Origin of the sequence: Enterococcus florum (genome assembly GCF_004309355.1) — a bacterium.
Taxonomy (GTDB): Bacteria; Bacillota; Bacilli; order Lactobacillales; family Enterococcaceae; genus Enterococcus_A; species Enterococcus_A florum.
The window spans coordinates 1-57,671 of record NZ_BJCC01000038.1; the positions used below are offsets into that span (position 1 = coordinate 1).

55 protein-coding genes, 2 pseudogenes and 1 riboswitch (1 of these 58 running past the window's edge) are annotated in these 57,671 nt (G+C 45.9%); of the genes and pseudogenes, 52 read left to right on the forward strand and 5 right to left on the reverse strand.

All coding sequences use genetic code 11. The annotated features are described in order from the left end of the window. Nucleotides 1–415 precede the first annotated feature (415 nt). From NRIC_RS18140 to NRIC_RS19920, 4 genes and pseudogenes are all read left to right on the forward strand, one after another. Nucleotides 416–1,099, forward strand: coding sequence for a response regulator transcription factor (locus tag NRIC_RS18140; RefSeq protein ID WP_146624133.1), 684 nt, complete (start codon nt 416–418; stop codon nt 1,097–1,099). Further along, nucleotides 1,096–2,547, forward strand: coding sequence for a sensor histidine kinase (locus tag NRIC_RS18145; protein WP_146624134.1), 1,452 nt, complete (start codon nt 1,096–1,098; stop codon nt 2,545–2,547). The genes NRIC_RS18140 and NRIC_RS18145 overlap by 4 nt, the downstream gene beginning before the upstream one ends. Nucleotides 2,548–2,600: 53 nt before the next feature. Next, on the forward strand, nt 2,601–3,209 hold the full coding sequence (locus NRIC_RS18150; protein WP_146624135.1) for a hypothetical protein: 609 nt from the start codon (nt 2,601–2,603) through the stop codon (nt 3,207–3,209). A 145-nt stretch (nt 3,210–3,354) separates the two neighbouring features. Then, nucleotides 3,355–3,486, forward strand: a pseudogene (locus tag NRIC_RS19920) (ArsR family transcriptional regulator); the annotation flags it as partial. Between the two features lie 177 nt (nt 3,487–3,663). On the opposite strand, the gene rpsD reads toward NRIC_RS19920, so the two are convergent. Continuing rightward, nucleotides 3,664–4,275 carry a 30S ribosomal protein S4 gene (rpsD, locus tag NRIC_RS18160; protein ID WP_146624136.1) on the reverse strand — a complete coding sequence of 204 codons (612 nt, stop codon included), beginning with the start codon at nt 4,273–4,275 and terminating at the stop codon, nt 3,664–3,666. A gap of 373 nt (nt 4,276–4,648) precedes the next feature. On the opposite strand from rpsD, the gene NRIC_RS18165 reads away from it, so the two are divergent. The 16 genes from NRIC_RS18165 to NRIC_RS18240 all read left to right on the forward strand — a co-directional run bounded on the left by NRIC_RS18165 (nt 4,649) and on the right by NRIC_RS18240 (nt 21,850). Then, nucleotides 4,649–5,428 carry an HAD family hydrolase gene (locus tag NRIC_RS18165; RefSeq protein ID WP_146624137.1) on the forward strand — a complete coding sequence of 260 codons (780 nt, stop codon included), beginning with the start codon at nt 4,649–4,651 and terminating at the stop codon, nt 5,426–5,428. A 28-nt stretch (nt 5,429–5,456) separates the two neighbouring features. Then, the gene (locus NRIC_RS18170; RefSeq protein WP_146624138.1) at nt 5,457–5,951 is read left to right on the forward strand and encodes a hypothetical protein; all 495 of its coding nucleotides are present in this window, start codon (nt 5,457–5,459) and stop codon (nt 5,949–5,951) included. A 569-nt stretch (nt 5,952–6,520) separates the two neighbouring features. Beyond that, nucleotides 6,521–6,940, forward strand: a complete 420-nt coding sequence (locus NRIC_RS18175) for a hypothetical protein (RefSeq protein WP_146624139.1) — start codon at nt 6,521–6,523, stop codon at nt 6,938–6,940. Nucleotides 6,941–6,951: 11 nt separating this feature from the next. Then, a complete protein-coding gene (locus tag NRIC_RS18180) occupies nt 6,952–8,394 on the forward strand; it encodes a flotillin family protein (protein WP_146624140.1) in 1,443 nt (480 codons plus the stop codon). 332 nt (nt 8,395–8,726) lie between these two features. After that, complete coding sequence (locus NRIC_RS18185; RefSeq protein WP_146624141.1) at nt 8,727–9,866, forward strand: DUF4352 domain-containing protein; 1,140 nt, start codon at nt 8,727–8,729, stop codon at nt 9,864–9,866. Further along, entirely contained in the window at nt 9,859–10,941 is a 1,083-nt protein-coding gene (locus tag NRIC_RS18190) for a YvbJ-related protein (RefSeq protein WP_146624142.1), read from the forward strand. Before NRIC_RS18185 ends, NRIC_RS18190 begins: the two co-directional genes overlap by 8 nt. Nucleotides 10,942–11,064: 123 nt before the next feature. Next, nucleotides 11,065–12,417: a TPM domain-containing protein gene (locus NRIC_RS18195; RefSeq protein WP_146624143.1), complete on the forward strand. Its 1,353-nt coding sequence runs from the start codon at nt 11,065–11,067 to the stop codon at nt 12,415–12,417. A 185-nt stretch (nt 12,418–12,602) separates the two neighbouring features. Next, nucleotides 12,603–13,397 (forward strand): TIGR00282 family metallophosphoesterase, encoded by a 795-nt coding sequence (locus tag NRIC_RS18200; RefSeq protein WP_146624144.1) that lies wholly within the window; start codon nt 12,603–12,605, stop codon nt 13,395–13,397. 9 nt (nt 13,398–13,406) lie between these two features. Next, nucleotides 13,407–13,781, forward strand: coding sequence for a YlbF family regulator (locus tag NRIC_RS18205; protein WP_146624145.1), 375 nt, complete (start codon nt 13,407–13,409; stop codon nt 13,779–13,781). Between the two features lie 21 nt (nt 13,782–13,802). Beyond that, a complete protein-coding gene (mutS, locus tag NRIC_RS18210; protein WP_146624146.1) occupies nt 13,803–16,361 on the forward strand; it encodes a DNA mismatch repair protein MutS in 2,559 nt (852 codons plus the stop codon). A gap of 25 nt (nt 16,362–16,386) precedes the next feature. Next, nucleotides 16,387–18,402: a DNA mismatch repair endonuclease MutL gene (mutL, locus tag NRIC_RS18215; protein ID WP_146624147.1), complete on the forward strand. Its 2,016-nt coding sequence runs from the start codon at nt 16,387–16,389 to the stop codon at nt 18,400–18,402. Between the two features lie 12 nt (nt 18,403–18,414). Beyond that, nucleotides 18,415–18,972, forward strand: a complete 558-nt coding sequence (locus tag NRIC_RS18220; protein WP_146624148.1) for a Maf family protein — start codon at nt 18,415–18,417, stop codon at nt 18,970–18,972. 61 nt (nt 18,973–19,033) lie between these two features. Further along, on the forward strand, nt 19,034–19,471 hold the full coding sequence (gene msrB / locus NRIC_RS18225; RefSeq protein WP_146624149.1) for a peptide-methionine (R)-S-oxide reductase MsrB: 438 nt from the start codon (nt 19,034–19,036) through the stop codon (nt 19,469–19,471). Nucleotides 19,472–19,653: 182 nt separating this feature from the next. Continuing rightward, nucleotides 19,654–20,247 carry a Holliday junction branch migration protein RuvA gene (gene ruvA, locus NRIC_RS18230; RefSeq protein WP_146624191.1) on the forward strand — a complete coding sequence of 198 codons (594 nt, stop codon included), beginning with the start codon at nt 19,654–19,656 and terminating at the stop codon, nt 20,245–20,247. 24 nt (nt 20,248–20,271) lie between these two features. Then, nucleotides 20,272–21,270 (forward strand): Holliday junction branch migration DNA helicase RuvB, encoded by a 999-nt coding sequence (gene ruvB, locus NRIC_RS18235; protein WP_146624150.1) that lies wholly within the window; start codon nt 20,272–20,274, stop codon nt 21,268–21,270. A gap of 10 nt (nt 21,271–21,280) precedes the next feature. Further along, nucleotides 21,281–21,850 carry a TetR/AcrR family transcriptional regulator gene (locus tag NRIC_RS18240; RefSeq protein WP_146624151.1) on the forward strand — a complete coding sequence of 190 codons (570 nt, stop codon included), beginning with the start codon at nt 21,281–21,283 and terminating at the stop codon, nt 21,848–21,850. On the opposite strand, the gene NRIC_RS18245 is transcribed toward NRIC_RS18240, so the two are convergent. Beyond that, on the reverse strand, nt 21,847–22,815 hold the full coding sequence (locus NRIC_RS18245; RefSeq protein ID WP_146624152.1) for a 2-hydroxyacid dehydrogenase family protein: 969 nt from the start codon (nt 22,813–22,815) through the stop codon (nt 21,847–21,849). The genes NRIC_RS18240 and NRIC_RS18245 overlap by 4 nt on opposite strands. Nucleotides 22,816–22,929: 114 nt before the next feature. Between NRIC_RS18245 and NRIC_RS18250 the strand changes: the two genes are divergently transcribed. The 3 genes from NRIC_RS18250 to thiT all read left to right on the forward strand — a co-directional run bounded on the left by NRIC_RS18250 (nt 22,930) and on the right by thiT (nt 24,617). Beyond that, nucleotides 22,930–23,385 carry a low molecular weight protein-tyrosine-phosphatase gene (locus NRIC_RS18250; RefSeq protein WP_146624153.1) on the forward strand — a complete coding sequence of 152 codons (456 nt, stop codon included), beginning with the start codon at nt 22,930–22,932 and terminating at the stop codon, nt 23,383–23,385. Between the two features lie 68 nt (nt 23,386–23,453). Then, nucleotides 23,454–23,819, forward strand: a complete 366-nt coding sequence (locus NRIC_RS18255; RefSeq protein WP_146624154.1) for a hypothetical protein — start codon at nt 23,454–23,456, stop codon at nt 23,817–23,819. A gap of 65 nt (nt 23,820–23,884) precedes the next feature. Then, nucleotides 23,885–23,983: riboswitch (TPP riboswitch) on the forward strand. A gap of 49 nt (nt 23,984–24,032) precedes the next feature. Continuing rightward, the gene (thiT, locus tag NRIC_RS18260) at nt 24,033–24,617 is read left to right on the forward strand and encodes an energy-coupled thiamine transporter ThiT (RefSeq protein ID WP_146624155.1); all 585 of its coding nucleotides are present in this window, start codon (nt 24,033–24,035) and stop codon (nt 24,615–24,617) included. Between the two features lie 69 nt (nt 24,618–24,686). Here thiT and NRIC_RS18265 read toward each other — a convergent pair whose 3' ends face one another. Then, a complete protein-coding gene (locus NRIC_RS18265) occupies nt 24,687–25,457 on the reverse strand; it encodes a hypothetical protein (protein ID WP_146624156.1) in 771 nt (256 codons plus the stop codon). A 272-nt stretch (nt 25,458–25,729) separates the two neighbouring features. Between NRIC_RS18265 and NRIC_RS18270 the strand changes: the two genes are divergently transcribed. From NRIC_RS18270 to NRIC_RS18375, 22 genes and pseudogenes are all read left to right on the forward strand, one after another. Then, nucleotides 25,730–26,443: a class A sortase gene (locus NRIC_RS18270; protein ID WP_146624157.1), complete on the forward strand. Its 714-nt coding sequence runs from the start codon at nt 25,730–25,732 to the stop codon at nt 26,441–26,443. A 93-nt stretch (nt 26,444–26,536) separates the two neighbouring features. Further along, entirely contained in the window at nt 26,537–28,159 is a 1,623-nt protein-coding gene (locus NRIC_RS18275) for a patatin-like phospholipase family protein (protein ID WP_146624158.1), read from the forward strand. A 66-nt stretch (nt 28,160–28,225) separates the two neighbouring features. After that, nucleotides 28,226–28,441 carry a YdbC family protein gene (locus tag NRIC_RS18280; protein ID WP_146624159.1) on the forward strand — a complete coding sequence of 72 codons (216 nt, stop codon included), beginning with the start codon at nt 28,226–28,228 and terminating at the stop codon, nt 28,439–28,441. Nucleotides 28,442–28,450: 9 nt separating this feature from the next. Further along, a complete protein-coding gene (locus NRIC_RS18285; protein WP_146624160.1) occupies nt 28,451–29,335 on the forward strand; it encodes a YicC/YloC family endoribonuclease in 885 nt (294 codons plus the stop codon). 125 nt (nt 29,336–29,460) lie between these two features. Beyond that, nucleotides 29,461–30,075: a guanylate kinase gene (gene gmk, locus NRIC_RS18290; RefSeq protein WP_146624161.1), complete on the forward strand. Its 615-nt coding sequence runs from the start codon at nt 29,461–29,463 to the stop codon at nt 30,073–30,075. A 4-nt stretch (nt 30,076–30,079) separates the two neighbouring features. Further along, complete coding sequence (rpoZ, locus tag NRIC_RS18295) at nt 30,080–30,385, forward strand: DNA-directed RNA polymerase subunit omega (protein WP_146624162.1); 306 nt, start codon at nt 30,080–30,082, stop codon at nt 30,383–30,385. Nucleotides 30,386–30,648: 263 nt separating this feature from the next. Next, nucleotides 30,649–33,045: a primosomal protein N' gene (gene priA, locus NRIC_RS18300; RefSeq protein WP_146624163.1), complete on the forward strand. Its 2,397-nt coding sequence runs from the start codon at nt 30,649–30,651 to the stop codon at nt 33,043–33,045. Between the two features lie 48 nt (nt 33,046–33,093). Continuing rightward, nucleotides 33,094–33,585 carry a peptide deformylase gene (gene def / locus NRIC_RS18305; RefSeq protein ID WP_146624164.1) on the forward strand — a complete coding sequence of 164 codons (492 nt, stop codon included), beginning with the start codon at nt 33,094–33,096 and terminating at the stop codon, nt 33,583–33,585. Further along, the gene (gene fmt / locus NRIC_RS18310; protein ID WP_146624165.1) at nt 33,578–34,525 is read left to right on the forward strand and encodes a methionyl-tRNA formyltransferase; all 948 of its coding nucleotides are present in this window, start codon (nt 33,578–33,580) and stop codon (nt 34,523–34,525) included. Before def ends, fmt begins: the two co-directional genes overlap by 8 nt. Then, nucleotides 34,518–35,879, forward strand: coding sequence for a 16S rRNA (cytosine(967)-C(5))-methyltransferase RsmB (rsmB, locus tag NRIC_RS18315; protein WP_146624166.1), 1,362 nt, complete (start codon nt 34,518–34,520; stop codon nt 35,877–35,879). The genes fmt and rsmB overlap by 8 nt, the downstream gene beginning before the upstream one ends. 11 nt (nt 35,880–35,890) lie before the next feature. After that, nucleotides 35,891–36,634: a Stp1/IreP family PP2C-type Ser/Thr phosphatase gene (locus tag NRIC_RS18320; RefSeq protein WP_146624167.1), complete on the forward strand. Its 744-nt coding sequence runs from the start codon at nt 35,891–35,893 to the stop codon at nt 36,632–36,634. Continuing rightward, a complete protein-coding gene (gene pknB, locus NRIC_RS18325) occupies nt 36,631–38,787 on the forward strand; it encodes a Stk1 family PASTA domain-containing Ser/Thr kinase (protein WP_146624168.1) in 2,157 nt (718 codons plus the stop codon). The genes NRIC_RS18320 and pknB overlap by 4 nt, the downstream gene beginning before the upstream one ends. 122 nt (nt 38,788–38,909) lie before the next feature. Continuing rightward, nucleotides 38,910–39,785 (forward strand): ribosome small subunit-dependent GTPase A, encoded by an 876-nt coding sequence (rsgA, locus tag NRIC_RS18330; protein ID WP_146624169.1) that lies wholly within the window; start codon nt 38,910–38,912, stop codon nt 39,783–39,785. A gap of 5 nt (nt 39,786–39,790) precedes the next feature. Beyond that, nucleotides 39,791–40,441, forward strand: coding sequence for a ribulose-phosphate 3-epimerase (gene rpe / locus NRIC_RS18335; RefSeq protein ID WP_146624170.1), 651 nt, complete (start codon nt 39,791–39,793; stop codon nt 40,439–40,441). Beyond that, on the forward strand, nt 40,441–41,079 hold the full coding sequence (locus tag NRIC_RS18340) for a thiamine diphosphokinase (protein ID WP_146624171.1): 639 nt from the start codon (nt 40,441–40,443) through the stop codon (nt 41,077–41,079). Before rpe ends, NRIC_RS18340 begins: the two co-directional genes overlap by 1 nt. A gap of 145 nt (nt 41,080–41,224) precedes the next feature. Continuing rightward, entirely contained in the window at nt 41,225–42,085 is an 861-nt protein-coding gene (mreC, locus tag NRIC_RS18345) for a rod shape-determining protein MreC (RefSeq protein WP_146624172.1), read from the forward strand. Beyond that, a complete protein-coding gene (gene mreD, locus NRIC_RS18350; protein WP_146624173.1) occupies nt 42,082–42,636 on the forward strand; it encodes a rod shape-determining protein MreD in 555 nt (184 codons plus the stop codon). Before mreC ends, mreD begins: the two co-directional genes overlap by 4 nt. Nucleotides 42,637–42,836: 200 nt before the next feature. Then, a complete protein-coding gene (locus tag NRIC_RS18355; RefSeq protein ID WP_146624174.1) occupies nt 42,837–44,183 on the forward strand; it encodes a C40 family peptidase in 1,347 nt (448 codons plus the stop codon). A gap of 63 nt (nt 44,184–44,246) precedes the next feature. Beyond that, complete coding sequence (locus tag NRIC_RS18360) at nt 44,247–44,750, forward strand: VanZ family protein (RefSeq protein ID WP_146624175.1); 504 nt, start codon at nt 44,247–44,249, stop codon at nt 44,748–44,750. 63 nt (nt 44,751–44,813) lie between these two features. Next, nucleotides 44,814–45,540 (forward strand): annotated as a pseudogene (locus tag NRIC_RS18365) (YebC/PmpR family DNA-binding transcriptional regulator). A gap of 188 nt (nt 45,541–45,728) precedes the next feature. Then, nucleotides 45,729–46,817, forward strand: a complete 1,089-nt coding sequence (locus NRIC_RS18370) for a winged helix-turn-helix domain-containing protein (protein ID WP_175580160.1) — start codon at nt 45,729–45,731, stop codon at nt 46,815–46,817. A gap of 126 nt (nt 46,818–46,943) precedes the next feature. Next, nucleotides 46,944–47,633, forward strand: coding sequence for a CpsD/CapB family tyrosine-protein kinase (locus tag NRIC_RS18375; RefSeq protein ID WP_146624177.1), 690 nt, complete (start codon nt 46,944–46,946; stop codon nt 47,631–47,633). 53 nt (nt 47,634–47,686) lie between these two features. Here the strand turns inward: NRIC_RS18375 and NRIC_RS18380 are convergent, their stop codons facing one another. Together NRIC_RS18380 and NRIC_RS18385 are read right to left on the reverse strand one after the other, a co-directional pair. Next, nucleotides 47,687–49,090, reverse strand: a complete 1,404-nt coding sequence (locus NRIC_RS18380; protein ID WP_146624178.1) for a L,D-transpeptidase family protein — start codon at nt 49,088–49,090, stop codon at nt 47,687–47,689. A 150-nt stretch (nt 49,091–49,240) separates the two neighbouring features. Continuing rightward, nucleotides 49,241–50,218: an L-lactate dehydrogenase gene (locus NRIC_RS18385; RefSeq protein WP_146624179.1), complete on the reverse strand. Its 978-nt coding sequence runs from the start codon at nt 50,216–50,218 to the stop codon at nt 49,241–49,243. Between the two features lie 299 nt (nt 50,219–50,517). Here NRIC_RS18385 and pth point away from each other — a divergent pair, with 299 nt between their 5' ends. The 7 genes from pth to tilS all read left to right on the forward strand — a co-directional run. After that, nucleotides 50,518–51,075, forward strand: a complete 558-nt coding sequence (gene pth, locus NRIC_RS18390) for an aminoacyl-tRNA hydrolase (protein ID WP_146624180.1) — start codon at nt 50,518–50,520, stop codon at nt 51,073–51,075. A gap of 14 nt (nt 51,076–51,089) precedes the next feature. Further along, nucleotides 51,090–54,602 carry a transcription-repair coupling factor gene (gene mfd / locus NRIC_RS18395; RefSeq protein WP_146624181.1) on the forward strand — a complete coding sequence of 1,171 codons (3,513 nt, stop codon included), beginning with the start codon at nt 51,090–51,092 and terminating at the stop codon, nt 54,600–54,602. A 39-nt stretch (nt 54,603–54,641) separates the two neighbouring features. Beyond that, nucleotides 54,642–56,195 (forward strand): putative polysaccharide biosynthesis protein, encoded by a 1,554-nt coding sequence (locus NRIC_RS18400; protein ID WP_146624192.1) that lies wholly within the window; start codon nt 54,642–54,644, stop codon nt 56,193–56,195. A 4-nt stretch (nt 56,196–56,199) separates the two neighbouring features. After that, on the forward strand, nt 56,200–56,469 hold the full coding sequence (locus tag NRIC_RS18405; RefSeq protein ID WP_146624182.1) for an RNA-binding S4 domain-containing protein: 270 nt from the start codon (nt 56,200–56,202) through the stop codon (nt 56,467–56,469). A gap of 73 nt (nt 56,470–56,542) precedes the next feature. After that, nucleotides 56,543–56,968, forward strand: a complete 426-nt coding sequence (locus NRIC_RS18410; RefSeq protein WP_146624183.1) for an FtsB family cell division protein — start codon at nt 56,543–56,545, stop codon at nt 56,966–56,968. 49 nt (nt 56,969–57,017) lie between these two features. After that, on the forward strand, nt 57,018–57,500 hold the full coding sequence (locus NRIC_RS18415) for a S1 domain-containing RNA-binding protein (RefSeq protein ID WP_146624184.1): 483 nt from the start codon (nt 57,018–57,020) through the stop codon (nt 57,498–57,500). 138 nt (nt 57,501–57,638) lie between these two features. Next, nucleotides 57,639–57,671, forward strand: partial view of a tRNA lysidine(34) synthetase TilS gene (gene tilS, locus NRIC_RS18420; protein WP_146624185.1) — the 5' portion only. The gene runs 1,302 nt beyond the window's last position; the window shows 33 of its 1,335 coding nt (coding positions 1–33); it begins with the start codon at nt 57,639–57,641; the stop codon falls past the right edge of the window.

Consider the following 57,671-nt stretch of genomic DNA (forward strand, 5'->3'; position numbering starts at 1 on the left):
CTTTGAAAACATTGATATAACAAGGGCTGATAATTATGAAATTAGCTCACTTAAATAAAAAAACACCCAAATCCTTGCAACACAAGGACTTGAGCGTCTGTAAGAAGTCTTACATTAATTTGTTGTAGAATTTTCTCGCGCGTTTTATGTAGTGTCAAAACATGGGGAAAAGCTGATATAACAACCTTTATAGTCATTTGATAAATTAATGGACATCAACAAATATCAAACGAAACTAAGTCAAAAACTAAGTCAAAAACTAAGTCAAAAACTAAGTCAAACTTAAAAATGTGGGGCACATAGGAAAGGATAATTATGAAGAAATAATTCAATAGACTTTAATTAGAAATAATCAGCTTCTTTTTCCCTTTTCCTTGATATACTTAAAGTAAATAACTAACGAGTAGGTGGAAAAATGAAAGTTTTGATTGTGGAAGATAATAAACAAATAATTGATGTACTAAATCGCTTTTTAAAAGAAGCGAATCATGAAACAGCCGTTGTTTATGACGGAGGAAAAGCACTCGCTTCTTTTGATTCGTTCAAGCCGGATTTTATTTTGCTAGACATCATGCTGCCAAATGTCGATGGTTTTGAAATTTGTCGTAGGATTCGTGAAAAATCTACTGTGCCGATCATTATGATTACTGCAAAGTCAGAAGATGCTGATCGAATATTGGGATTAGAGGTTGGTGCGGATGATTACATCGTTAAGCCATTTTCTCCAGAGGAAGTATTGTCGCGGATCAACGCTATTTTACGCCGTATCCATTTTGAAAATGATCATCCACAAAAAGTCATCAAACTTGGCGAAATCAAATTACATTTGGGGAATCGCAAAGCATTTTATGAATCAAAGGAGATTGTATTAACTAAAAAAGAGTTCGAAATCTTGGCTTTGTTCGCCAAGTATCCGAATAAAGTGTTCAATCGCAACAATCTTTTGGATGCAGTATGGGGCTACGATTATTATGGAGATAGCCGAACTGTGGATAGTCATATCAAACGCCTGCGGGCAAAGATTAAAAAAGCCGGTATCGACAATGATAGTATTGAAACGGTCTGGGGCGAGGGCTATCGCTGGGGTAGAGAAGAATGAGAAAAATTTTTAATCGGCTCATCACACAATCAGTTATTCTATTACTTTTTTTCTCTGTGATCATAGCTTTAGTGTTTGGGGTATTATTTGCCAAGCAAACAGAGGATATGCATCAAGAAGAGATGATCAATCGCGCCGAACTCATCAGTAAGACGATGGAAGATTTTTTCAAATTGGAAACAAAGGATTCACAAGATCGCGGTGGCAAAAGCGGAGGTATGGGTGGCTATGGAGCCTTCATTCGTTTTCTAAATCAAATCGCAGGTGAAGAGGTTTGGGTCCTGAATAAACAAATGGAGCCAATTATCGAGGATCATCACAAAGACATCACGCGAAAAGAGCCGCCGGCAGGAACGCAAAAATTGATCACAGAAACCTATCAAACAAAGCAGACGCAGATCAAGAAAAAAAGGACATTCGTTCAACTGCAAGATCTGACGGTAACCACCCCGATCAAATCTGATGGAGTGGTCAAAGCAGTCGTCGTTATGCACTCGAAAGTGACGGCGATCCACAAAAATCAATTATCGGGCTATTTGATGCTGGTCATCAGCTTGCTGGCAGCGGTAGTTGTCGCTAGTCTACTGGCGTGGCGCCTGGCCAAACGCTTTATTCAGCCAATTTATACAATGAAGAAATATGTGGATGATCTTGCAAACAAAAAGTTTGATACAGAATTGAAACTAGATACGCACGATGAACTTGAAGAGTTGGGAAATCAGCTTTCTATATTAAGTCAACGGTTATTAACAGCACGATTAGAACAAGAAAAGAAAAAGCAAGCAGAGAAAGACTTTCTTTCCCAAATATCACATGAACTACGAACACCGGTAATGGTTATTAAAAGCTCTTTAGAAACAATCAAAGCGGGGTATGTAGACAGTGATGATGAGAAAAAATATTTAGATCAATTAATAGTCGAGGCGAATGGGTTGGAGAGGCTGGTTACAGACTTATTAGAACTAAGTAGATTAGAGTCAACGGAGTTTCAATTGCAAAAAGAACCGATTGATATACTAGATTGCATTGATGATGCGATGCGAAGTTACCGCGTAGCAATCAAAGAAAAGCAACAAACCCTTGAAATTAACAATAATTTGGCTGAGAGACGCTTGATTGAAGGCGACTATTTCAGAATGACACAATTATTCAAAATTCTTTTGGATAACGCGAACAAATATGCGCCAGCAAGTTCTTTAATCACAGTGTCAGTGAAAGATAAAGAAAAAAATTTAGAAATTTCTGTTACAAATTTACAAATGGTCACTAATGAAGATACAGCAAATTTTTTCGATTCCTTTAAACGAGGAATGCATTCTTCAGAAGATGGAACAGGCTTAGGACTAGCAATTGCCAAGCAGGTAGTTGCTCGACACGATGGACAAATTTCAGCAGAATCAATCAGTCAAACATTCAGGATAAAAATTCGTTTGCCTTATTTATCATGACACACTTTCGCCATATTCTCTTTCTAACATGTAAGAAAGAGGAGGAATGCAACATGAAAAAAATAATCGCAACAGCACTAGTTGGGGCGGCTTGCCTAATGAGCTTATCAGGGCTCACTGCAGAGGCTGCTCAAGTAAACACAAGAGGAGCGGGGGTGAACAAGCTTGGCTATTGTTTGATTACTGGCGAAGAACGTGTCTCTCAAGCAGATTGTCCGATTGGTCAAAATAGGTTTTTACCGACTCAAAACAAAACATTGACGTCTAATCAAAGCTTCTTGTTAGCCGCAGCTCGCCAACGTCCGCAAGATGGAACAGGTTATAAAAATGGACGTAATGGAGGAACCGGACAAAATGCCGGTAACGGCAAACAAGATGGAACAGGACCAGGCTGTGCGGATGGGCCACGTGCCGCCGATTGTCCATATTGGGAAGAAAAACAAACGAATAATGGTACGAATTCGACAGCTGGTGAAACGTTACAAAGCTTTTCGCAATCAAATACAACACAATCAAGCGCACACTCAGCCAATAAAGGTCATGGAAACGGAGTTCGTGATGGCAGCGGTGGCGGAACTGGAAAAAATGCAGGGAATGGTTTACGCCATGGTAGGGGCGCAGACGGACAAAGAGGACACAATGCAGGAACTTGCATTAATTAGAAGATGAACAAGAGCGGAATATGCCGCTCTTGTTTTTTTAGGGTAGTTTCACAAATGAATTTCTGAGTTTCAATCGTTCTTGGAATAATGGATAAAAGAAATGATCGACTATATATAGGGGGAATAGAATAGGAATTATGACGAACTGTCCCGAACATTGAAAGTGTTCGCTAATCCAAAACCGCTGGAAATCATTGACCTTTTATCTTGTGTCAGCTTGTGTGTTTGCAATATCCTGGATCACTTCGATTTTACGCAAACGAAACTCTCACATCATACCTATACTCATGTTGGTGAAGACATGAGTCAAAAAAACAATGGATACTTTCGTAAACTACTTAGAAAAATTAGCAACTAAGTCAAAAACAAAGTCAAATCAATCTTAGACAATTTTCACCAAACAAAAAAACACCCAAACCCCTGAAACAAGGATTTGAGTGTCGCATAAACGATCTTAAAGTAATTTGTTGTAGTATTCAACGACTAATGCTTCGTCGATATCTGGGTTCAATTCGTCACGTTCTGGTAAACGAGTCAATGAACCTTCTAATTTTTCATCGTCAAAGCTTACGAAAGCTGGACGTCCTAGAGCAGATTCAACAGCTGCTTTCACAGTTACCATGTTGCGGGATTTTTCGCGGATAGAGACAACTTGGCCAACTTCTACTTCGTATGAAGGGATGTCGACACGTTTGCCATCTACTAACACGTGACCGTGGTTTACCAATTGACGTGCTTGGCGACGAGTTGAAGCCAAACCTAAACGGTAAACAACATTATCCAAACGACGTTCTAGTAAGATCATGAAGTTAACACCGTGTTTGCCTTCTTTGATTTTGCTAGCGCGTACGAACATATTACGGAATTGACGTTCATTTAAGCCATAAGTGAAACGTAGTTTTTGCTTTTCAGCCATTTGCATGCCGTATTCAGATTTCTTGCCACGGCTGTTTGGTCCATGCTGACCTGGTGCATATGGGCGACGTGCTAATTCTTTGCCTGTACCTGATAAAGAAATACCAAGACGACGAGACTGTTTCCATGATGGTCCTGTATAACGAGACATTTAAAAATTCCTCCAATAAATTGTATTTGGAGTAAAATAATCCGTTGAAAAATTCACATCCGTGTAGTTCGTTCTTCAACCTTCACCTTTGCAGCCGCGGTTACGCAATTGAACCTGATGTTACTCAAGGCAACGAACTGGTGACGGGCTATTATTTTTCTGCTGCATTATTTTACACAAAGTACAGTATAACCGATTTTAACAGCCTAAGTCAAGATAAATCAGCTGTCTGACGCTAATTCTAAGCAAATGACAGAGATTCTCTTTTTTTGGTCAAGTTTTTTTGCAAATCGCTTGAAAATTCACTAAAATAGACGATGCACGATAGGTTTATCCTGCGCAAAGACGCAAATACATAATATGGAGTAGTGGCATGGAACGAAAATTAATTGCTTTGGATATTGATGGGACGTTGTTGAACAGTCATAGAGAACCACTGGATAGTACGATCGAGGCCTTGAAGACGCTGCGGACTGCTGGGCATTTGGTGATCATCGCTACTGGGCGCTCACGGTTGTTGGCGGGTGAAGTGATCCACAAGCTGGGCTGCACGAATTATATCGTGTGCAACGGATCGGCGGCATTTTTAGACCACGAACAAATCTACAAGCGGACACTGGACCGAGAAGCCTTGGATCGTTTGCTCACGTTTGCTAGCGAACACAAAAAAGATATTACCTTATTTAGTTTAGACACGATTGCTCGGGTGACGGATTTCAATGCACCTCTAGTTGCAGAGGCGATGAATTCCTTCGGCGGGATTGTGCCGAAATTCCAACCTGACTTTTTGGGGCGGCATGAGGTCTATCAAGGCTGTGTCTATTTCGATTCTTCGATGGATGAAGTATTTTCGACGGCTTTTCCTGAGTTTCGTTTTGTGCGCTGGCATCCAGAGAGTGTCGACATCGTACCGAGAAGCGGATCAAAGGCAGCGACAATCTCTGCGTTGGCTGAGCGGGTCGGCATCAAGCAAGAGCACATCATTACCTTTGGTGACGGCAATAACGATGTCGAAATGCTGGAGCTGGCTGGTACGGGAGTCGCCATGGGCAATGCGGCACCGCATGTCCAACAGGCTGCGAATCTTGTGACCGATACCAATGATCAAGATGGCATCTACAATGCACTAAGAAAATTAAAATTGGTTGGATAATGTGCGGATGTCAAGAAAGGAAGTGTAGGTGATAAGTATTAACAGTTTGCTCGTTTCATTGTTGATCCTTATTGCTGTTCTAGCTGCGGTAGGTTTTTGGCGCATAAAGAGTCAAAAATCAGTAGGAAGTAACTCGCAGGGAGGCCCTAAAGTAAAGGACCAAGCTGCATTGTTTCAGCTTTTTGAGGATTCATTGGCAATGATGAAAGAATACCGTGGAAAAATCAAGCAGCAGGGCTACCGCTATATCAAGGCAGGAACCCCGTTTGTGGTCCAGCATCTGGAAGGATTTCAGAAGCAAATCGCCGCAGAGGAGACCAATCAGGATTGTATGACCGTCAATCGTTTGCTGGAAAAAAATATTGAGACGCTGCAGGACTTCGCAAAAAAGGCCGCAACGATTGAGGCGTCAGGCGACCAGACGGAGCGCTTAAAGCTGCAGGTCCTCAACTATGTGAATAAAACGATCATCGACTGGAACCGTTTAGCCGAAGATCCTGCAAACTTGTTCGATCAGAAATAACCAAAATGAGGCTGTGACATCACTGTCAGAGCCTCTTTCCTATGATTAGTCAAGCAAAACACGCGAAGGTTCTCTGAGTATCAAAAACAGAGGTCTTTGAAAAGAACATTGAAGGAATCAAACAGAGGCTCACAAGGGAGTCATGCAGAGAGCGATCAGTGCAAGCAAGTTTGCTGGAGCACTCCTTTCTGACCGGCTTGTCTCTAGTCTTCATGTTGAACAGATGCGAAGTCAAATGGGTATATTCCTAGCAAAAGCATCCAAAAGAGCGGGGCAACCTCTTTTTTGGATGCTTTTTGCTCCCCTAATTCGGGTGAACTAAAATAACTTGCTTTTCTACTGTTTAGCTGTGAAACAAAAACCAACTTCCTTGATTCAGATCACCGAAAATCTTCCTTGATTTTAGAAAAATTTATAGATTTATTGGAAGCAGTCTTATTATATGAAGCAATTTCTTTCATAAGAATATCTTTATTGAATATCCGCTGCCGACGGTACGATTTTTCTTGTTCAGACCGCATGGTTGTCCTATTATTAAGGTAAGCCACATCAATAAAGGAGTGAATCTCGTGATTCAGCTTTTAGAACAATTCAATCAATTCTTGAGCAATTACCCAGTGATCTTACGCGGGATCGCTTGGCTGCTTTTGGCTCTGGGCATACTGATGGTGATCTTCTTGCTGTTCAGTCTGCTTTTGACTCCTCTGATGTTGATGTATAACAAGGTAACGGATAAGAACCGCAGCAACGTGGCGACAGAAAACGACCATCTGCTCGGTGAACTGACTGAAAGGATCTATGGCGATTCTGTGGGGGAGGTCATGGTGATCAACAGCGGGGATGCACGCGCCACTTATCCGGCACGGTTGTATCGCTCAGATGACGTGGCGGCAGAGCAGTTACTCCCTGTAGGGACACAAGTGCTGATCATCGACTTTGATCAGTCAGGCATTGCGTTAGTTGCGAAGAATCAGTCAATAATAGAATAGGAAGTGTAAAAATGAGTGTTTCACCAATTGCATCATTTTTCAGCAGCCCATTTTTATGGGGTGGTATTTTAGTGGTTGTGTTGTTGGGCTTTTTAATGGTTCGATATCGGATCGGCAAGCCGGATGAGGCGTTGATCGTCACCGGATCATTTTTAGGCAAAGACGGCATCAAAATTTTGAAAAACAGCGGGACCTTCGTGATTCCAATCGTCCAAAAAGCTCATAAATTAAGTCTGTTGACCCACAAGCTGGAGATCGGCACACCAGAAGTCTACACCGAACAAGGGGTTCCGATCAAAGCCAGCGCGACCGTGTTGGTGAAGGTCGGCAACAGTACAGAATCGATCAAGACCGCAGCGGAACAATACCTTGGGAAAACCACTAAGGAATTAGAAGATGAAGCACAAGAAGTATTGGAAGGCCATTTACGAGCGATCTTGGGTACGATGACGGTGGAAGCCATCTACAAAAATCGTGACGACTTTGCGGAGCAGGTCCAGCAAGTGGCCTCCACCGACCTGCGTAAAATGGGATTGGAGATCGTATCCTTCACCATCAAGGATGTCAGCGATACCAATGGTTATTTAGATGCTCTGGGTCGCCCGCAGATCGCAGAAGTGAAGAAGAATGCAGAAGTAGCGGAGTCGAACGCCCTGCGGGAAACGCGTATCAAGCAGGCGGAAAACGAACAGCTGGCTCAACAAGAAGAGATCAGTCGTCAAACTGAGATCGCTGAAGCCAATAAGAACATGGCCTTGAAGCAGGCGCAATACAAGCAGGAAAAAGAAGTGGCGGATGCGAAGGCCGAACAGATTGCGGTCGGCGAAAAGATGAAGATCGATTTGATCGAGCAGGAAAAAAATATTGAAATCCAAGAGAAGCAAGCCGAATTGACCGAAAAGGAATTGACGGCGACCCTGCGTAAGCAAGCAGAAGCTGACAAATACGTCATTGAGCAAAACGCGTTGGCAGAAAAAGCCAAAGAGATTGCCAAAGCGGAAGCGGAAGCGGAAAAAACCAAGCTGGCGGCCTTGGCCGAAGCCGAACGTATTCAGAAACTAGGTGCGGCGGATGCAGAACGAATCCACAAAGTCGGATCAGCGGAAGCCGAAAGCAAGGAAAAAATGGCGATTGCGTTGACGAAACTGAACGAAGCCGGAATTTTGATGGAATTCATCAAGGTCTTGCCGGCGATCGCCAAGGAAGTCAATACACCGATCAGCAACATCGACAAAGTCGTCAGCTTTGGAGGCGGCGATGGGGTCCACGAGCTGGGGGAAGCGGGCTTGGCGCGAACCTTCGACACGATCAAGGAAACGACTGGCTTGGACTTGGTCACCCTGATCAATGACTCGATGGCTGTTCGAAAAGGCAATCAAGAAGTAGTAGAGGCTCTGAAGCAAGCCCCTGTAAAAGAATCAGCTGTCGTGACACAAGAATGTGAAGAAAACTAAAGGAATCGAAGAGGTCGTTCATTAGGAGGCGGCCTCTTTTTTGTGTCCATTTTCAGAGAAACAGGGCCATTATAATTGCTGAAATGAACCAGATAAAAATTAATGGAATTGCATAGAAATATCGAAAAAACTCAAAAATTATACTTGCATAAACTGATAATTAAATCGATTAAAATCTAAATAAATGTTTTTACATTATTCTTGTTTATTTTGTTTTTTTATATTCTTAAACCAGCCGACGAGCATTGACGCGACGGTATTATTCGGTTTATTATTATGTAACGGACATTTTTTTAAAAAGTAAAAATAGTATTATTAAGGAGACGAAAAGGATGAAGAAGTGGAAGGTATTTGTAAGGTTTGCGGTACTAAGCAGTGCACTGCTGATGGTCAGCGGATGTTCTGGGGGGAACACCAAAAAAGCGGCTGAAAAGAAGAGTACAGCCGCTGAATCCAGCAAGGTGGAACTGAGCGTCGAGGGCGGTACCTATATTATCCCAGATGGTGAAAAAGTTGAGGACTCCAGTGGCTTTTTGGCTTTGGATATCAAGGTGAAAAACAAATCGGACGACAAACTGGACATTTCACCAGAAGATTTTGCTTTATATGATGAAGAGGGCAACAAAGTGTCGTCTGAACGGGTCTATGATTCGAATGACAAATTCAAGGTCATGAGCTACGAAAGTGTTTCTCAGGACAAGAGCTTTACGGCCCCTCTGGTGTTCGAGGTTGACAAGGAAGCTGAATACGAGCTGCACTATAAACCTACCTATTATTCTGAAGACGAGAAAGATGAAGGCATCGAGCTGAAGCTGAATGCGAAAAAATATTCGGATGAAACAAAAGAGGTCGAAGCCTTAGTGGAGCAGTATATCTCAACTGTGTTTTACGGGGATGAAGAGAAGAAGGAAGACACAGAAAAGGATGAAGAGAAGAAGGATGAGAAAGAGCCTAAAGTAGAACTGGCCAATGATCTGGAGAAGGAAAAACAAGAATTCAAAGAGGGCAGTATCGAGCTTTTGAAGGAAGATTTCTCTCGATACGAACCATCGTCAGCAGAGGTGGAAAAAGTCATCACAGAAATCCAAACCACCAATCGAGAAAAAGCCAAGGTCACTTATGCGTTCAAAGAGTTTTTCCCGGAAACTGCAACGATCTATGTTCGACCTGAAGTGATCCTGTTAGAAAAAGTAGATACAGAAGCAATTATGGAGACCTTTGTAGAAGAAAACAAAGGGAAATACTCAGATTATAGCAGTGTGTATCGTGATGCAGAAAAATACCTGCTGCAAGAGCTGCCGACAAAGATCAAGGAAGCTGCGATTGCCACAGAATCAAACATGGACGGCGAGGGCTATCAAGTCAAGCTAGAGAAAAAAGACGGCAAATGGGAAGTCCATTCAGAAAATGAAAGCCGCAATTACGATTTCAACAGCATGCGAAGTACCTTCAGAGGCGGGTTAGATGACTAAAAAACGGGGAGTCTTAGTGATTACTTCCCTGATCGTTGTTGCGGTCATCGCCGTTGCAGGTTTTCTGCGATACACCAACAGTCGGCAGGCTACTGTCGATCGAGTAGCAGAGGCCTTGCTGGCGAAGGATACGAAACAATTGGAGAACCAGTTTGTCCGTTTTTCCGACGGCCAAAAAGTTTCGAAGAACAGCAAAAAATGGTTTTTTCGGCAAGCCGCGGCGTTGAAGAAAAAAGACCGTGTTTTGGCACTGTTGAACGATGAAGAATTGTTTGAAATCCAGAAAGGCGCTGACCCTTTTAAACCAGCTGAAATTTTGCCTAAAGCACGGTATATCAAGGTGGAGGCGCCCAAAGATGCAGAACTGACTGCTGTAATCCAATCGGCGAGAATCGAGCTTGAGCAGGATGAAAAGTGGAACAAGTATACGCTTGGTCCGCTGCTCCCAGGAGATTATCCGATCAAGTATCAAGTTATGCATCCGAAATTTGGTCTCAAAACAATAAAAAAGACGATCTCTGTGCAACAAAAGGATCATGAGGAGGTCATCGAAGAAGAAGCATTGTACAGTAACAACAAGCAGTTTCACAAGCACCTGCTGTCTTCAGCGGTTACCTACATGGAATCAATGAACACTGCGATCGAAGAGGATCTGGATTTCTCTTTTCTAAAGGCTTCCTCAGAGAAAAACAAAGAGTTTCTGCAAAAGGGTTTTGAAGAATTACGTCCGTATCTTTCCAGCTTTGAGCAGCAATTTCAGACCGTTAAAATCGATTGTGATTCGATTTCTGTCAATCAGGCGCTCACTTCGGTCAGCTTGGATCTGTTCGTCGATGTTCAACGCTCGACACAGCTGATCAAGGAAATCGGGATCGATGAAGCACTGAACTTTGAAGAACAAAATGCGATTGTGTCGTTTGTCTACGATGAGCAGCAAAACGGCTGGGTAATCGATAAAATGGATTTTGAGACCTTTGAACAAGACACAGACAAGTGGGAAAATGTTCAAAGCTTTCGAGCCGATTCTGTTAAAAAGGCGATCTGGAACAAGGAACAACAAGCAACCGTTATTTGATGAAAAGGGAGAACCTGTTGCGGTCCTCCCTTTTTGCTATTTTTGAGAGGGAAAAATCAGTCCTTAGTCTCTTTTTTTTAAGTTTGGACTTTGTGTATAATGAATAGCAAGGAGGACAAAAAAATGAAAAAAGAGGGTTCAGAAGCTGATTTGGAGCGTCGTATTAAAAAACTCGATCAGCAAACGCAGCGAAAGTACCGTTCATTAAAAAAGGGCAACAGCATTTGGTGTATCGTGCTGGCACTGATCACAGCGATCTGCTTGGCGGTGTTGGGTTCGTTGTTTTTAACCGATCGGTACCGAAATCACGTCGCGGGAAAACGGGAGCTGGAGCAGCAGATCGTTCAGATGGAAGAAGAACGGTATGCGATCCTTTCTGGAAACAAGCAAGTAGCCACGGAAGATTTTGAAGATATTTTGCAGGAGAATCTGGCGAACTTGAAGGAATACCCTAAGAAATCAGATTTTTATACAGTGGATATCAAGGATACCGATTCTGCGATTCACATCGACCGGAACAATATTTTTGTTTCCGATAATGCCAATCTGCTTAGCTCGGAAACAAAATCCAAAATATATAAGCTAAACAAACAGCTGGCAGCCAGCACGAAGGGATCTCAGCTGGAGGTCGTGACCGTCAAGGAACTGCCTTCAGGGGAGTCGATTGAAAGCTATGCGGAAAAAATCTTCAATCAATTAGGGATCGGAGACAGAGAAGAGAACAATGGCGTGCTCTATCTGATCGCGCTGGAGGATCGGGAGTTTCGGTTAGAAGTCGGTTATGGACTAGAAGGGCTTTTAACGGATTCAACGGCGGACGATATCATCAACGACGCCGATGTAGTGGATGATTTTAAAGATGAGAAGTATGATAGCGCAGTCAATCAGGTTCTAGATGGCGTCTTTTCGGTTATGAATTCAAAAACCGCACTGGTCGATGCTCGGATCGCTCAATTAGAGAGAGAAAAACGCAGCGGCACAGTGTTTTATTGGATCGTCAGCATTCTAATGATTCTCTTTGCTTTGATTGCTGTCTTGCTGCTGGTCAAAGGAGTAAGAGCTCGTCAGGTGATTCAGCAGCATTACCGAGCGTATCAAGAGGAAAGAACCAAGATTCATCAAACAACCAGTGAAAGCAGCAAGCGAGTTCGCGTGTCGAAGCTGAAGAAGTCCGATTTTTATTATTTGACATTAAGCGGCATCACACTGGTTTGGTCGATGAAACAAATCAAGCATGCAATCAAGCGAGGGAAGATCTTCGCGAAATACCCACATGCTGTTAAGCATGGTGCAGGACAGATTCTCGTCGGTGACACGCTGTACGGCTATAATGGAAATGTGTTAACGACTTCTTATCTGGCCTCGCAATACAATTCAGACAATCACTCAGATGGATCAGGTTCTGGCGGCAGCTCGTCGTGGGGCTCATTCGGCGGCGGCTCTTCTGGCGGGGGTGGAGCATCCGGTGGTTGGTAGGAATCAATAGATGAAACTAGCAGGCAGCTGCTAGTTTTTTTGTTTGATTCATTTTCTAGCTGCAAAACGGAGCCCGCCTGTGATGCCTTTCTAAAAATCCGGCAAACGTTCCGCACCGAATCTTTTATTTCCTGCGAAAAACAACTATAATAAGACAAGATGTTAACTAGAGAAGGGGAAAGCGAGTGCGTTTATTATTTATTGGGGACGTTGTAGGATCGATAGGGCGTCAGATGTTGACGGACTATTTGCCGCGGCTGAAGAAAAAGTACCACCCCCAGCTGACGATCGTAAACGGCGAGAATGCGGCAGCAGGCCGCGGGATCACTGAAAAAATCTACAAGAAGTTTCTACAAGATGGTGTTGATGTGGTGACGATGGGCAATCATACGTGGGACAACAAGGCAATTTTTGAGTTTATTTCGACGGCAAAAAAAATAGTGCGTCCAGCGAATTTTCCCGAAGGCACGCCCGGACAAGGCATTATTTATGTGCAAGTCAACGAAGCAGAGATCGCGATCATCAACCTGCAGGCCCGATCTTTCATGGTCGATCTGGATGACCCGTTTCGCAAAGCTGACCAGCTGGTCGAAGAAGCACGCACGCGCACCCCTTTTATTTTCATTGATTTTCACGGGGAGACCACCAGCGAAAAGCAGGCGATGGGCTGGTATTTAGACGGCCGTATCTCTGCGATTGTCGGAACCCATACCCATGTCCAAACCAACGATGCGCGGATATTACCAAAGGGGACCGCTTATTTGACCGACGTGGGAATGACGGGTCCTTATGACGGGATACTGGGGATGAAAAAGGAACCCGTACTGGAAAAATTTTTAACGGCGCTGCCGCAGCGTTTCGAAGTAATTGAGAATGGCCGATCTTTGCTGTCTGCTTGTGTCATCGATTTAGACAAACACGGGCTGGCGCGAAAGATCGAGGCTGTCCAGATCAGTGAGGATCGGCCGTATCGCGAATAGGAGAGAACCATGAGTCTGGAAAAAGAACCTGAAGTCCAACGAGCATTAGACCAGCTGACGACCTTGTTGCAGGACAACGAGGTCGTTCAACGCTACCAAAATGTCAAAGCGCGAATCGATCAAAACACAGCTGTACACACGCTGGAAGAAGCGATCAAGCAGGCACAAAAAGAAGCGGTGCATTTTGCCCACTATGGCAAACCAGAGGCTGAGAAGCAAGCATTGAAGCGAGCAGATGAATTGACCAAACAGCTGGAAGAACATCCGCTGGTGATCGCCTATCGCGAAAGTCTGTCAGAAGCCAATGATCTGCTGCAGCATTTGACGGGTCTGATTCAAAAAGAGATTAACGATGCGATCGAAGACGAAACCAAGCACGACTAAAACGAAACAAGGAGGGGCACCATGCCTCAAAAAACCAAAAACACACCGATGATGGAACAATACCTTGCAATCAAGGATCAATATAAAGATGCTTTTTTATTTTACCGCTTAGGTGATTTTTACGAATTGTTTTACGAAGACGCGATCCAGGTCGCACAACTGCTGGAATTAACCTTGACCAGCCGCAACCGGAATGCTGAGGAGCCGATTCCTATGTGCGGAGTGCCGCATCATTCGGCACAAGGATATATCGATACCTTGGTGGAGCAGGGCTACAAAGTGGCGATCTGCGAGCAAATGGAAGATCCCAAAGAAGCCAAAGGGATGGTCAAACGGGAAGTGGTCCAGCTGATCACACCGGGGACCTTGATGGACGGCAAAGGGATCGAAGCCAAGGCCAATAATTTTTTGACTGCAGTCGTACAGTCCGGCAAGGCATTCGGCTTTGCTTATGCGGATTTGTCGACGGGTGAGCTGAAAACAGCGCTGCTGCAGGATGAAGAAGCGGTGATGAACGAGGCGACTGCGTTGCAGACGAAGGAAGTCGTGCTGGGCTCGGAAATTTCGGATGAACTGAAAAAGAATCTGGTGGAACGTTTAGGACTGGTTTTTTCGACACAAGAAACCGTGGAGGACAACGCCGAATTCAGTTTTCTGACTACCGACATCGACCAGCCTTTAGAAAAAGAAGCAACCGGAAAGCTGCTGACGTATTTATCAGTAACGCAAAAGCGCAGCCTTGGGCATATTCAAAAGGCAGAAGAGTACCAGCCGGAGCATTTTTTGAAGCTGGATTATTTCTCGAAAACCAATCTGGAGTTGACCCGTTCGATTCGTACGGGCAAAAAACAAGGCACCTTGCTTTGGCTGCTGGATGAGACTAAAACCGCGATGGGTGGACGGCTTTTGAAGCAATGGATCGATCGTCCGCTGATCCAAAAGCGCCAGATTCAAGCACGTCAGGCGATGGTGGCTTCTTTATTAAATGCTTATTTTGAACGGATGGATTTGAACGAAACGCTGACCAAGGTCTACGATTTGGAACGCTTGGCAGGACGAGTGGCCTTTGGAAATGTCAACGGCCGCGATTTGATCCAATTAAAAACCTCTTTGCAGCAGGTGCCGCAGATTCGCCAGCTCTTGTCTGGCATCAACCAAGGCGAATGGAATGATCTGCTGGTGGACATGGAGCCGATGGATGAGCTGGTCGATCTGATCGATCGGGCAATCAACGAGGATGCACCTTTGCAGATCACAGAAGGCAACGTCATCAAAGACGGCTATGATCCGCAGCTGGATCAGTACCGTGAGGCGATGACCAACGGCAAGACTTGGCTGGCTGAGCTGGAAGCGCGAGAACGTCAAGAAACAGGTATCAAGACCTTAAAAGTCGGCTACAATCGTGTGTTTGGCTATTATATTGAGATCACTAAGGCTAATCTGGCCAATCTTGAAGAGGGCAAGTACGATCGCAAACAAACGTTGGCCAATGCCGAGCGATTTATCACTCCTGAGCTGAAGAAGCTGGAAACGCTGATCTTAGAAGCAGAAGAAAAATCTGTGGCATTGGAATACACGCTGTTTCTGGCTGTGCGCGAAGAAGTCAAAAAGGCGATCGCCCGTCTGCAAAAGCTGGCCAAAAGTATCAGTGCTGCGGATGTGCTGCAGAGCTTTGCGGCAGTCAGCGAGCGGTATCAATACGTGCAGCCTGAGATGAAGGCTGGCAGCCATAATCTGCAGATTATCGAAGGTCGCCACCCGGTAGTAGAGAAGGTTTTGGGTCACCAGGAATACATTCCCAACAGTGTGCACATGGACCCAAAAGAAATGATTCTGCTGATTACTGGGCCCAATATGTCAGGGAAAAGTACCTACATGCGTCAGCTGGCCTTGACCGTGATCATGGCGCAAATGGGCTGTTTTGTCCCTGCAGAAAGTGCGGAGCTGCCGATTTTTGATCAAATCTTTACTCGTATCGGAGCCAGCGATGATTTGATCGCCGGGCAATCAACTTTTATGGTGGAAATGATGGAGGCTAATCAAGCTCTCCGCCACGCCACACCGAACAGCTTGATTTTGTTTGATGAGCTGGGACGCGGGACCGCCACCTACGATGGGATGGCTCTGGCTCAAGCGATCATTGAATACATCCACAAAACCGTGAAGGCCAAGACCTTGTTTTCGACGCATTACCATGAATTGACTGTGCTGGAGGAAGAACTGCCAGCTCTGAAAAACGTACATGTAGGAGCTGTCGAGCAAAATGGCGAGGTCGTTTTCCTGCATAAGCTGATGGATGGCCCAGCAGATAAGAGTTATGGAATCCATGTGGCCAAAATCGCTGGAATGCCGACCGAACTGCTTTCTCGTGCGGCGACGATCTTAGCGGCATTAGAGTCCGGCAGCAATCCGGTCCAGCCCGTTGAGGTCGTTGCGGAAGAAAACCAGCAGCTTTCCTTGTTCAGCGAAGTCTCCACCTCAGAATTAGGAGTGATCGACAGCTTGAAGAAAGCCAATCTATTAGAAATGACGCCAATGGATGCCTTGAATCTATTGTATGAATTGCAAAAACGCATTTAACACATCGGTTTAAAGGAGGGATACGATGGGGAAAATCCAAGAATTATCAGAACGTCTGGCCAACCAGATCGCTGCGGGTGAAGTGGTGGAACGACCGGCCTCGGTGGTGAAGGAATTAGTGGAAAATGCCATCGATGCCCACGCCACTCAGATCGACCTGCTGATCGAAGAAGCCGGCCTGAAAAAAATCCAGATCATCGACAACGGTGAAGGAATCGCCCAAGACGACGTGGCGAACGCCTTTAAGCGGCATGCCACCAGCAAGATTCACAATCGTGACGACTTGTTTCGGATTCGAACACTGGGGTTTCGCGGTGAGGCCTTGCCTTCGATCGCTTCGGTTTCTGAGTTGACGATCGAGACTGCGACGGCGGACGAGGAGCAGGGCTCTTATTTGTTCCTTCGTGGCGGAAAAATCGAGGAACACCGTCCAACAGCGTTGCGGACCGGAACCAAGATCACCGTTGAAAATTTGTTTTTCAACACCCCGGCGCGCCTGAAATATGTCAAAACGATCCAAACCGAGCTGGCCAACATCGGAGATATCGTCAACCGCATGGCGTTGAGTCATCCTGGGGTTGCCTTTCGGTTGGTGCATGACGGACACAAAATGATGACCACCAGCGGCAACGGTGACCTGAAGCAGACGATCGCAGGGATTTACGGGATCGCGACCGCCAAGAAAATGCTGGAGGTCAAGGCCCAGGACCTAGATTTTGCCTTAAAAGGCTATATCTCGCTGCCTGAAGTTACCAGAGCCAGCCGCAATTACTTGTCTGTGATCATCAATGGACGCTACATCAAAAACTTTCTCTTGAACAAAGCGATCGTCAACGGCTACCAATCGAAACTGATGGTGGGACGTTTTCCAATCGCGGTGCTGGAGATCGAGATGGATCCCTTGCTGGTAGATGTCAATGTCCACCCCACCAAACAAGAGGTCCGCTTGTCAAAGGAAAAAGAACTGACGACCTTGATCAGCCAAGCAATTGCGGGGGCTTTGCGCCAGGTCAATTTGATCCCCGACGCGGGGCAGTCCCCCAGTTTTAAGCGTAAAGTGGACGTTGCAAAAACCACCCAGCTGGATCTGGATTTGGAAAAGGCGCCAGAAAAAAAGAGCGATCTTACCTATAATCCAGAAACCGGCCGCTTTTACATCGAACCGAAAGCTCTTGATCAAGAGCTGAGAGTGCGGGCACCAAGGCCTAGCGAGGATAAGACGCCACCATCCTCGTCAAACGAAACGGCACCACCGATCGTTGTCGAAGATCCACTGGTCGATTTGCCAGCGGCACCTGCGGAGGACTCGCTAACCGAAGAGCTCTTAGATGACCAAGAGGCTGTTGTTTATGAAACCGCCGAGCACCCCGAGTTTGATCTCAGCACAGTATCTGGAGAAAAAGAAGTGGAAAAGGCGATCGACAAGCTGGAGCATGAACAGCCGAAAGAGCGTTTCCCGCGATTGGACTATTTTGGTCAGATGCACGGCACCTATTTGTTCGCTCAAAGCAAGGATGGGCTGTACATCGTCGATCAGCACGCGGCGCAAGAGCGAATCAAGTACGAGTATTTCCGTGAAAAAATCGCGGATGTGACCAACGATCTGCAGGAGCTGCTGGTGCCTTTTGTCTTGGATTATCCAAACAACGATGCCATCAAGCTGAAGGAACAAAAGGAGCTATTGGAAGAAGTCGGTATTTATTTAGAAGAGTTTGGTCCCAACAGCTTTATCGTGCGGGCTCATCCGACTTGGTATCCTGCGGGACAAGAGGAGAGCATCATTCGGGAAATGATCGATATGCTGCTGGTCACAGGCTCGGTTAGTGTCAAAAAATTTCGGGAAGCGACAGCGATCATGATGAGCTGCAAACGTTCGATCAAAGCCAATCATCATCTAGATGAGGCGCAGGCACGTGTATTGCTGAATGATCTAGCCACTTGTGAAAATCCCTTTAACTGTCCCCATGGCCGCCCAGTGCTGATCCACTTCAGCAACAGCGACATGGAGCACCTGTTCAAACGAATCCAAGATCCGCATTAAAAGGAGAAAACAATGACTGTCATTTTAGCGTCACAATCGCCCCGGCGAAAAGAATTATTGGCTTGGCTGATCCCTGAATTTGAGGTCCAGCCTGCTGACGTAGACGAGGAGATCAAAGCAGAGCATACCCCAAAGGAATACGTCCAAGAGATGGCTCGGCAAAAAGCAGCAGTGATCGCTGCGAAGCACCCGACTGATCTGGTGATCGCCAGCGATACGGTCGTGGTACTTGGCGACACGATCCTTGGCAAGCCCAAGGATCGTCTGGATGCATATGAGATGCTTTCTGGAATGAGCGGCGGCAGCCATTATGTTTATACCGCTGTGGTGCTCCGACAAAACGACCAGATCGAAGAGGCCCTGACTCACGCGAAGGTAACCTTTTATCCGCTGACCGAAGAAGAGATCCAACGGTATTTGGATACAGGCGATTACCAAGACAAGGCAGGAGCCTATGGGATTCAGCATCAGGCGGGGGTCTTTGTCCAAGAAATTGAGGGTGATTATTACAGCATCGTCGGTTTCCCAGTCGGAAAAGTAAATCAAATGTTAAAAAAATTTACTGGATAAGCAAATCCTTCGTTTTTTTACAGGAATGCTCTTATGATAGGGTCAAAGGAGCGTGAGCAAGATGGAAGAAATGAAGCAGGAAGAATTGAGGAAGAAACTGTCGCCAATGGAATACGCAGTGACTCAGGAGAATGCCACAGAACGTGCCTTCACTGGGAAATACGATGACTTTTACCAAAAGGGTCTTTATGTGGATGTGGTCAGCGGCGAACCTCTTTTCTCTTCTAGCGATAAGTACGATGCTGGCTGCGGCTGGCCAGCTTTTTCGCAACCGGTCGAAAAACGCGGAGTCAATGAAAAAGCCGACTTCTCTCATGGGATGCATCGGGTCGAAGTCCGTAGTCAAGAAGCAGACTCTCATCTAGGCCATGTCTTCCCAGACGGCCCGCAGGAAAAAGGCGGTTTGCGTTATTGCATCAACTCCGCTGCCCTACGCTTCGTCCCCTTTGAAGAAATGGATGATCAAGGTTACAGTGACTACAAAAAAGATGTTCAATAAGTAGTTGAACGGGATGGAGAAGTTCTCTGTCCCGTTTTTTTGAAGTCCGTGAAACCATTTTGATCAAGATACGCATGATTTCCCAACTCCCCAAAAGATTCCTAAAGCTGAGAGGACTAGACTTTTTTGTCGGGTCTATTTGTGCTAAAATAATGAGAACATATGTGCAGAAAGGAAAAGACATGTACGAATATATCACAGGGAAATTGACTTATATCAGTCCAGCGTATGTCGTGTTGGATGTACAGGGAGTCGGCTATCAAATCGCGATAGGCAATCCTTATCGGTACAGCAGTAAAATGGAGCAGGTCCTCACGATCTATGTCCAGCAGATCATTCGAGAGGATGCGCAGCTGCTGTACGGGTTTGAGACGCTGGCGGAAAAACAGCTGTTTCTGCGCTTGCTTTCAGTTTCAGGGATCGGTCCAAAGAGTGGGCTGGCGATCATGGCCAACGAAGACCATCAAGGATTGATCCAAGCCATCGAAGCTGGAGATGTTACCTACTTAACCAAGTTCCCGGGTGTCGGCAAGAAGACCGCTCAGCAGATGGTCCTAGACTTAAAAGGCAAGCTGGCCGAGTTGGTGGAAAATCCAATGTCCTTGTTCCACCAAGGCGATGATGAGACCGCATTGACCGAAGCCATCGAGGCGCTTCAGGCGCTCGGCTACAGTCCGAAGGAAACCAAACGGGTCGAAAAAGCCCTGGAAAAAGAAAGCTATCGAAGCACCGACGAATATTTGCGGGCTGCTTTGAAGCTGATGATGAAAAAATAGACATGATCGCAGGAGGAGCATTAGATGGAAGAAGAACGTATTTTGTCGCCAGAGGCTGATGAAATCGAAAAAAGTTTAGAAAAATCGTTGCGTCCTCGTTTTCTTTCTCAATATATTGGACAGGATAAGGTCAAAACGGAGCTGCAGATCTACATTGAAGCAGCAAAAAATCGCAGCGAAGCGCTGGATCATGTGCTTTTGTATGGACCTCCTGGACTAGGAAAAACAACGATGGCCATGGTAATTGCCAATGAAATGAATGTAAAAATCCGTACCACCAGCGGTCCAGCAATCGAACGTCCGGGGGATTTGGTAGCGATCTTGAACGAACTGGAGCCCGGAGATGTCTTGTTTATTGACGAGATCCATCGACTTCCACGGGTCGCGGAGGAAACGCTGTATTCGGCGATGGAGGATTACTATGTCGATATCATGGTCGGTCAAGGGCCTACTGCCCACCCGGTTCATTTTCCGCTGCCGCCGTTTACATTGGTGGGAGCAACGACGCGTGCGGGGATGTTGTCTGCGCCGTTACGGGATCGTTTTGGGATCATTTCTCACATGGAGTATTACGAAGAAGAGGATCTGCGGGAGATCGTGCTGCGTTCAGCAGACATTTTCCAAACGGAGATCGTCGAAGAAGGCGCCGTGGAGATCGCCCGTCGTTCCCGGGGGACGCCACGAATCGCCAATCGGCTGCTGAAGCGTATTCGTGATTTTGCCCAAGTCCAATCGGATGGTATAATTGATCGTTTTGTGGCAGACCAAGCGCTGCACTTATTGCAGGTCGATCAGGCAGGGCTGGATTACGTCGACCAAAAATTATTAAAGACCATGATCGAGCTGTACGGCGGAGGACCGGTCGGTTTGAGCACGCTAGCAGTCAATATTGGCGAAGAACGCGAAACGGTTGAAGATATGTACGAGCCCTATTTGATCCAAAAGGGCTTTATGAAGCGGACTCCACGAGGCAGAATGGTCACACCGATGGCCTACGAGCATTTCAATTATCCTATAGAGTAGAGGTGGAACGATGGCAGAAGGCAAAGGAGCAAAAGAGCAATTGGTCAATGCGTTGATCGGATTAACGGCCAAGCAGCCTTACGAAAAGTTGACTGTGCAGCAAATCAGTCAGGCGGCCTCTGTCAATCGTCAGAATTTTTATTATCACTTCAAGGATAAGCGGGCTTTGCTGCGCTATACCTATTATCAAAAAGGCCTCAATTACCTGCTGTCCGCAGAGCTTACCATCCGCAATTGGGAAGAATCAGTCTTGCAAATGCTGCGTAGGATGCAAGAATACCATTCCTTTTATTTAAACACGGTTCAGGCAGAGCCAGAGGTATTGTCCAAAGAATTTATCGCTTTGGCGAAACCATTGTTTGTTCGCCTGTTCGAGGATGTCGATCAGGAAGGGGAACTGTCCGCAACAGATAAGGACTTTTATGCGCGTTTTCTAGCTTATGGCTGTGGTGGAATCTTGACCGATTGGTTGTTGGGAGATGCCAAAGAACAGCCGATCGCCGTAGCGGCTCAGCTGTTCCGATTTGCCAAGGATATTGAATTTTTTGCCTATCGTTTATATGAGACCGATCAGGATTAGGTCAAATCGTTCACGATGTAATCCAACGGCTCATCCTTTAGACAAGCGATTGCATTTTTGGCGACGATCTCGGCCATTTGTTGACGAGCTTCGATACTGGCATTGCCGATATGCGGAGTCAAGATGACGTTTTTAAAGTCTTTCAGCGCCTCAGTCACTTTGGGTTCAAACTCATACACATCTAAAGCCGCTCCAGCAATCTGGTTACCTTTTAGGGCCTGCACCAACGCTTCTTCATGGATCAGCGGCCCGCGGGAAGCATTGATGACAAAGGCAGAGGCTTTCATCCGCTGAAAGGCTTCATGGTTCAACAAATGATGGGTCTCTTCCGTTAGTGGTGCGTGCAAGGTTAAAATATCTGCCTGTTCGATCACTTCTTCTTGTGAAAGATAGGTAGCATTTAAAGCAGCTTCTTCTTTCATTGGCAGTGCATGACGTTGGGTGTATACGATCCTCATTCCGAAGGCAGTCATTTTTTCTGCCAACGAGCGACCGATCTGCCCCATGCCGATGATACCCAAGGTTTTATCCTTCAGCTCGCTGCCTAAGAAAAAGAGCGGTGCCCAGCCGGAAAAGCCTTCGTGATGCATCAGCTGATCGCCTTCAACGATTCTGCGAGACAAAGCGATGATCAGGCCTGCGGTCAGCTCCGCTGTGGCATTCGTCGAAACATAAGGGGTATTGGTGACAAAGATCCCTTTTTCTCGTGCGTAGTCGGTGTCAATATTGTTGAAGCCAGCACCGAAATTCGCGATCAGTTGAAGGTTTTCAGCATGATCGATGATTTCTTGATCGACTGGAGTAGACAGGGGGCAGATCAATACACGGCAGTTTTTTGTAGCTGCCAGCAGCTCTTTTTTTGAGATCACGCCAGAGCCTTCATAAACCGCGTATTCCAGTCCGGCTTCTTCTAAGCGTTGAATGCCATTTTGAGGAATGTCTGCGGAAATAAAAATTTGTTTCATACAACGACCTCATTTCTATAAACTACCTAAACTATAGCATGAAATCGCAAAAAGACCGAACAGGATGCTGAAGGATTTTTTGCACAAGACGACAAATGAATAGGAGAATGTACGATGACAAAGATTCTTTTTGTTTGTATGGGAAACATCTGCCGTTCGCCAATGGCAGAAGCCATTTTCCGCGATCACTTTGAAAAAGAACACAAATCGGCGTTTCAAGTTGATTCAGCGGGCACAAGCCGCTGGGAAGTCGGCAATCCGCCGCACCGCGGGACCAAAAAAATGTTGAGCCGGCACGGGATCAGCACGCAGGGTATGCGAGCGCGTCAAATTGAGCAGCAGGATTTTTATGACGCCGACTATATCATCGGGATGGATCGGGAAAACGTAGAGGATCTGGCAGCCATGGCACCGGAAGGAACCGAACAAAAGGTCTATCTGTATTTGGATCGGACTCCCGGCATGGAAGGCCAAGGGATTCCGGACCCATGGTACACAGGAGACTTTGATCAAACGTATGATTTGATTCAGGCGGGCCTGCCTTATTGGTTAACTTTTTTTGAAGAATGAAGCATTTTTTTTGTAATTCCTAAAAATTTCGATAAAATCAAAGTACGTTCTTGCGAGGAGGAAACTGGATGAAGAAAAAAACTGGAAAAGCTAAAAAGAACTTGATCAAAGCCTTTTCAAATTCGTCTTTTCGTTTTTTATCGGATTTTTTGAATGATTCTGGGGAGAAACGTGCGCAGGCGCAAGCGAATGAAACCATCATCAATCAACTGAACACCGCGGCACTGCAAAACAGTTTGGTCGTTCTCCAAGTCCAAAGTGAAAAAGACCCGGAAAAATTTGAAACGGTTTCAGGTTGGCTGCCGAAATCTGTCGGCAAGGATTCATTGGTGATCCGAACCCAAGAGGATCAGCTGCAAATGTTGAAGATCGAGGCGATCAAAAAAGTGACAACCCTCTCGCCGAAGGGTGATCAAGAACGCGTCTCACGGTAAAGGAATCTTTTCTTTTCGAGACGAATATGATAGACTGATAAAGTACAAAATACTAAAAGAATAATACTGTCACAAAGGGGAGCCTTCGGGCTGAGAATGAGGACACTCTAAACCCTGGTACCTGTTTCGGTCATTCGAGCGTAGGAATTGTGATGAAGTAAGATAGATTACTTCTCCTTTGTGAACCGTATGTTCAAAGAGGAGGATTTTTTTATGCACGCAAACACACGAATCATGATGGAAGGAACGATCGTAGCCGCACTGGCCTTCATGCTTTCCTTGCTGCCGACCACTATTGGCAGCAGTCTGACGATCTCTTTAGGGATGATTCCGATGACCTTGTTCGGCCTGCGCCGCGGCGTTCGTCCGGCCTTGCTGTCTGCCTTCATTTGGGGCATCCTGCATTTCCCGGCCGGTGATGTGCAGTTTCTCAGTGTGATCCAGGTACTGATCGAATACCCGATCGCCTTCACCTTTGCAGGTTTTGCCGGTCTATATGCGCAGAAGGTACAAAAGGCCTTGCTGAATGACGATCAGCGAGCGGCAGTGAAAAACGTTGCTCTAGCTTCATTCATCGGAACAGGTGCGCGATTCTTCTGGCATTTTATTGCCGGTGTTGTTTTTTGGGGAAGCTATGCGCTGTGGGGAATGAATCCGTGGCTCTTCTCTTTGGTAATGAATGGAGCTGGCGGCATCGCCACTGCTGCGGTGACAGCAATCGTGTCCGTGATACTAGTCAAAAAGGTTCCGCAGCTCTTTTTGCCCAAAGACATGAAGTATGCTAAACAGCCGCGATAATGAACTAAACAATAAGAGGCACAGCTTCACACAAAAAACACGTTTGCTCTTGGCCGGCAAACGTGTTTTTTAACGAAATGAGAACGCAAAATCATCGGTCTCCATCTCCAGGCTCCATGATTGACGCGCAGTGTCATAGAGCAGCGTAGCGATTTTTTGATCTTGCTTGAAGCTGGGCTGGTGCTTGCGCCAGCCTTTTTCATCTGACAGATAAATCGGCAGACGATAGGTGCGGCCGTCCAGCTCCGCGTGGGAGAAACAGAATACTGCGCCTTCTTGGAAATACGGATACAGCTCTTTTAAGATGTCACCTTCCAACCGAGCGACAGAAGCTCCTTTGCGGAAAAAGGAACGACGATCATTGACCTTTTCTAAGGTAATTCGAGTGATTTTATTGGCTAATATTCGGTAAAATTCGTCCAAATAACGGTAGTAGACCCTTAGAGTCTCACTACCCAAATTGAAATAGACGAAATTATTTTGTAATTTATAGAAGAAAGGAGAGTGCAGATGGGTTCTCATATGGCCAAAATACAGCAGCTCTGAGATTTCAAGCGGCGTCAATTCCTTCAGCAGCGCAGGATCTTTAAAATCGATCCATTTGTTGGTGGTCGATTGACTGAAATGTCGATTTTTAAAAAATTGAGCCACTGCGTGAGCCCCGCTGATACTTCGCAATCCACTATGTGTATCGAATTCACCAGCCTCCGCAGCAGGGTCCAGTAATAACAAGTGTTCAGGGTGATGAACAATCCCTTCAGTAAAATCGATCGGAGAAAGGCCCTTTGAAAGAACAGCATTACTGGTCGTATCGATGTATACAAATAGCGTTTCTAGCAAAACTGTTCACCCTCTTCACAAGTATTCAACCCCATTTTACCTTATTGGATTGAAAAAAGCTTGTATCTTTTATTTTAAAATTAGATTACAGGCCGCTGGTTTTGTGAAACATTTTTCATGTTTTTTTCAATTTTATTTTCCTTTGAAAAAATAACGGAAAATCAAATGCGGATTTTGTAAATAAAAAATTAAGACGCCTTTTTTTCTTATTTCCTCCGATGACTTATGAAACAAATATGGTATGATAGAGGGGAGTATGAGGAGGCTAGTTGATGGCGAAGAAACGAAAAAAAAGCAATTGGTTGTTGAATATATTTTTGGTCTTGTTATTGGTCGTAGGATTGGCCTTGATTTTCAATAACCAAATCAAGAATTTCCTAATTCGCTACAACGGCGATCGTTATGCAGTGGCAAACGTAACCAAGCAGGAGATCGAAGAGAACATGAATCAAGAAGCTCCTTTTGATTTTGATGCGGTAGAGCCTTCTAGTACTGAGGCCGTTCTGCGGGCACAATTAAGCAACAAACGGCTGCCTGTGATCGGCGGGATCGCGATTCCTGCGGTTCAGATCAATTTGCCGATCTTCAAAGGACTTTCCAATGAAGCACTGCTCTATGGCGCCGGCACCTTGGAGCCAGAGCAAAAAATGGGTGAAGGCAATTATGGGTTAGCTAGTCACCGGGCCTATGAGCCGGATTTGCTGTTCACCCCTTTAGAGAACGTCAACGAGGGAGACAAGATTTATTTGACTGACATGACCAATATCTACACGTACAAGACAACCTTGAAGGTGCGTGTACAGCCTACGGAAGTCAAGTATCTGGATGTTTTGCCGGATAAGCGGCAAGTCACATTGATCACCTGCGGCGAGATCGACGGCATCACTCGGATTATTGTTCAAGGAGAGCTGACAGCAGTCACACCAGCAGATAGAGCGACCAAACCGATGTCAGAAGCCTTCAATATGCAGCAGAAAACCTATTAAAACGAAACAAGAGCGTGGGATGAAAGAGACCTCACGCTCTTTTCTGAACAGAAATAGTCGAACAGTTATTCCACTGAACAGGGGAGGAAAGCCATGAAAGTAAAAAAGCTCTACCCTTCTGAGCTGGCGGATCATTGGTCCACGATCCATGAGTCTATGCTTCTGCTGCCTTTTTTTACCTCGCAGCAGCAAAGCCGCGCCCAATTTGTGCGAGCTGTAAAAAACAAGCAAGCCTTTTTGCTGACCTTTAAACAAGAAACGCTTTTTTTGGAAATCGATCAAACACCAAAGACTTGGACGATCAAAAATCTTTTGTCGTCCAGTGACCTCACATGGAAAATCCTTTTTGGGGTACTAGAGGCGGCGGTCCGTCAGGCATTTATTCCGGAGATTCATCTGTCTGTTGACGTGAACGAAATCGCGGCCAGCTGGCTGAGCCAACACAGCTATCGCCAAGCCGATCAAGGCTGGAAAAAAACGTTGTCATATCATACTGCACTGGTCTTAGGCGGCGGCGGTGCCCGCGGCGCTTATCAAATTGGAGTCTGGAAGGCATTGCGTGAAAAAAAGATTTCCTTTGACTTACTCGTTGGTTGCTCAGTTGGCAGCTTGAATGGTGCGTTGATCGCGCAAAATGATTTTGCGGCGGCTCGGTCATTGTGGGAGCAGATCGCCACAGATCGGGTGTTGAAGATCACTTTTCGTGAACTGGAGGCTGCTGATTTCACACTGCAGGTCCAGCAGCTGCGGCAATTTGTACTGACTGCCTTGAAGCAAAAAGGCTTGTCCACAGCACCGCTGCGCGAGCTTTTGGAAAATCAGCTGGACGCAGAAGCGCTCGTCTCTGCCTGTCCATTGTATGTTGCAGCGACTCGCGTTCCCACCTTTCAGGAAGTCGTGGTAAAATTGAATGACAAATCTGCAGAAGAAGTAATCTCTTGGCTGCTGGCTTCCTCGGCCTTTTTCCCGATGATGTCATTAGAAGTGATCGATGGGGTCATTTACGCCGATGGCGGGTATCGCAACAATGTCCCGGTGGATGTCGCCTTAAAAAAGGGGGCCACCGAGCTGATCGTAGTGGATGTTCATGGTCCCGGCTTTGTTAAGGATGTTTCAATCCCCGAGGATGTAGCGGTCGTGACTTTATCCAGCCATTGGAGTTTAGGGGAGATGCTGCTGTTTCAAAGTCAGCGGGCCGTCAGCAACATCACATTAGGCTATTTGGAGACCAAAAGGCAGTTCGGTGAGCTGCAGGGAACGGACTATTTTTTTGGTTTGAAGGAAGATTTCGCTGGGCTGACCAAACGCTTTATCCGTTATGCACAGAAGCACACAGAAGAAACACTTGTACAGCTGGCCAAGGTTTACAAAGCCGAGTTCGACGAGCCGCTGGAGCTTTTGAGCCAGTCTTTTTTAGAGCAATGGGCCAAATGGACCAAACGTTCTCCTTTAAAGGTCTATACGATCGCAGAGCTGGAAGAGGAGATCTGTCGGCAGATCCAAGAACCTGCAGCGGTCGATTATCTGCCTTCTGTCAGAGAATACTTGGAGGAATACTGGCAGGAGCTGAATGTACTGTCTGATCACAAACGGGCAGTGAAGATCCATCAGCAGCGGCCGCAGTCCATCAAATGGGTCTACCAGCGCTGGCCGTTGCCGGCATTGCTGTCCCTGTTTTTGACGTTTATTCAAGAAGAACAGCGGTTAGAAAAATAAAACAGCGTATTTTATAAATGATGAAGGCTTGGAAAAGTCTTTGAGATAGAATCAGGAGGAATCGACATGGCAGAATTTAATTATGAGATCGTGGAAGAAATTGCAGTATTGTCAGAAAATCCGAAAGGCTGGCGCAAGGAATTAAATCTAGTCAGCTGGAACAGTCGGCCGCCAAAATTTGATTTACGCGATTGGGCGCCCGGACACGAAAAGATGGGCAAAGGTGTCACCTTGACCAACGAAGAATTTGAGGCTCTGCAAGAAATCATCAAAGGAATGTAGGGAGAAACGATGAAAAGTATGACTGGTTATGGTCAAGCGACCAAGGTAAATGATGCCTATGAATTGAGTATTGAGCTGAAAAGCGTCAACAATCGGTTTCTCGATTTTCAGATCCGGATGCCTAAGGAGCTGAATCCGTTTGAAACTATGTTACGAAAAATCGCCAAGGAACAAGTGCAGCGCGGACGAGTCGATATGTATGTGAATCTGACAACGTTAAAGAGCGGCAATAAGCAAGTGGTGGTCCAATGGGAATTGTTGGAGCAATTGGTCGGTGAATTGACTGCTGGAGCAAAAGAACGCTTTGGCAGCAGTGCGCTTTCTCCGGAAGAAATCGTGCTGAAAAGCATCGAACTGCCTGATTATGTCACGATTTTGGATCGGCAAGAGGCTGACGAGACGTTGGAACAGCTGGTGAAGGAAACAGCTATCCAAGCATTTCAGGAGCTGGTGAAGAGTCGTGAGGCTGAAGGCTCAGGAATCAAGGCTGTTTTAATGGGGTATCAGCAGGACGTTGCCGGCTATGTGGAAGAACTAAAGGGTTTTGTGGCAGTGTATGAAGCAGATTTTCAAAAACGCTATGAGACAAAGCTGCAGGAATGTCTTGGCGGCACAGTGGATCAGGATCGGCTGTTGACTGAGCTGGCGATCCTCTTGGAACGTGGCGACATTCATGAGGAGCTGGACCGGTTGGCGATCCATTTGGAAAAAATGAATCACCTGCTGCAAAGCGAGGAACCTATTGGTCGCGAGCTGGATTTTCTGATGCAGGAGTTAAACCGCGAGGTCAACACGATCGGTTCGAAGTCCAGTCCGATCCAAATCAAGGATATCGTGGTACAATTAAAGACGATCCTCGAAAAAATTCGTGAACAAATCCAAAATGTCGAGTAACAAAATGCCTTAAAACAAGTCTTTCAGGTTAAAAATAGGTGACAGACGCCCTAGACCCCTTGAAATCTGCGCCAAAAAAGTGCACAATAAGCGTTAGCGAAAAAAGACCATGAAAGGGCGTTAGTATGTCTGAAAGAGGACTATTGATTGTATTATCTGGACCTTCAGGGGTTGGCAAGGGGACCGTTCGTAAAGCGATTTTCGAACGAGACGACAACGAATTTGAGTATTCCGTCTCCATGACGACCCGTCAAAAACGTGAGGGCGAAGTAGAAGGCGTCGATTATTATTTTCGAACGCACGAAGAGTTTGAAGCAATGATCGAAGCAGGCGAGATGTTGGAATATGCACAATATGTTGGGAATTATTATGGCACCCCGTTGACCTACGTCAATCAAACGTTGGATGAAGGCAAAGATGTATTTCTGGAAATCGAAGTGCAGGGAGCTCAGCAGGTAAAAGAAAAAGTCCCGGACGGTGTCTTTATCTTTTTGACTCCACCGGATCTGGCCGAGCTGAAGGCGCGGATCGAAGGTCGTGGAACAGACAGCCCGGAAGTGATCGATGAACGAATGAAAGTCGCTCGTGAAGAGATCGAAATGATGGCTCTGTACGATTATGCTGTCGTCAATGATGAAGTTCCCCATGCAGTGGAACGGATCAAAGACATTATCGTCAGCGAACATTATCGTGTAGACCGTGTGATCGGCAAGTATATAAAAATGTTGAAGGAGATATAAACTTATGATGTTAAAACCATCGATTGATACCTTATTGGATCATGTGAATTCCAAGTATTCTTTAGTTATTCTAGCAAGCAAACGCGCTCATGAATTAGATGCAGGTTCTCAGCCCACACTGGAATCCTTTGATTCTGTGAAAAATGTCGGCAAAGCCTTGGAAGAAATCGATTCCGGCACGGTAATTAACGACCCTCACCCAGAGATCAAACGCGAACGCTTAAGATTAGAAGCCGAAGAACGCAAAATGCAGCGGGAACGCGAGCAACGTGAATTAGAAGCACGCATCCGCAGCGAACAAAACAATTAAGAAACAGGTGTTTAATACACCTGTTTCCTTTTATTTTATCCAGCAAAGAAATGTGGCATCGCATATCAGCTTCACGAATGGGCTGGAGCCTTTTCAGGGACTCGGCTGCTTTGCGAAGCCGCCTTTTTATGCACTGAAAAAGATTGGTTAAGTCTGACGGAAATTCATTCAATCGTCGTCATTTTTTAGTACAATGAATACGATACATAGAAAAAACAACTGTCGCAATACAGCAAAGAAGAATCAAAGGAGGCATGAGGAAGATGGAATTGGCACAAGTGATCGTAGATGTTCCAGCGATGCAGACGGACCAACCGTTTACCTACCTCATTCCATCGCAAATGGCTGTGGAGCCCGGCATGCGGGTTGAGGTCAGTTTTGGTTCGCGGCATGTTCAGGGCTTTGTGGTAGCGACCGAGACCAGCAAGGAAGCGCCGGCAGAAAACTTAAAGCCGATCATTCGAATGCTGGATATCGCACCTGTATTGAATCAGGAATTATTGGTTTTGGCAGACTATATGAAGGAAAAAACCTTTGCCTTCAAGATTACTTGTCTGCAGACCATGCTGCCTAGTGTCATGAAGGCTGACTATCAAAAACGGTTTTATGCAGTGGAGGAAGGCCAGGTTCCTGAACTATTTAAAGGTCAGCCTTCGATCACCTGGGAAGAAGTGGAAGCACAAGGGCAGTTGAAAGAGATGGCCAAGCTGCGTGAAGCCGGTATCGTTGAATTACGCTATGAAGTGTACACCAAAAACAAAATCAAGACCGAACGATATATCAAGCGGCTTTTTCCAGTTGAACAATTGGAGGCGTTAAAGGCGGAGGTACGCAAAGGCTCCTACAAGCAGCTGCAGTTGTTGGATTTTTTAGCGGAGCTGGCTGAGGATCAGCTGCTTTCCGTCAAACAAATGAAAGCAGAAGATTTTTCTCTGGCGAACTTGAACCAGGCGAGAGACAAGGGGTGGCTGGCTTTTGAAGCCGTCGAGCAGTACCGCGATCCTTTTTTGGAAAAAGAAGTTGCGCAAACCCAAGCGTTTTTGCTGAACCCACAGCAGCAGGCAGCCTATGAAGCGATCCACGAAAAAATCGTCGAACAGCAGCATGACGTGTTTCTGCTTGAAGGGGTCACCGGCAGCGGAAAAACCGAAGTCTATTTGCAAACCATTGCGGATGTATTGGCGCAAGGACAGACCGCGATGATGCTGGTACCGGAAATCTCGTTGACTCCGCAAATGGCGACTCGATTCAAGTCCCGATTCGGTGATGAAGTGGCCGTGCTGCACAGCGGACTGTCACAAGGCGAAAAATATGACGAATGGCGCAAACTAGAGCGTGGAGAAGCTCGCGTCGTCGTAGGCGCGCGTTCCGCAGTGTTTGCCCCTTTGAAGCAGGTGGGGATCATCATCGTGGATGAAGAACATGAGACCACCTACAAGCAAGAAGAAACACCGCGCTACCATGCACGTGATCTAGCGATCTGGCGGGGTGCCTACCATCACTGTCCGGTCGTATTGGGAAGCGCAACACCGTCATTGGAATCCCGTGCACGGGCACAAAAAAGCGTCTATCAGTTATTGACGATCTCTGAGCGGGCCAACCAGCAGTCACAACTGCCGGCAGTCGAGATCATCGACATGCGAGAGGAAATGCAGCGGCGCCTGACCTCTTCTTTTTCAGAGAAATTAGAAGCAAAGCTTCGGGATCGCTTAGCCAAAGGCGAACAAAGCGTTCTGTTATTGAACCGCCGCGGCTATTCTTCATTCGTGATGTGCCGAGACTGCGGGTATGTGCTGCCTTGTCCAAACTGCGACATTTCGTTGACCTTGCATATGGACACTAAAACGATGCGCTGCCATTACTGTGGGCACGAAGAAAATATTCCACATCGCTGCCCGAATTGCGGCAAAGACAAGATTCGTTACTACGGGACAGGAACGGAAAAGGTCCTGGAGGAATTAGAAGAACTGATCCCTGAGGCTCGTGTGTTGCGGATGGACGTCGATACCACGAGACGCAAAGGGGCGCATGAAAAAATCCTGGATGCGTTCGGCAATCGGGAAGCCGATATATTGTTGGGAACCCAGATGATCGCCAAAGGGCTGGATTTTCCAAATGTCACACTAGTAGGTGTACTGAATGCAGACACTGCGTTGAATCTGCCAGATTTTCGCTCCAGTGAGCGGACCTTTCAGCTGCTAACCCAAGTCAGCGGCCGAGCCGGCCGAGGAGAGAAGCCTGGCGAAGTGCTGATCCAAACCTTTAATCCCGAACATTACGCCATCCAACTAGCGCAGCATCATGATTATGAAGGTTTTTATCGGATGGAGATGGGGATTCGGCATCAGACAGATTATCCGCCTTATTATTACACGGTGAAAGTCACGGTGTCTCATCAAGAGGAATTACGAGCGGCTCAAAAGGCCTATCAGTTGGCTGAGCAGCTGAAACGAGAATTAAGTCCGAAAAGTATTCTGTTGGGACCAACAACCGGTGCTATTTTAAGAATTAAAAATCGCTACTATTACCAAATGGTGATCAAATATAAACAAGAACCGCAGTTGCATGCTGCTTTGGAGCGAATCCTGCAGGAGAGTCAAAAGGATCAGCGTCAAGGCCTGTTGATTGCGATCGACAACGAACCGATGTATTTTATTTAAGTTAGGACAAGGATTTGCGGCGACCGCGAATGCTTAGTAGGAGGAACTATGCGCTATCCAATTTTGATTCATCCAGCGAAGGAACTGAAACGAATCGCCCGACCAGTGGATTTTATCAGCGATGAGCTGGTGAAGCTGTTAGAGGATATGTATGAGACGATGATCGCCCATGATGGGATCGGTTTGGCTGCTCCGCAGATCGGCAAAAATCTTCAGATCGCCATCGTCGAAGTGGAAGAAGGCGACCGCTTCGAACTGATCAATCCAGTGATCGTAGAGCAGAAAGGATCAAGTATCGATGTCGAAGGCTGTTTGTCGATTCCAGAGACCTATGGAACGGTGGAACGAGCAGATGAGATTGTGGTCCGTTATTTCGATCGTGAAGGCGAGGAGATGGAAGTGACGGCTTACGGCTATTTGGCCCGCGCCATTCAACATGAGATCGACCATCTTCATGGCAAGTTGTTCATCGATCAAGTGATCAAATACATTGCCCCAGAGGATTTAGAAACGTATATGGAGGAACACATCAATGACTAAACTCGTATTTATGGGAACCCCAGCCTTTTCAGTGCCTATTTTGGAAGGTTTGCTGGCTGAGGGCTATGAAGTTGCAGCAGTTGTAACGCAACCAGATCGACCTGTTGGAAGGAAACAGATTGTTACACCGACGCCAGTCAAAAAAGCTGCCGTCGAACACGATCTGCTGGTTTTGCAGCCGGAAAAAATCAGCGGCTCTCCTGAGCTGGAAACGATCGCCGAATTACAGCCAGAGTTGATCATCACCGCCGCCTTCGGTCAATTTTTACCCGAAAAATTGCTGCAGGTCCCGCGTTTGGGGGCGATCAATGTTCATGCGTCTTTGCTGCCAAAATACCGTGGAGGAGCTCCTGTACACTATTCGATCATCAACGGCGACCCTGAGACGGGTGTGACCATCATGGAAATGATCAAAAAGATGGACGCTGGCGGAATCTTCAGCCAACGCAGCATTCCGATCACCCCTCAGGATAATGTAGGTACGATGTTTGAGAAATTGAGTGTTGTCGGCAAAGAATTACTGCTGGAAACTCTGCCAAAAATCATTGCCGGTGAGCTGACTCCTACTCCGCAGAACGAGGACGAAGTCACCTTTTCGCCTAATATCACACGCGAGCAAGAGGCTATTGACTGGCAGAAGACAGCGCAAGAAGTAGATCATCAGGTGCGGGGAATGTTTCCTTGGCCAATCGCCTATACGACCTATGAAGGGGCTCGCTGGAAACTGCTTCACACGACACCGACGGAGGAAACCACTTCTGCCGAACCAGGGACAATCGTCTTACGAACGAAAAAGGCATTGCATGTCGCCTGCGGAAAAGGGACTGTTTTAGCGATCGATGAATTGCAGCCAGCGGGCAAAGGCCAGCAAACCATCCAAGCCTTTCTAAACGGCAGCGGTCAGCAAGTAGCTGAAGGACAGCAGGTGGGCTATGAGTAAGAAGGTCCCAGCAAAGCTCCTGCATTCAGTCCGCTACACTGCCTTGCAAGCCATCGAGCGCATCAAACATGGCGGTGCTTATTCCAACCTCCTATTGAACGAACTATTAAATAAACATCAGGTGCCAGTCAAAGACAGTGGACTTTTGACCGAGCTTGTCTACGGGACGATCAGTCGTCAGCGTTCACTGGACTTCTATTTACAGCCGTTTATTGAAAAGGCCAAGAAGGTCGATGGCTGGGTCAAAAGCTTACTGGAATTATCAATTTACCAAATGACCTATCTCGATCGCGTTCCGGACCATGCGATCATCAACGAAGCAGTAGAGATTGCAAAAGCCAAAGGCAATCCGGGAACTGGGAAATTTGTCAACGGTGTGCTGCGGACGATCCAAAGAAAAGGACTGCCACGTTTAGACAGCATTCAAGATCCGATCGAGCGTCTGGCGATCGAGATCAGCTTGCCAAGCTTTTTGACCAAAAAATTCGTGCAGGAAATGGGCATGGAGGAAACCCGCAAAATGGGGTTGTCGCTGTTAGAGCCCAGTCACGTAAGTGCGCGCGTGGATCTGCGTTTCATTTCCCGAGAAGAAGCGATTGAGATCTTAAAAACAGAGGGAATCGCTGCACGCAACAGTCAAGTCTCTCCTTATGGCATCGTGGCAGATAAAGGGTTCTTGGCCGGCAGCAGTCTGTTTCAAAAAGGCTGGCTAACCATCCAAGATGAAAGCTCGATGCTGGTCGCTCAAGCAATGAACATCCAGCCAGGGGATAAAATCTTAGACGCTTGTGCAGCGCCAGGAGGGAAAACCACCCACATGGCAGCATTATTAGACGGTCAGGGAGAAGTTACGGCTTTGGATATCCATGAGCATAAGCTCAAGCTGGTCCGGGAAAATGCGGAACGGCTGCATGTCGAGCAAGTTGTCAAAACCCAAAAGCTGGACGCACGCACGGCAGCCGAAACGTTTGCGCCGGAGAGCTTCGATCGGATTTTAATCGATGCGCCTTGTTCCGGGTTAGGGTTGATGCGCAGAAAACCTGATATCAAAAATCAAAAAAGGCCGGAAGATTTTGTTCAATTGCCTCAGATCCAGCTGGCGATTCTAGAAAGTTGTGCTCCAACGTTAAAAAAAGGTGGCACGATGGTCTATAGTACATGTACAATAACACCTGAGGAAAACCAAGAGGTAGTCACAAAATTTTTAGCAGCCCATGCTGAATTTGAGAAAGTGGATTTGCCTGTCAATGAGGTAGTTGCGCCAGCGATTAAGGACCAAATGCTGAGTCTATACCCGCACCTGTTGATGACAGACGGCTTTTTCATTTGTGTACTGCACAAAAAAGACAGATGAGGTGAAACCAGATGGAAATTCAATTTCAATCAGATATCGGCAAACGCCGTCAAATGAACCAAGATTATGCCAATGTGTTTGTTAATAAGCAGGGCTATTCGTTGGCGATTCTAGCCGATGGAATGGGTGGTCATTTAGCAGGAGACGTTGCCAGTAAAATGGCGGTGAACGGGTTAGGTGCTGTTTGGGAAGCCTCAGAAATCTCAGATAATGAAAAAGCGTCGCAATGGATGATCCAGCAGATCCAAACGGAAAATGAAGCCATTTACCAAGAAGGCATCAAAAATCCTGAAATGCACGGTATGGGAACGACCATCGTCAGTGCCGCTTTGTTGAATGAGACATTCACTTTGGCTCATGTGGGAGACAGCCGGGCTTATTATATCCATGATGGAAAAATGCGTCAGCTGACCGATGACCATTCCCTGGTCAACGAGCTAGTAAAGTCTGGAGAAATCACGGAAGAAATGGCCGCGATCCATCCGCAAAAGAATGTCTTGACCCGCTCTGTCGGTGTGTCCGGCAATGTTGAAGTAGATGTGACGCACCATCCCGTAGAAGCCGACGCTTATTTGCTGTTGTGTTCAGATGGATTGACCAATATGGTCAGCGAAGCAGAGATCTTGACGATCGTAGCTGGGGAAGAACCGTTGGATGGAAAAACCGAACGATTGATCTCGCAGGCCAACGAAGCTGGCGGATCGGATAACATTACCGTCCTGTTGATCCACTTTAAGGAGGTGGATCAGCCATGATCGAGATCGGAAAATTGATCAATGGCCGATACAAGATCCTTGCCAGTATTGGCAGCGGCGGGATGGCGAACGTCTTCTTGGCCCACGATTTGATCTTGGATCGAGATGTAGCCATCAAGGTGCTGCGTTTCAACTTCCAAAATGATCAAACGGCGATCCGGCGTTTTCAGCGAGAGGCCTTAGCGGCAACCGAACTGGTCCATCCAAACATTGTCAGCGTATATGATGTCGATGAAGAAGATGGCATGCAGTATCTGGTCATGGAATACGTAAAGGGAATGGATTTGAAACGTTACATTCAAACCCATTACCCGATCCCTTATACAAAAATCGTGGATGTGATGCAACAGGTCTTGTCAGCAGTCAGCTTAGCTCATGCCCATGGCATCATTCACCGCGACTTGAAGCCGCAGAATATTTTGATCAACCAAGAAGGTATTGTGAAGATCGCTGATTTTGGGATTGCGATTGCGCTGTCTGAAACCTCTTTGACTCAAACCAATTCCTTGCTGGGGTCTGTCCATTACCTGTCTCCGGAGCAAGCTCGAGGAAGTATGGCAACGAAGCAATCGGATATTTACGCATTAGGGATCATCCTTTATGAGCTGTTGACCGGCAATGTTCCTTTTGATGGCGAGTCCGCAGTTACGATTGCTCTGAAGCATTTTCAAGATACGATCCCGTCGGTCAAAACGTTTGATGAAAAAGCACCGCAGTCATTGGAAAATATCGTGATGCATGCCACGGCCAAGGATCCGGCAGATCGCTACAAGACAGCAGAGGAAATGAACGATGATTTGGCCACTGCTTTGTCATCGGAGCGTCTGCATGAAATGCCTTGGCATCCGACGGCAATGAATGATGAGACGCGGGTGTTGACACCACTACCAGAGGAATTGACCGAGGAGGAGCCGACCAACGAGATTCCAAAAATGGTCGAGAAGCCGCCTGCTCCGTCGAAAAAGAAACCTAAGAAAAAATGGCCTTGGATCGTAGGGATTTTAGCAGTGCTCCTACTGGGCGGGGCAGCTTTCTACATGTTTGCCAGCGCCAATGAACAAGTGGCGATCCCTGATGTCGAAGGAATGACCGAAGCCGCTGCTCGGGAAACTTTGGAGGATGCGCGAATCAAAGTTGCGGATGAGACTGAGAAAATCCCTAGTGCGACTGTCAAAAAAGATTACGCGGTAAAAACAGATCCGGAATCAGGCAATACGATTCGCCGCAGCCAGACTGTCAAGCTGTTTATCAGTACCGGAGCGGAATCCGTGCCGTTGGAGGACTATCGTAAACAACAATACAAGGATGCTGTCGCTCAACTAGAGAAGTTAGGCTTTAAGGCCAGTCAGATCAAACAAAATAAAGTCAACGATCCAGAAGTTCCTCGCGGAGAGATTATGGAGCAAAGTGTAGAGCCAGGTACAGAGGTCAACCCAGCTGAGGACGAAATAACCTTTACAGTGTCGGATGGTCCGGAAACCTTTGAGTTGGGCGATTATACTGGTATGACTTATGAGCAGGCCGTTGCGGAGATGGTTGCTCTAGGTATTCCAGAATCCAAAATCATTCGGGCGAATGAGGACAGTGAAACGGTGCCGGATAATCAAGTCATCAGCCAAAAACCAGTCGTTGGAACCTCGGTCACTGCGAAGGACACGATCACATTGAACGTCAGCTCTGGTTCGAAGTATGCGACGGTTCCAGATGTAACCAATCAAAGTGAAAGTGACGCGAGAGCAGCAATTGAGAATGCTGGGCTGAAGGTCTCGATTAAACGAGAGGAGTCTGATTCTGTTGCCTCCGGACAAGTGATTCGTACGGAGCCTGTTGCCGGAAGTTCGGCAGAAAAGGGGAGTGTAGTATCCCTGTATGTTTCAAGCGGAACAGACGAACAAACCTTTGATGTGACAGTCTCTGCTGACTACAAGCGTACAGATGGTCAGCCGGAAACGATTACGGTTCTTGTGAAAGATGAAAAAAACAGCAGTGCAACGACCTTGGCGACGTTCACTTTAGATGAGAATACGCGTAGCAGCAGCCAAGCCGTAACGGTCACTACAAAACAGGGAGGAACGGCAACCGTCACTGTTCGTCGGAACGGAGAAAATGTTGTGACTCGCACGGTCAGCAGTGCGACTACGATTGAAGCCTGATCACTCTCAAAGAAATCTTCCCCAATCGGGAAGATTTCTTTTTTAGGTTATTTTTACTAATATTTCCAAATGGAGTATGGTACAATGAAGCCAAGAAAAAAAGCGGAAGGGAGGAACCCGATATCGAAGGACAAATTCGCAAAGCGTTAAGTGGGTTTTATTACGTGTATTCAAAAGGAGAAACCCATCAGACCAGAGCCAGAGGGAATTTCCGCAAAAGAGGGCTGACGCCGCTAGTCGGGGATGAAGTGGTGTTCAGCAGTGAGGAAAATAGTGAAGGGTACATCCTAGAGCTGCTTCCACGAAAAAATGAGCTTGTCCGTCCACCAGTAGCCAACATTGATTTAGGGGTAGTGGTCACCAGTCTGGTCGAACCAAAGTTTTCTTATAATTTATTGGACCGCTTTTTAGTTACCTTGGAAAATAAGCGGATCGAACCAGTCATCTATATTTCCAAAACAGACTTAGTGGATCATGAAGAGCTGGTCAAGGAGATCAAAGCGGTTTACGAGCCTCTAGGTTATCCGGTAATCGGCGGTGTGAAGGAAAAACAACGACTGACTGCCTTGTTTGCTGGGAAATTGACGGTATTTATGGGTCAGTCAGGAGCAGGGAAATCGACCTTGCTGAATGAGCTGGCACCAGAACTGAATCTGGAAACAGGAGAAATCTCTGAAGCCTTGGGCCGCGGCCGCCATACTACACGCCATGTGGAACTGCTTGAATTGTTCGCTGGTCTGGTGGCGGATACACCGGGGTTCAGCTCTATCGAATTTTTGGAAGAGACGGCAGAAGAGCTGCCAAAAGAATTTCCTGAGTTTCGAGCGGCCGCCCCCTATTGCCGTTTTCGCGAATGCCGGCATGTGAAAGAACCAGGCTGCGAGGTCAAGCATCAGGTCGAGGCGGGCGAGATCGCTCAAACGCGTTACGACAATTATTTACAGTTTTTACAGGAGATCGAAAATCGACGCCCTGTTTATAAAAAGAAAAAGGAGTAGTGAAAATGAAGATTGCCCCATCAATTTTAAGTGCAGATTTTGCACGTCTAGGCGAAGAAGTAAAAATGGTTGAGAATGCAGGTGTGGATTACATCCACGTGGATGTTATGGACGGAAATTTTGTACCGAACATCACGTTTGGCCCAAGCGTAGTGGCTTCCTTGCGTCCGATCACTAAATTGCCGCTGGATGTTCATTTAATGATCGCAGACCCAGAAAAATACATTGAAGATTTTGCCAAGGCCGGCTCCGATATCATCATGGCCCATGTGGAAGCAACGCCGCATATCCATCGAGCAGTGCAAATGATCAATCAGGCGGGTGTCAAATCAGGAGTCGTGCTGAATCCAGGCACACCAGTCGAATCAGTCAACTATGTGTTATCTGAGATCGACCAAATTTTAGTGATGACGGTCAATCCCGGATTTGGCGGGCAATCGTTTATTGAAGAGACCGTGAAGAAAATCGAAGAATTGGATCGCTTGCGCAAGGAAAATGGCTACCGCTATGAGATCGAGGTAGACGGCGGAATCGTTCCAGAGACAGCAGAAAAATGCCGCAAAGCAGGAGCAGATGTTTTTGTTGCCGGGTCTTATATTTACGGTGCAGAAAAACCTGAAGAACGTATCCAAGCGTTGCGAAGTGTGCTGGATTAATGCAGATCCTGCTGGTTGCTGGTGGGGATCCGGCTTATTGGCCTTCATTTGATTCTGCAGACTATGATCGCTTTGTGGGGATCGACCGCGGCAATCTTTTTCTGCTGGAAAGAGGAATCACACCGGATATAGCGGTTGGCGATTTTGATTCGCTGTCTGAAAAAGAGCGAGTGCTTGTTTTTGAACAGGCGGGCGACGTTTCACGCTCACCAGCTGAAAAGGATGATACCGATACACAATTGGCGCTGGAAAAGACTTTTCGACATTATCCAGACGGGCGAATCACGATCATTGGAGCTACCGGCGGGCGTTTGGACCATTTGCTGGCCAATATTTGGCTGCCGCTGGAGCCGCGCTTTTATTCTCGGATGAAACAGATCGTATTGAAGGACAACACTAATACGGTCAGCTACTTGTCGAAGGGTGTGCATCAGGTAAAAAAAGAAAAGGGCATGACTTATTTGGGTTATTGCTGCCTGACGCCTGTTTCTGGCTTGACGCTCAAGCAGGTCAAATATCCGTTGGAAAATGTCGAGATCCGTTACCCGACAAGCTTGGCAAGCAATGAATTTTTGACCGAGCAGGCGGAGATATCGTTTACAAATGGCGTTATTGCTGTGATTCAAAGCAAAGACTGAAATGAATGAAGAGAGCCCTTTTTCTTAGAAAAGGCTCTTCTTTTTTTCAGTTGCTAAAATTGTCTAAAGTCGCACCAGCTCGCTTCTTTTAAGGTGCGCTTAGTGGTAAAATTTATAGTATCTTACTATGTCCCGAGGTGCTTTTGTGAAAAAAATCAACCCCAATAAAAATATTATAATTTTATTGATTTTAGTTATTATTATTGTGACAACTATTTCGGTCACTGCAGCAAATCGTGTGCGGGACGGGGAAACCAATGTTGTCCAATCCATGATTAATGATACAGTTGGTGTGGTCGATAAAATCGTGACGGCTCCCGGGCGCTGGATCAGCAGCGGAGTGACCTCGATCACTCGTTTGGCAAACACGTATGAAGAGAACCAGCAGCTGAAAAATAAAATCGATCAATATGACGAAGTGGAACAACAAACCAAAAATCAGGCAAAAGAAATCCAGCAATTAAAAGAGGAACTGTCATTGAATCAGACGCTGACCAATTACCAGAAGGTCACCGCAAATGTGATTACACGCTCTCCTGATACTTGGCAGGATATGCTGATCGTTGACAAAGGCAGCTCTGACGGTATCGAAACGAATATGGCGGTGATGGCACAAAAGGGCCTGATCGGGCGTGTGATCGAAGTCAATTCCCACACGTCTAAAATCGAGTTATTGACTACCAACAACAAAAACAGCAATCATTTTCCAGTGCGGATTACTTCCGAGAGCGGCGATTCCTTTGGTGTTTTGAAAAGCTACGATGCCAAAGAACAGTTTCTGATTGCTTCCGATATGACAGGAGAGCAGGAGATCAAAGAAGGAGACGTCGTACAAACCTCGGGGTTGGGCGGCAACTCGCCAGCAAATCTGGTGATTGGAACGGTCACTAAAATAAAAAACGACAGCTTTGGGCTGGATCGTGAAGTTTATATTGAACCTTATGCACAAATGTACGATATTTCGGTCGTGACGATCGTCCAACGGATGGTGGAGGCAGGCGAATGATTGAAAAACGCTATTTGAAATACGCCGCGCCTTTTTTGTTGTTTTTTAGTTTTTTGTTCGATACTCATGCGACTCGACTGATGACGCATTGGACCGATGACCGATATATTGCAAATCTGCATTTACTGATTTTACTGCTGCTGGTACTATCCGAAGTCTTGGAAAAGGGCTTTTTGATGAAGACGATGATCGTTTTAGGCATTGTATATGATCTTTATTATATCGGGATAATCGGTATCTACGCGGTTATTTTCCCAGTTTTGGTTGCTTTGATTTATTTTTTTAAGACAGTTATCAACAAGAATTTGCTGACGCTTTTTTTCAGCATGATCATTTTGGTTACCTTGTTTGAATTAGGCAGTCTGACGATCCAATTGATTTTTCAATTGGTGATGGTGGACAATCAGTTTTTCGTCACGCGTTTTTTGGGGCCAACGTTGTTATTAAATATGATTGCTTTTGTGATTTTTATTTTACCGCTGCAAAAGGTTTTTCTTGATAAATCAATGAAAAGAATCAAATTCCAGCGGGTTCATAGAAAATCTGAATAAGCTTTAAAAAAACAGAAGTTATTCCTTCTGTTTTTTTTATTTGTGACGAAAATTCGAAGAAATGATGATAAAATGAAACATTTTTGTAACAAAGCTATTATCTGCATGACATACAGCTATGGTAAACTTTGGGATGTGTTAGAAAAAAGTCCAAATAAAAATATAAACAAAAATTGTTTAAATAGTCGGAGGATTTAAGAGTGAAAAAAAGTTTGTTATCAGCATTAATGGTATGTTCAGTAACATTAAGTGCCTTAGCAGCTCCAGCAGTAGTTTCAGCTGATGAATATGATTCTAAGATTGCCGAACAAGACTCAAAAATCTCAACATTGCAAACGCAACAGGCAGATGTGCAAACTCAGATCGGTTCATTAGAAAACGAAGTTGCTGCGATCAACACGAAAGCCCAAGACTTGTTGAACGAACAAGCAACCTTGCGTCAACATTCAGAAGATTTGCAAAAACAGATCCAAACCTTGCAAGAACGGATTGAAAAGCGTTCGAAAGCGATTCAAGAGCAAGCGCGTGACGTGCAAGTGAAACAATCAACGTCAAATGTGATCGATGTAGTATTGAATGCTGAATCTTTCTCTGATGCAGTTGGCCGCGTTCAAGCGATGAGTACGATCGTCAAAGCAAACAACGATCTAGTCGAACAGCAAAAAGCGGACAAGCAAGAAGTTGAACAAAAGGAAGCTGAAAACCAAAAACAAATTGAACAAATTGCTGCGAACCAAGCAGAATTGGAAGGCCAAAAGGGCAATCTGATCGCGCTTCAAGCAGATTTGAACGTGCAAACAGCAACTTTAGCAGCAGAACAAGCAACAGCTGAAGGTGAGAGAGCAACCCTGCAGCAAGAAAAAACTGCTGCAGAAGCAGAACAAGCGCGTATCCAAGAGGAAGCTCGCAAAGCTGCAGAAGCACAGCAAGCTGCTGCACAAGCAGAGGCTCAACGCCAGGCAGAAGAAGCTGCGAATCAACAAGAGCAGCAAGCTGCTGATAATAATCCAACTACGGATGAGGATCAAGTAACGCCGGATCCTGCTCCGACACCGGATCCAACTCCGACGCCAGAACCGGCGCCAGCGCCAGATCCAACACCGGCACCTGGGCCAGTAACGCCAAGCCCAACACCGGATCCAGATCCTGCACCAGCGCCAACACCAACACCGAGTCCTGCACCAGCACCGTCTGGAAATGGCTCAGCAGTTGTTGCAGAAGCAATGCGTCACATTGGCAAACCTTACGTTTGGGGAGCAAAAGGACCGGATTCATTTGACTGTTCAGGATTTACCAGTTACGTTTATCGCGTAGCAGCTGGACGTGAAATCGGTGGCTGGACTGTTCCACAAGAATCAGCTGGAACAACGATCTCGATCAATCAAGCTCAAGCTGGGGACTTGCTATTCTGGGGCGGCCATGGCGGTACGTACCATGTGGCTATCGCTTTAGGTGGTGGACAATATGTTCATGCACCAGCGCCTGGACAAACAGTGACTGTTTCTTCTTATGCTTACTATGCACCGAGCTTTGCAGTACGCATGTAATCAATAATAATGAAATGAATCGCCGGTACGAATTCGTTCGTACCGGTTTTTTTGGAGGCCACGATGAAAAAACAACGCAAGAACGGCAATTTTTACCTAGCAATCGCTTGTATCATGATCGTTATTCTCTTTATCAGCTCTTCTATGACCTACGACCAGCAAAGTCAGGTCGGTTTGATCGAAAGACTTTTGAGCGGACAACCCCTCAAGCAGACATTTTCGGGTATTTCTTTTCATTATGCGGGAAGTCAGGTCAGTATCGAATCCTTGGGGTATGTCAAATTCGTGGAATTTTTTATTCGCAAGGGTGCGCATTTCACCACGTATTTTATTTTAGGCGGAAGTTTGTTTTTAGGCCTGATGCCGAAGTTAAAACAAAAAACTTATGTGCTGCCCGGTATTTTTGCTTGGCTTTCTGCAACTGGCTATGCCGCGATGGACGAATTTCATCAGATGATCACTGGGGGAAGAACGCCGTTGTTTCAAGATGTGATGTTGGATTCGATCGGTGCCCTCACGGCCTGTCTGTTAATCATTCTTTATTTCTCGCTTCGGAAAAAACATTAGTTTCTTGACGAGTGTCGGCACAAGCGCGACAATGAAAAGGAACAAACAAGAGGAGTGATCGATATGTCCGGACACAGTAAGTGGCACAATATTCAAGGCAGAAAAAATGCTCAGGATGCCAAAAGAGGAAAAGTATTCCAAAAAATATCCCGAGAGATCTACATGGCGGCTAAATCCGGCGGCGGAAACCCAAACGAGAATCCTGCTCTGCGATTGGTGATGGACAAAGCAAAGGCGGCCAATATGCCAAACGACAATGTCGAGCGTGCTGTCAAAAAAGCCACCTCTGTGGGTGAAGGCGAGAATTATGATGAGATCACTTATGAAGGATATGGTCCTGGCGGTGTGGCGATCTTGGTGCATACTCTGACCGATAATCGAAATCGAACGGCGACCAATGTTCGAGTAGCCTTTAATCGAAACGGCGGCAATCTTGGGGAGACCGGGTCGGTTAATTATCTGTTTGATCGCAAAGGATATATCGCGATCGAACGAAAAAATCTTGAGATATCTGAAGATGAGATGCTGGAAAAGGGAATCGAGGCTGGTGCAGAAGACCTGGAAACATCAGCGGAGGTATTTGAAGTCTATACGGCGCCAGAAGACTTTGTTGCGGTTCGTGATCAACTAACTGGAAAAAGATGGCTTTGATTTAGCTCAAGCGGAACTGACGATGGTTCCGCAAACAACGGTCATGCTGGATGAATCGCAACGGGAAAAGTTGGATCGGTTGGTGGATACGCTGGAGGAAGACGAGGATGTATCAGAAGTGTTTACTTCAGCGGAATAAATAAACTATTTGTAAAACGATCATTTCAAAAATATAATTATTGAGAAATGATCAATTTTGATAGCTTTATATTATTTGAATTTTTTCTCCTATACAATTTGATATACTGTGGCAAAGGTAGATGTTTCGTTTCGGAACATCTACTTTTGTATTTAAGTATTTTTTTGAATGGGGGGGTGTATCAAATCGTGATTGAACGTCTTATGGAAATTGCCCATATTTTGTTGACGTTTAGTGCATGGATAATCATTTTGTTTTTTACGAATCGCAATTATTCACTATCAAAGAAGAAAGTGATGCTACTTATTTTTTTTACTGCAACGGTACAAATCTGCACATATGTATATTACTGTGCGAATTTCAGAACTTGTTTGGCTTCCTTCCAATCGTTCATCATGAGTGTCTGTTTGTTCCGTGTTGCCATGATTTTCTTTATTTTTCAAAAGCAATTCTTTCAAAATCTTTTTTATACTTTTTGTATTTTACTTGTGATGACGTTGGCTCAAGGAAATGCAACGCTGATCAAAACTTGTCTAGAAGAAACCACTTTCTATACGCAAGTGATCTACCACTCAGTTGTTTTGACCACATTGATCCTAACTTTACCTCCTGTCGTATTTCTGCTGAGACGTGTGCATGGTTCCTTGCTGCCGGCGTACGAAATGGCTGTTTGGAAGGTCGCATGGGTCATGCCATTCATATTATTTGTTATTATGTATATCACTTCACCCACCTTTGTTATAAATCGAATGAACTATGCAGGTGCGGTTCGAGCCCCGGTCGTTTTGATTGGACGTTTTTTTCTGTTAAGTGAATTCATTTTTCTTATTTATTACTTTGGAAAAATAGTGAACGTTCTCGGAGAAGCTGAAAAAAGCAAACAAAAAGAACAAGAGGCTGTACGGCGCGCGCAAAAGGCAGAACGTGATTTGGAACAACACCGTTTACTTACAAGTGCCATCCCTAAAAAACATTTAATTGCAAAAGGCCCATTTACGATGAACACACAATCTGTACAGGCCTTCTTTAAAAATGATAATCTGCAATTGACGCCAAAAGAATTTGCCTTATTGCTTTTCTTTATCCAGCATGAAAATGAAACTGTCAGCAGAGAAGAAATATTCGAAAAAATTTGGCAAATGCCTTTGACCGATAAAGACAATTCGTTAAATAATACGGTTTCTCGCTTACGAGGGAAAATAATACACAGCGAATATCGAATTACGGCGGTTAGAAAAAAGGGTTATCGATTTGAAAAGGACGATTGCTTAAAATAAGCTTATCAATTCTGGTAGGTTAAAAAAAATTCTGATATTAAGACTATTCATTCGTTATACTAGGCAACGATATCCAAGCAGTTTATTGAGCAGACTGTTTTAATTCATTGTCTAAGGAGAACGTCTATGAAAAAAAGGAAACAATCGGTACATGCACCCGTTTCCCTGATCGCACATACCGAACGTTTTTCGATGGCGGCTGAACGCTATCGAGGAATCCGCAGCAACATCCATTTTTCTGCTGCAGGCAAAGAGATCCAAACACTGGTGGTTACCTCAGCTGGACCAGATGAAGGGAAATCAACAACGGCCGTAAATTTGGCGATCGTTTTTGCGGATTCGGGAAGCCGGGTGTTATTGGTGGATGCAGATTTGAGAAAACCTAGTATTGCGTTAAGTTTTCAGATGTTGAATACGAGGGGATTAAGTACTTTGCTGATCGGACATGATGCAACGGTTCAATCATGTTGTCAGGCATCTGGGTTGGAAAATCTTATGGTCTTGACCAGCGGCCCACTGCCGCCGAATCCCTCTGAACTATTGGGATCAAAAAGAATGCTGGACCTTTTAGAAGAAATGAAAGCCGATTACGATTACATCATTTTTGACCTGCCACCGGTGGTAACCGTGACGGATGCGCAGATTTTAGCGGCCTATTCGGATGGAACAATCTTGGTTGTTCGTGAACGAAAAACCCGGAGGCAGGAGCTGGCCAAAGCAAAGGAACTGCTTACGCTTGCTAGTGCAAACGTGCTAGGAGTGGTTTATAACGGGCAAAAAAGGGAAAAACTAACAGAAGATTACTACATGCAGTAAAAAAAGAACCGCAGATCAATGGACGAATCCTTGATCTGCGGTTCTTTAACTCTCTAAAAGACTAACACGGGTGTCCCGACTTCAACGAGCGGGAACATTTGAGCCATGACGCTTGGCGGAGTATTGACGCAACCGTGGGAACCACGAGAAAGCCATAGGTCACCGCCGTATGCTGGTTGCCAGTCAGAATCGTGCAACCCCACACCGGTCCAATCGATCGGCATCCAATATTGAACAGGGCTGGCATATTTGCTGCCATCGTCATTTAATCCACGCAAAACTTTGTTGGTCTCCTTGCTCCACACATAATTGACACCAGGAGGAGTAGGAGAAGAGGGTTTTCCGCTGACAATGTCTGTTTCCAGCGCTACGTTGCCGTCCTTGTATAACCACATGTGCTGGTTTTGCAAGTCGACCTCCACGTAAGTATTGCCGATCAAAGGCTTATCTGCCGTTGTTGCACCTGTAACGATCGGTGAACGAGTGAAATCTTTGCCCTGCAGAATCTGTTCCTTCAACGCTTGTGCTTCTTCTGTCGTATTGATGGTCCAGCCATAAGCCCCGGCAGGAACTTCAACATCGCCGCGGCGGGTACTCTTGAACAGCGTTGGATTTGTGCTGGTATTGTATTGTTGTCCTAAAGTTGCAACGTAAGCTTCTACTTTAGCCTGGTCAAGGTCCATTTTTCCTTCGCCGTCGACAGTCAGCCAATCGTTGATCTGCTCAGTCGGAATCTGGAAGGTATTGCCGTTGATGCTGTATGTCGCGTTGATCTTTGCCACAGCATTCATTTCGTTCAAGGATTCTTTAAGCTGCGGATTATCCTTTTTGATTTCAGGCTTTACTTGATAATCGGTTAAATCGATTTCGTGCTTGCCGGAAGAAACAGCTTCAGAAAAAGCTTGTGCGGCAGCATCAACATTGATCGTGTTTCCTTGTTTTTCAGGGATGATGGCAAACCCATCTGCCTGTTTTTCGATGGTGGCATTTTCTGTTGGAGTACGTGTTTCATTTGACTGGTTCAGTTCGTTTTTGATCGTTTCAACTGTCGCATTCAACATGTTTTCGTCCAAAGAATTGCCAGCGACATCTTGTTTCTCAGCCGCAAACACCAATTGAGGACCCCAACGAAAAGGATTTTGACTGGTTTTGATCTTTTCCAGCTCGGGCTGGTAATCTGCCTTCCAGCCAAGGTCGGCGCGATTGATCTCTTTCCAGTTCTCACCGTTGTCCTTGATCTCAAAAGGCGATTCACTTAACTCTTTTTCCATCTTTTTGCTGGCCGCTTCCACGGTCATGCCGCTGATCTCGATACCGTTGACGACGGTATTAGGCAAAAAGTGCTTACTATAATATGTACTGCGTGCGGCGTAGCCACCGACTAAAAGGACTAAAAGGCCTAATGCGATAACGATACCGATTTTGGAACGCCGTGGTCTTCTGTCAGATCTTCTCATTGAAATAACTCCTTAGTTTACCTAGAAATGAATGTGTGTACCGATTACAAATATACCACATCCTTATGTAAAAAGTGAGTGCTTAAGTCGAGATTGTAACGAAATATTTAAAAAAACCGTGAGAAAACTTCTCACGGTTTAAAAGGAAAATTAGTTTTCCTCGTTTTCTAAATCGGCGAAGGCCTTATCCATGACTTCCTTCAATTGTTTTGCAGATGCATCCATCTTGTCTTTTTCAGAATCTGTCAATGGGATCTCAATGATATTTTGAATTCCTTTGGCATTGACGACCGCTGGTGCACCGATATAAATATCGTTTTGTCCATATTGTCCTTCTAAGTAAACGGATAGAGGGAATACGGCACTTTCATCATTTAAGATCGCACGAGTGATTCGAGCCAAGGCAACGGCGATCCCGTAGAAGGTCGCTCCTTTTTTCTCGATGATTTCATACGCGGCATCTCGAACGTTGAAGAATAGGTTGACTAATGCTTCTTCATCCACTTCAGGATTGTCTTTGACCCATTCGTAAATTTGCAGGCCGGCAACGTTGGCATGTGACCAAACGGGGAATTCAGAATCGCCATGTTCACCTAAAATGTAGGCATGGACATTTCGTGCATCCACATTGACTAATTCAGAGATCGCTTGACGGAAACGTGCAGTATCCAAAGAAGTTCCAGAACCGATAACTTTCTCTTTAGGGAATCCAGAGAATTTCCAAGTGGAGTAAGTCAAAATATCTACTGGGTTGGCTGCAACTAAGAAAATGCCATTAAAGCCGGAAGCTACGATTTGTTCTACGATGCTTTTGTTGATGCGTAAATTTTTGTTTACCAAGTCCAAACGAGTTTCACCTGGTTTTTGAGGTGCGCCGGCAGTGATCACGACTAGATCTGCATCATGTGCATCTTTATAATCGGCAGAATAGATTTTTTTAGGAGAAGTGAAGGCCAATGCATGTGACAAGTCGATGGCGTCTCCTTGTGTACGGTTTTTATCAATATCGATAATACCGATTTCTTGCGCAATGTTTTGGTTAACTAAAGCAAATGCGTAACTAGAACCAACGGCACCGTCTCCGACTAAAATAACTTTTTGATGGGTTTTTGTGTTTGCTGCGGTCATTGTGTACCAATCCCTTTCTTGATTTGTTTTATCCTTGACATCATAACATCTATTTGTAAAAAAAGTCACGTAATTCGATTTAAACTAATACAGTTTTAATGGTTGTTATACAAGAAACCGTTTTATATGTGATGGCACCAACAATTTAAAAAAATGAGAAATTTTAATAAATTGCTACATTTCTCACGATTTTCCAGGCCCCATTTTAGTGATAATTATGATATACTGTAGTGAATCTACTGGGCAGACTTAGGCTGTCCAGCATTTTGTCATGCGTTTAGCAATCGTGGAGGAAAACAATGAAAATGATCGTAGGACTGGGGAATCCCGGCAAAAAATATGAACAAACCAAGCACAATGTAGGTTTTTTAGCAGTGGAACAGCTGGCGCAAAAACACGGGGCTGTTTTTAAGAAAAATACCTTTGAAGCTGAAGTCGCTGATTTTTTCGCCAATGGCGAGAAAATTTTGTTAGTTAAGCCGCAAACCTTTATGAATGAATCCGGCAGAGCAGTTGGGCCATTGATGACCTATTTCGGTGTGTATTTGGACGAGCTGCTGGTGATCCACGATGATCTGGATCTGGCCTTTGGCAAAATTCGCTTGAGGCAAAAGGGCAGTGCTGGCGGTCATAATGGTCTCAAGAGCATCATCTCGCACCTCAACAGTCAAGAGTTCGATCGGATCAAGATCGGTATCGGCCGACCGAACGGCAAGACAGTGGTCAATCATGTGCTGAGCCCTTTTTCAAAAGAGGAGCAGCCGGAGATTTTGGCGAGTGTTGATCGAGCAGCAGAAGCGGCCGAATTTTATATAGAGACCGGAGATTTTATTCAAACGATGAATCGGTTTAATTAAGGAGTACAGATTCAATGAATTTAATAGAAGCAATCAAGCAAACACCACTGGTCAAGCAGTGGCATGAACAATTAGATCAAAACGCTAAAAGACAGCTGGTGACTGGGTTGTCTGGGACTGCGAAGGCTCTAGTAATGGCTGGAGCCGGCTACGACCAAAATCGGCAGATCGGGATCGTCGTTCCCAACCTGTATTACAGCAATCAGTTGGCGGATGAACTGCGGCAGTTGACCGAGGATGTCTACTTGTTTCCTGTGGATGAGGTTCTCTCTGTGGAGTTGGCTTTTGCTTCTCCTGAAGCACGGGCGGAACGGGTGGCAACTTTATCTGCTCTAAGTCAAGGAAAGTCAGGAATCTACATTTTCCCGTCGGCCGCATTACGGAAATTTTTGCCGACACCTGCGACTTGGCAAAACCAGCAGCTGCATTGGGAGATCGGCAGTGAAGTTGAGCTGGAAAATCTTGCGCAGCAGTTGGTGCTGATGGGCTATGAGCGTCAGTCGATGGTCGGAAAGCCTGGTGAATTCAGCCTGCGGGGAAGCATCATCGACATCTATCCGTTGACCACCGAGTACCCGGTGCGAGTTGAATTATTCGATGTTGAAGTGGACTCGATCCGCTTTTTTGAGGCGGATACGCAACGCTCTGTGGAAAACGTAGAGGAAGTCTGGATCAGCCCCACAACAGAGTTGGTCTTTGAGCAGGCAGACCTGGAACATGGGGCGGACAAGGTCCAGCAGCTTTTACAAAATCGTTTGGCGGTCGCTAAGGAGAAAGCGGACAAGGATTTTTTAAATGATTATTACGGTCAACTAATCGCTTCTTGGAAGGATGGGATTCCTTCTGAGGAGGCGCGTTATTATGCTGATTTGCTTTATCGTCAAGAGACTTCGATCTTGGATTATCTGAAAAAAGAGGCCTGGCTGTTTGTCGATGATTACGCCCGTATCATGGAGACCAATCGGGAGATGGAGCGGGAAGAGGCCGAGTGGCACACGCAAAAATTAGAAGAGCTGAGGGTATTTTCTGAACAGCGTTTCGGTATGAATTTGCTGGAGCTGCTTAAGAATGCCTCGTTCGTTACCACCTTCTTTTCTCTTTTCCAAAAAGGGATGGGCAATCTGCGCTTTGAAGCGATCCATAATTTTCAATACCGTTCGATGCAGCAGTTTTTTGGACAAATGCCGCTACTAAAAACAGAAGTCGACCGTTGGCGCAAACAGCAGCAGACGGTGATTTTTGTGGTTTCTGCACCAGATCGAGTAGGGAAATTGACACAGGAATTTCGAGACGTGGACATCAAAGCGGTGCAGACCCAAGCAGATGATCTGTTGTTGGGCGAGGTCCAAATCATCGAGGATCGTTTATCCAGCGGATTTGAATTGCCGCAGGACAAGCTGGTCGTGGTGACAGAGAGAGAAATCTTTCAAAAAATCACCAAAAAGAGAGCGCGTCGCCAAACCATCTCTAACGCCGAGCGGTTAAAAAGCTACAATGAGCTGAAGCCGGGGGATTATGTTGTTCACGCAAACCACGGGATCGGGAAATACGTGGGCATGGAAACAATCGAGATCGATGGGGTCCATCAGGATTACATGACGATCATTTATCAAAAGGAAGACAAGCTGTTCATTCCGGTTACTCAGCTGAACCTGATCCAAAAATATGTTTCGTCAGAAGCCAAGCCTCCTAAAATCAACAAACTAGGCGGCAGCGAATGGAACAAAACCAAACGCAAGGTCTCTCAAAAAATCGAGGACATTGCCGATGATCTGATCGAACTGTATGCCAAGCGGGAAGCGGAGACGGGATACGCCTTTGGCCCGGATGACGAATACCAAAAGGAATTTGAGAATGCGTTTGCGTATACGGAGACCGATGATCAGCTGCGCAGTGCCTCTGAAATCAAGCACGATATGGAAAAAACACGTCCGATGGATCGACTTTTGGTAGGAGACGTTGGTTTCGGAAAAACCGAAGTGGCGCTTCGAGCAGCCTTCAAGGCGATCAAGGAAAACAAACAGGTGGCCTTTCTAGTCCCGACGACTATTTTGGCCCAGCAGCATTACGATACGATGGTGGAACGTTTTGAGAACTTCCCGGTGAATATTGCCATGCTTAGCCGTTTCAGAACAAAGAAGCAGCAGCAGGAAACGATTGAACAGCTGAGGACCGGACAGGTAGATATCGTCGTGGGGACTCACCGGCTGTTGTCGCAGGATTTGACATTCGCGGATCTAGGTCTGTTGATCGTTGATGAGGAGCAACGCTTCGGTGTCAAACATAAGGAACGGTTGAAACAGCTGCGTTCTCAAGTAGATGTGTTGACGTTGACAGCAACGCCGATCCCTCGAACGCTGCACATGTCGATGTTGGGGGTTCGTGATTTATCAGTGATCGAAACACCGCCGGAAAACCGCTATCCAATTCAGACGTATGTGATGGAGACCAATCCAGGTGCGATCCGGGAAGCGATAGAGCGAGAGCTGGCTCGTGGCGGGCAAGTCTTCTACTTGTACAATCGGGTCGAAACGATTGAGCGAAAAGTCGAGGAACTGCAGATGCTGGTTCCAGATGCGCGAATCGGGTTTGCCCACGGACAGATGACCGAGGTTCAATTGGAAAATACTTTGCTGGACTTTATCGAAGGCCAGTACGACATTTTAGTGACTACTACAATCATTGAGACGGGCGTCGATATTCCAAATGTCAATACGTTGTTTGTTGAGAATGCTGATTACATGGGGTTGTCTACGCTGTATCAATTGCGTGGACGAGTAGGCAGAAGCAATCGGATCGCCTATGCCTATTTTATGTATGAACCGCAAAAGATCTTAAATGAGGTCAGTGAAAAACGGCTGCAGGCTATCAAGGATTTCACCGAACTAGGCTCAGGTTTCAAAATCGCCATGCGAGACTTGTCGATTCGTGGGGCCGGAAACCTGTTAGGTGCCCAACAGCATGGATTTATTGATGCGGTCGGCTTTGACATGTATTCACAGATGCTGACAGAAGCCGTGGATCGCAAGCAAGGTAAAAATACCCAGGTGGAACGAACATCTGTGGAGATCAATCTGGGGATCGATGCTTATATCCCCGGGACCTATATCGAAGATGAACGACAAAAAATCGAGATCTACAAACGAATCCGCGAACTGGAAAGCCATGAAATGCTGGACGAAGTGGCGGATGATCTGATCGACCGTTTTGGCAATTTCCCAGATGAAGTCGCAAATCTGCTGAATGTCGGCCAAATCAAAATGGACGGAGACCGTGCTTTGGTTGAAAGCATCACCAAAAAAGACCAGCAGCTAGTGATCACCCTCAGCAAAGTGGGCACGAAAGCCTATCAGGTAGAGCAGCTGTTTGAGGCGCTGAGTGCTACAAAATTGAAAGCGACCTTGGGCGTTGAAAAAGAAAAGATGGTTATCAAGCTGGTGATCCAAAAAACAATGGAGCAGGACCTTTGGTTAAGAGAGCTAAGTCTGTTCATCAAAGCGTTGCGCGAGCAAAAATACAAAGAGTAGGAGCTGAGGGCGCTGGCAAACAAAGAAATGAAAACGATGATGCAAGGCGCCTTCGTCTTGACTGCCGCCTCCTTCATCGCCAAACTCTTGAGTGCAGTTTATCGGGTCCCTTATCAGAATTTAGCTGGAGACGAAGGATTTTACGTCTATCAACAAATCTATCCGATCTATGGCTTAGCTATGACGCTGGCGCTTTCAGGACTGCCGCAATTTATCTCCAAGTATGTAGCAGAAAAAAGCGGTCCGAAAAAACAACAACAGGCATTGCAGGCGCTTTTCCCTTTAGTCACAGGCTTAGGGATCGTTTTATCGCTGTTTTTGTTTAGCACCAGCAACCAATTGGCATTTTTGATGGGCGATCAGCAGCTGGCCCCGTTGATCCGTGTGGTTTCCTTTGCCTTTTTGATCATGCCTTTTTTATCGTTGATTCGCGGCGAATTTCAAGGCAGGCTCTTGATGATGCCGACGGCGGTTTCTCAGGTGGTGGAGCAGCTGATTCGTGTCACGGTCATCTTATTAGCAGCTGGGGCATTTCAGCAGTTTGGCTGGAGCGTGTATCAAACAGGGACTGCGGCGATGGCTGGAGCTCTTTTTGGCGGAGCTGCTGCTTTGCTGGTTTTGCTTTATTATCAACGAAAAATCTTAGGAAGCAAGACGCCGTGGCTGGGAGAAAAAATGCGGCCAGAGCGACAATTGATCAGAAGGCTCTTGCTGGAAGGCGGCTTGATGACTGTCTATAGCGGCTATCTGATTTTGTTTCAATTGATCGACTCTTTTACGATCAAAAAGGCTTTGGTAGACTTCGGCTTGTCCGAACACGGAGCTCGTTTGGCCAAGGGAGTTTATGACCGTGGACAGCCATTGGTCCAGTTAGGGTTAGTGGTGGCTTTGGCATTGAGCTCCAGCTTTTTACCGATGCTGACGAGGTATCTGAGCAAACAGGAGATGCTGCGGTTTCAACAAGCTTGTCGTGTTTTTCTGCGTTTGACTTGTGGGATCGCAGCGGCAGCATCTGTAGGTCTAGCATGGCTGCTGCCGTATGTGAATTATGCATTGTTTACAGATGCGGACGGCAACTTCACTTTGATTTTGTTTGTGTTTGCGATTTTTTTGATGGCGATGATTCAAACGTATCAAAGTATCGCCCAAAGTCAGAATCGCTTTCGCGGGTCATTGCGAGCAGCCGGTTGGGGATTTCTGGTCAAAGCTTTGACGACTGGTCTGCTGACCCATTTTTTTGGAACGGCAGGTGCGAGTGCGGCAACATTGCTGGGATTGACGGTTGCTTTACTGGTGCTTCATCGTCAAAGTGTCGGATTGACCGGCTATTTGCAGCAACGGAGCTTCGGGTATAAGCTGCTGGGTTGCCTTTTGGGGATGTCTGCGGTACTTTTGCTGTATCATTGCTGCATGTACCTGTTCTTTGGTACAATTGCTCATCGCGGTCAGGCATTGATTTTAGCTGTTATTGGGGTAGGTATTGGCGGAGGGACGTTCCTGTTTTTAGCCGTCCGCTTGAAATTATTAACGGTGCGGGAGTGGCTGATGCTGCCGCTGGGGAACAAACTATTACGATTAAAATGGAAAAGGTGAGTATATGCGTTTAGACAAATATTTGAAAATTTCACGAATCATCAAACGCCGTTCTGTGGCGAAAGAAGTGGCGGATAAAGGCCGAATCCAAGTCAATGGGAAGCTGGCGAAATCATCGACAGACATCAAGATCGGGGACGTCGTGCGTATTCAATTCGGCAATAAGATTTTAGAGGTCAAGGTACTTGAACTGCATGAATCGACGAAGAAGGAAGATGCGGCAGGAATGTATGAAACCCTAAGCGAGACCAGAGTTGAAAATAAACTTAATTAAGTGCGATTCAAATAGACATTGGAAAACAGAATTGTTATAATAGATGGGAAACCCGTAGACAGGAGCGATAGGGATGGCAGAGAAGGTAAAGAAGGTTGCTGCAATTGGTACACCTTATGCAAAGGATCAATATAAAAAGTTTCAACAGCAGCAGCGCCAGCTGATCTTCAAACGCCGTCGGCTCGCGGCCATTTTCTTGATTGCTGCTTTTGTGTTTATCGTGATGGGGGTCCAGCTGTTTGGAGAGTATCAGCGGTTGGGTGAACTCAAAGACATTAAGACAAAAACAGTAGCAGAGTCAGAAAAAGTGGATACTCGGGTGAAAGAGTTGAAGCAAGATGTTGCAATGCTGCAAAATGACGACTACGCGGCAAAATTAGCGCGCAGCCGCTATTATTATTCAAAAGACGGAGAATTAGTATTTGTGCTGCCGGATGAGGCAAAGACGGAAAACAATACTTCGACGGATGAACGCATAAAGTCAGAAACTGCCAACTAAGCAGTTCTAATAAATTAGGTAAAATTATTTTAGGAGGAACAATCTTTTTATGTCAATCGAAGTAGGAGCTAAGCTGCAAGGAAAAGTGTCCGGAATCACCAATTTTGGTGCGTTTATCGATTTAGGGGAAGGGAAAACAGGCTTAGTCCATATTAGTGAGATTTCCAATGGATTCGTGAAAGACATCCACGATGTGTTAAGTGTTGGAGATGAAGTAACTGTGAAAGTGACTTCTGTCGGTAATGATGGAAAAGTGGGACTTTCAATTCGCCAAACTCAAGAACAACCTGAACAAGAGAAGAAACCTTTCAATCGTGAAAGACGCGATAATCGAGACAACCGAGACAGCCGAGATAGCCGTCCAGGTCGCCCTAGTCGTCCGCAGCAGCCAAAAGGCAACTTTTCTAAAAACAATAAACAAGACTTCGATACATTGATGAGTTCTTTTTTAAAGGATAGCGATGATCGTTTATCATCATTGAAACGCAACACGGAAGGAAAACGCGGCGGTCGTGGCGGCCGACGCAATTAAGAAAAAAAGCAGCTGAAATCCCATAGGGGGTTTCAGCTTTTTTGAAATTCCTTGACAGGTACTCAAACTCTGGTTTCGCAAACGCACTACGATCAAACGGTCCTAGTAGGCGAAGCCTTTTTTAGATAGGGGAGGCACATGGAAAGAAAAGTAGAACAAGACAATCCAGAG

Bases quoted from the DNA above. Each gene is read 5' to 3' on its own strand.
- mutS (WP_146624146.1), top strand. From the start codon at position 13,803: ATGCCTCAAAAAACCAAAAACACACCGATGATGGAACAATACCTTGCA.
- NRIC_RS18380 (WP_146624178.1), bottom strand. From the start codon at position 49,090: ATGAGAAGATCTGACAGAAGACCACGGCGTTCCAAAATCGGTATCGTT.
- fmt (WP_146624165.1), top strand. From the start codon at position 33,578: ATGACTAAACTCGTATTTATGGGAACCCCAGCCTTTTCAGTGCCTATT.
- NRIC_RS18285 (WP_146624160.1), top strand. From the start codon at position 28,451: ATGAAAAGTATGACTGGTTATGGTCAAGCGACCAAGGTAAATGATGCC.
- NRIC_RS18340 (WP_146624171.1), top strand. From the start codon at position 40,441: ATGCAGATCCTGCTGGTTGCTGGTGGGGATCCGGCTTATTGGCCTTCA.
- thiT (WP_146624155.1), top strand. From the start codon at position 24,033: ATGCACGCAAACACACGAATCATGATGGAAGGAACGATCGTAGCCGCA.
- NRIC_RS18195 (WP_146624143.1), top strand. From the start codon at position 11,065: ATGAAAAAAGAGGGTTCAGAAGCTGATTTGGAGCGTCGTATTAAAAAA.
- NRIC_RS18275 (WP_146624158.1), top strand. From the start codon at position 26,537: ATGAAAGTAAAAAAGCTCTACCCTTCTGAGCTGGCGGATCATTGGTCC.
- NRIC_RS18250 (WP_146624153.1), top strand. From the start codon at position 22,930: ATGACAAAGATTCTTTTTGTTTGTATGGGAAACATCTGCCGTTCGCCA.
- NRIC_RS18385 (WP_146624179.1), bottom strand. From the start codon at position 50,218: ATGACCGCAGCAAACACAAAAACCCATCAAAAAGTTATTTTAGTCGGA.
- NRIC_RS18185 (WP_146624141.1), top strand. From the start codon at position 8,727: ATGAAGAAGTGGAAGGTATTTGTAAGGTTTGCGGTACTAAGCAGTGCA.
- NRIC_RS18410 (WP_146624183.1), top strand. From the start codon at position 56,543: ATGGCAGAGAAGGTAAAGAAGGTTGCTGCAATTGGTACACCTTATGCA.
- NRIC_RS18145 (WP_146624134.1), top strand. From the start codon at position 1,096: ATGAGAAAAATTTTTAATCGGCTCATCACACAATCAGTTATTCTATTA.
- NRIC_RS18140 (WP_146624133.1), top strand. From the start codon at position 416: ATGAAAGTTTTGATTGTGGAAGATAATAAACAAATAATTGATGTACTA.
- NRIC_RS18375 (WP_146624177.1), top strand. From the start codon at position 46,944: ATGAAAAAAAGGAAACAATCGGTACATGCACCCGTTTCCCTGATCGCA.
- NRIC_RS18415 (WP_146624184.1), top strand. From the start codon at position 57,018: ATGTCAATCGAAGTAGGAGCTAAGCTGCAAGGAAAAGTGTCCGGAATC.
- NRIC_RS18360 (WP_146624175.1), top strand. From the start codon at position 44,247: ATGAAAAAACAACGCAAGAACGGCAATTTTTACCTAGCAATCGCTTGT.
- NRIC_RS18165 (WP_146624137.1), top strand. From the start codon at position 4,649: ATGGAACGAAAATTAATTGCTTTGGATATTGATGGGACGTTGTTGAAC.
- msrB (WP_146624149.1), top strand. From the start codon at position 19,034: ATGGAAGAAATGAAGCAGGAAGAATTGAGGAAGAAACTGTCGCCAATG.
- rpe (WP_146624170.1), top strand. From the start codon at position 39,791: ATGAAGATTGCCCCATCAATTTTAAGTGCAGATTTTGCACGTCTAGGC.
- NRIC_RS18405 (WP_146624182.1), top strand. From the start codon at position 56,200: ATGCGTTTAGACAAATATTTGAAAATTTCACGAATCATCAAACGCCGT.
- pth (WP_146624180.1), top strand. From the start codon at position 50,518: ATGAAAATGATCGTAGGACTGGGGAATCCCGGCAAAAAATATGAACAA.
- priA (WP_146624163.1), top strand. From the start codon at position 30,649: ATGGAATTGGCACAAGTGATCGTAGATGTTCCAGCGATGCAGACGGAC.
- NRIC_RS18150 (WP_146624135.1), top strand. From the start codon at position 2,601: ATGAAAAAAATAATCGCAACAGCACTAGTTGGGGCGGCTTGCCTAATG.
- NRIC_RS18270 (WP_146624157.1), top strand. From the start codon at position 25,730: ATGGCGAAGAAACGAAAAAAAAGCAATTGGTTGTTGAATATATTTTTG.
- rpsD (WP_146624136.1), bottom strand. From the start codon at position 4,275: ATGTCTCGTTATACAGGACCATCATGGAAACAGTCTCGTCGTCTTGGT.
- mfd (WP_146624181.1), top strand. From the start codon at position 51,090: ATGAATTTAATAGAAGCAATCAAGCAAACACCACTGGTCAAGCAGTGG.
- NRIC_RS18400 (WP_146624192.1), top strand. From the start codon at position 54,642: ATGCAAGGCGCCTTCGTCTTGACTGCCGCCTCCTTCATCGCCAAACTC.
- NRIC_RS18180 (WP_146624140.1), top strand. From the start codon at position 6,952: ATGAGTGTTTCACCAATTGCATCATTTTTCAGCAGCCCATTTTTATGG.
- NRIC_RS18190 (WP_146624142.1), top strand. From the start codon at position 9,859: ATGACTAAAAAACGGGGAGTCTTAGTGATTACTTCCCTGATCGTTGTT.
- NRIC_RS18255 (WP_146624154.1), top strand. From the start codon at position 23,454: ATGAAGAAAAAAACTGGAAAAGCTAAAAAGAACTTGATCAAAGCCTTT.
- ruvA (WP_146624191.1), top strand. From the start codon at position 19,654: ATGTACGAATATATCACAGGGAAATTGACTTATATCAGTCCAGCGTAT.
- NRIC_RS18220 (WP_146624148.1), top strand. From the start codon at position 18,415: ATGACTGTCATTTTAGCGTCACAATCGCCCCGGCGAAAAGAATTATTG.
- pknB (WP_146624168.1), top strand. From the start codon at position 36,631: ATGATCGAGATCGGAAAATTGATCAATGGCCGATACAAGATCCTTGCC.
- mreD (WP_146624173.1), top strand. From the start codon at position 42,082: ATGATTGAAAAACGCTATTTGAAATACGCCGCGCCTTTTTTGTTGTTT.
- mutL (WP_146624147.1), top strand. From the start codon at position 16,387: ATGGGGAAAATCCAAGAATTATCAGAACGTCTGGCCAACCAGATCGCT.
- rsmB (WP_146624166.1), top strand. From the start codon at position 34,518: ATGAGTAAGAAGGTCCCAGCAAAGCTCCTGCATTCAGTCCGCTACACT.
- def (WP_146624164.1), top strand. From the start codon at position 33,094: ATGCGCTATCCAATTTTGATTCATCCAGCGAAGGAACTGAAACGAATC.
- NRIC_RS18245 (WP_146624152.1), bottom strand. From the start codon at position 22,815: ATGAAACAAATTTTTATTTCCGCAGACATTCCTCAAAATGGCATTCAA.
- NRIC_RS18240 (WP_146624151.1), top strand. From the start codon at position 21,281: ATGGCAGAAGGCAAAGGAGCAAAAGAGCAATTGGTCAATGCGTTGATC.
- NRIC_RS18205 (WP_146624145.1), top strand. From the start codon at position 13,407: ATGAGTCTGGAAAAAGAACCTGAAGTCCAACGAGCATTAGACCAGCTG.
- rpoZ (WP_146624162.1), top strand. From the start codon at position 30,080: ATGATGTTAAAACCATCGATTGATACCTTATTGGATCATGTGAATTCC.
- NRIC_RS18320 (WP_146624167.1), top strand. From the start codon at position 35,891: ATGGAAATTCAATTTCAATCAGATATCGGCAAACGCCGTCAAATGAAC.
- ruvB (WP_146624150.1), top strand. From the start codon at position 20,272: ATGGAAGAAGAACGTATTTTGTCGCCAGAGGCTGATGAAATCGAAAAA.
- NRIC_RS18280 (WP_146624159.1), top strand. From the start codon at position 28,226: ATGGCAGAATTTAATTATGAGATCGTGGAAGAAATTGCAGTATTGTCA.
- gmk (WP_146624161.1), top strand. From the start codon at position 29,461: ATGTCTGAAAGAGGACTATTGATTGTATTATCTGGACCTTCAGGGGTT.